The following is a 52,675-nucleotide window of genomic DNA, read 5'->3' as shown; positions in this document are numbered from 1 at the left end:
GGACGGCGTTGCGCCTGCGGCAGCCGGGTGGAACCCGGCTCTACGGGGCGGGCGCGGCGATGATCGTGGACGGCGTTGCGCCTGCGGCAGCCGGGTGGAACCCGGCTCTACGGGGGTGCGGCGCGGCATTCTGGCGTCAGGCGGCCCTGCGTGACCGCCACACGCTGTCGCCGATGAACAGCGCCAGCCCCGTCCAGATCGCGGCGAAGCCGATCGCCTTGGCGGTGTCGAACGGTTCGCGGAAGAAAAACACGCCCAGCAGCAGGCCCAGGCTCGGTGCGATGTACTGCAGGATGCCGACCAGCGACAACGGAATGCGTTTGACTCCGTAGGCGAAACCGATCAGCGGCAGGGCCGTGACCGCGCCGCCCAGGATCAGCAGCGCATCGTTCTGCCAGCCCCATCCCCCGAAGAAGCCGCCGCCGTGCCCGTTCTCGCTCCACAGCGCGAAGCCGATGGCCGGCAGGAACAGGTACAGGCTTTCCACGCCCAGGCCCGCCACCGGGTCGACCGAGATCAGCTTGCGCAGCAGGCCGTACAGCCCGAACGAACAGGCCAGCCCCAGCGCGATCCACGGCGGCGTTCCCGCGTCGAGGGTCAGCCAGGCCACGCCCAGCCCGGCGCAGCCCACTGCCAGCCACTGAAGCCGGCGCAGGCGCTCCTTTAGCACCACCACGCCCAGCAGCACGCTGACCAGGGGATTGATGAAGTAGCCGAGACTGGTTTCGATCACATGGCCGGCGTTGATCGCCCAGATGTACAGGCCCCAGTTGAACGCGATCGCCAGGCTGCTCAGCGCCAGTGTCGGCAATGCCCGCTTCTGCGCCGCGATCGCCTTCCACCAGCCGGTGCCCCCGCTCAGCAGCAGCCAGGCCACCACCAGCACCGTGCTCCAGATGATGCGGTGGGCGATGATCTGCTGCGACGGCACCGCCTTGAGCAGGTGCCAGTAGACCGGTACCAGCCCCCACAGGGTGAAGGTGAACGCGGTGATTGCCAGCCCGCGACGTTGTTCCTGCAGGCTGTGCTGCGGCGACAGGCTCATTTCGCACGCGTCCGGGCGAGGGTCAGCACCACCACGCCGGCCAGGATCACCGCCATCGCCAGCAGGTCGTGGCTGCCGAAATGCTCATTGCCGATGATCACGCCCAGGATCACCGCGATCACCGGATTGACGTAGGCATAGCTGGCCACCAGGGCCGGGCGCACGTTGTGCAGCAGCCACACGTACGCGGTGAACGCCACGATCGAGCCGAACACGCACAGGTAGGCCACCGCCGCCAGACCACTGAGGGAGGGCCAGGTGGTGGGACGCTCACCGGTTGCCAGGCCCAGCGCCACCAGCATCACGCCACCGCAGAGCATCTGCCCGGCGGCGGTCATGAACGGGCTGGGCAGGTCCAGCCCGCGCGCCCAGATCGATCCGAATGCCCAGCCGATCGGGGCAACCAGCAGCAGGATCAGTCCCTGCGGCGAGGCGGTCAGGCTGCTGCCCGCGTTGAGCCAGACCACGCCGAGAAAGCCGATCGCGATGCCCAGCCATTCGCCGCGGCTGGCATGCTGGCCGCGCATGGCGGCGAACAGCGCCATCCACAACGGCACCGATGCCACCGCAGTGGCGGCCAGACCCGAGGACACCGTGCGCTCGGCCAGCACCACCATGCCGTTGCCCAGCACCAGCATGGTCAGCCCCATGATCCCGAGATTGCGCCACTGCCGCCGGGTCGGTGCCGGCATGCCGCGCCAGCGCAGCACCGCGTACATCAGCGAGCCGGCGATGATGAAGCGCGCGCCGGACACCGTCGTCAGCGGCAGCGCGCCGCCCTCCAGCGCCAGCCGGATACCGAGATAGGTGGACCCCCAGACCACGTAAACCAGCAACAAGGCGAGTACGACAAGGCCGCTCCGGGGAGCAGCCGCTGCAGGTTCAGGTGAAGACATGGCACACCACCATCCGGGGGAGTGGGAATTCTAGGGCACCGCGCTGCCGGCAATCACCCCGGGAAACGGCATGCTGTATCCGTTGCAGGGCATCTGCCGCTGCCGCGCGGGCACCTGTCGTTGACGTGCGATAAGGTAACAAGGAGCTGCCGCCCGGTCAGTTCGACCGTTTTCCAGCCAGGACCCCTACCCTGCATGAGCACGACCATCCCTCCGGCGATTCCGCACGCCGCCTCCCGCGCCGCCCTGCGCCGCTCCATTTCCAACACCCTGAAAGGCTCGGCCGGCAATCTGGTCGAGTGGTATGACGTCTACGTCTACTCGGTGTTCGCGGTGTACTTCGAATCGCAGTTCTTCTCGGCCGCCGACAAGAACTCCACGCTCTACGTCTGGGCGATCTTCGCCGCCACCTTCCTGATGCGCCCGATCGGGGCGTGGTACTTCGGCCGCTTCGCCGACCGCTACGGCCGCCGCCTGGCGCTGACCGTCTCGGTGACGGTCATGGCCGCCTGTTCGTTCCTGATCGCCATCACCCCCACCGCGTCGCAGATCGGCATCTGGGCGGCGGTGATCCTGCTGTTCGCACGCCTGCTGCAGGGCTTTGCCACCGGCGGCGAGTACGGCACCAGCGCCACCTACATGTCCGAAGCGGCCATCCCGGGCCGGCGCGGCTTCCTGTCCTCGTTCCACTACGTCACCCTGGTCGGCGGTCATGTGCTGGCACAGCTCACGCTGCTGGCCATGCTCATGTTCTGGGACAAGCCGCAGATCTCCGAATGGGGCTGGCGCATCGCCTTCGGCATCGGCGGGATCGCTGCGATCGTGGTGTTCTGGCTGCGCCGCACGATGGACGAGTCACTGGGCGAGGACTCCATCGAGGCGGCCAGGACGGGCAAGGCCAAGGCCTCCGGCTCGATGTACGAGTTGTTCGTGCACCAGTGGCGTCCGCTGCTGCTGTGCTTCCTGATCACCGCCGGCGGCACCGTGGCGTTCTACACCTACTCGGTCAACGGGCCGAAGATGATCCAGAGCGCCTTCGCCGGCGACGACGTGATGACCGGCACCCTGATCAACCTCGGCGTGCTGACCTTCCTGATGGTGCTGCAGCCGATCGGCGGCTGGCTGTCGGACATCGTCGGACGCAAGAGCCTGCTGGTGTTCTTCGGCGTCGGCGGCGTGCTGTACACCTGGTACCTGATCACCGAACTGCCCAACCAGCACGACCCGCTGATGGCCTTCCTGGTACTGGCGATCGGCTTTGTCATCCTTACCGGCTATACCTCGATCAACGCCGTAGTGAAGGCCGAACTGTTCCCCACCCACGTGCGTGCGCTGGGCGTGGGCTTCGGCTACGCGGTGGCCAACTCGCTGTTCGGCGGCACTGCCCCGCTGCTGTACCAGGGCGCGCTGAAGACCGGCCATGTCACCTCGTTCGCGATCTATGTCACCGCCGTGATCGCGGTGTCGCTGGTGGTCTATGTGTTCTTCCTGAAGAACAAGGGCCCGAACTGGCTGGATGGCACCCGCACGCACCCGTAAGCGCGGCGACGCGACACGACAGGCGTCGGGCGGTGCGGCGGCGGACGCGCCGCAGCGCCCTCGGGCGCTGCGGCTGTCGCAGGGGCGGGTCGGGGCGGCGGGAGTGGCAGCGCGGTTCCGGCGCCGGCGCTGAGGGTCAGCGGCGCGCCGACTCACTCTGCTCGCGCACCGCGCGGAACTCCGACCCCTCTTCCCAGTGCGGCCAGCGCCGGCTGTTGGCCAGTTCCGCGCCCAGGTCGTAGACCAGCAGGGTGTCGGCGGCATGGCCGCTGGCGTCCCAGCTCGGGGTCCAGGCGTCGCAGGCCTGGTGGTAGCAGGCGGCGAAGTACGCATCGCGCAGCGCGCGGCCCTTCTCCACCCCGCCGTCGGTCATGTCCAGCCCCGGGCCGATGGTGATAGCGGGCACGCCCAGACGCGCGAACGCGAAATGGTCCGCGCGGTAGAAGAAGCCGGCTTCCAGATTCGGATCCGGCGAATAAGTGCGGCCACGGGCCTTGGCCACGCGCGCCAGGTCGCCTTCCAGCGACACCCGGCCCTTGCCCCACGACGCGATGTCGCGGGTCGGGCCATCCGGGCTGAACATCTCGATGTTGAGCACGGCGGCGGTCTTGTCCAGCGGCGCCAGCGGGTGCGCCGCGTAGTAGCTGGCCCCGAGCAGGCCCTTCTCTTCGGCGGTCAGCGCCACGAAGTACAGCGTGCGCTGCGGCTGCGGGCCGGCGGCGAACACCCGGCCCAGCTCCAGCACGGTGGCCACGCCGGTGGCGTTGTCGATCGCGCCACGGCGGATGCGGTCGCCCTTCGCGTCCGGCTGGCCGATGCCGAACGCATCCCAGTGTGCGGAGAAGATCACCGCCTCATCGGCGTGCGCACCACCGGGCAGCTTGGCCACCACGTTGCGGGTGATCACCTGCTCACGCTTGAGCTTGAAGTTCACCGACAGGCGCGCGTCGCCGAGTGCGACCGGGGTGAACGCCGGCGTCATCGCCCGGCGCTTCTCGGCTTCGAAATCCAGTCCGGCATCGCGGAACAGCTGCTCGGCCAGCGCGCGCTGCATCCAGCCGCGGACCGGCACGTGCTGGGCCAGCGCCTGCTCGGGGGTGCGCTCGATGTCGAACAGCGGCGAGGTACCGGAGCTCTTCACCGTGGCCCAGCCGTACGCGGCCGGCGCGGTTTCATGCACGATCAGCACGCCCTGCGCGCCGCGCCGCGCGGCTTCCTCGAACTTGTAGGTCCAGCGGCCGTAGTAGGTCACCGCCTTGCCATCGAATGCGCCGGGCGCATCGGCCTCGAAATCGGCATCGTTGATCAGCACCACGGCGATCTTGCCGTGCAGGTCGACGTCCTTGTAGTCGTCCCACTGCCGCTCCGGCGCGTCGATGCCATAGCCGACGAACACCAGCGGCGCGTCCTGGATGTCCACCGCCGCCTGCGGCCGCAGGCTCTGCAGCGTCACGTCCTCGCCATTGACAAGCGGATGCGCTCTGCCGTTCTGGCGCAGCTGCGCGCGCACCGGGCCATCGACCTGCGCGCGCACCATCGGCACCGGCTGTACCCAGGTGCCGTCCACGCCGCCGGGCTGCAGGCCGTACCTGCGGAACTCCTCGGTCAGGTACTGGACAGTCCGTTCTTCGCCCGCCGACGCCGGCGCGCGGCCTTCGAACGCGTCAGACGCAAGGATGCGCACGTGCCGCGACAGCGCGTCCGGGTCGATGCCGCCACCGGGCAGGTCGTTGGCCGCGTGGGCCAGACCGCCGACGAACAGACAGGACGACAACAGCAGCATGCGCATCGGATTCACGGCAGACACCAGGCGGAAAACGGAAGGCCCGAGTGTAACGTGACACCTGCATGACCGCTGCCCCGGCCGCCCTCAACGGCGGTCGCGATCCAGCCAACAGGCCAGGCCCTGCGCGTTGAGCTCGATGTCCATCGCCAGCACCTGCGTCACCGCCGCATCATCCAGGGGGCAGCCGTGGGCCTGCGCGCGCTCCAGGTACAGCGCGGTCAACGCGGCCACCAGACAGCGGTGGCGGTCCGGCCGTGCATCGCACTGGCGCGCGATGTCGGTCATCGCATCGATCTGCTCGACCAGGTCGGCGGCCAGGCGCGGTACGTCGTCCACGCGGCCGTAGTGGGTCAGGTACATCGCCTGCGGGGAGCGGTCGAGCATGCGCGCGATCGACTGTTTCAGCGGCTCCGGCTCGAACTGCACCGGCGAAGAGGTGGGCAGGATGAACGGCCCGCGCGCGCTGTCCAGCTCGCGGTAGGACAGGCCGAAGGTATCGCCGGTGAACCAGCTCGCGCTGCGCGCATCCCACACGCACAGATGGTGGCGTGCATGGCCAGGCGTGTGCACGCAGTCCAGCACGCGCCCGGCGAGATCGACGCGATGGCCATCCTCGGCAATCACCACGCGTTCGGCCGGCACCGCCAGGATTGGACCGTAGCTGCGCTTGATTTCCGCTTCGCCATACACCTCGGTGGCGCCGGCGATCAGCCGGGTCGGATCGACCATGTGCGGAGCACCGCGCGGGTGTACCACCAGCCTTGCGTTGGGCAATTGCTGCATCAGCAGGCCTGCGCCGCCGGCATGGTCCAGATGCACATGGGTCAGCACCAGCCAGTCGACCGCATCGGCGGGTACCCCCGCGCGTGCCAGCGCCTTGAGCATGGCCGGCACGGCCAGCCCGGTACCGCAGTCGATGAACGCAGCGCGCCCGTTTTCGACCACCAGATAGGCGGCGTCGAAGTCGTCGCGCTGGAACGCGGTATCGATGGTGTGGATGCTGGGGTCGGAGGTCATCGGCTCATCCCTGGCGGAAAATCGGCACATTACGCCACGCCCAGTCTAGGGCGAACCCGCCGCCGGCTTCGATGCGGCTTTGGTCGAACGCCGCGCCAGCACCGGCCCGCGCAGCAGGATCGCGGCCACCATCACCGCCAGGAACGCACCGTAGGCATAAAGCACGGCCAGCACCTGCCGCCAGATCGGGCCGGCATCGGACTGCACCACACCGATGTGATGGCCCCACAGCATCGCCAGGATGCTCAGGGCGAAGGCCAGTGCCAGCGCGACGCCGTCGAACAGGCGGCGCGATGGGCCACGTGGATGCCGCGGAAACAGCCAGTACAGCGTACCCAACAGCACGAACCAGGGCAGGAACAATACCAACGACAACCAGGCCATTGCAGTCTCCCGTGCAGGATGCCCGCATCATGCCATGCGCCGGTGCCGCCGGCGGCAGGGTACCGGCACCGGGCCGGTACCGCTGCGATCAGGCCTGCTCGCGCAACACCTGCAGGGCATCGAGCACGACCGCCACATCGACCTCGACCTTGAACAGCTCGCTCTGCAGGCCATCGCCGTGCGTGGTCTGCTTGAGCACGCCGATCAACTGGCCGGCATCACGCGGCGAATCGAAGGCCTCGCTCTGGATCAGCAGGCTGCCGTCACCGGCCAGCAGCTTGAAGTAGAACCGGCCGTCCTTTTCGCGGTACTGCTTGAACATCGGCGGCGCCGCGCGTGCTTCGCCGCTGTCTTCGCTGGCCACGCCACCGGCGCTGGACAGATCGCGCAGGCCCACCGCATGGCGCAGTTCGGCCAGCAGCGGCACCGCGTACTGCTCGCGCAACTGTTGGCCGCGGCGACGCAGCAGCGCCTCGATCTTCTCCGGCTCGGCCATCAGCGCTTCGTAGCGCTCGCGCAGCGGGGTCAGCTCGGCGTCGATACGCTCGAACAACTGCTGCTTGGCATCGCCCCAGCCGATGCCGTCGGCGAATGCCTGGGCGAACGCAGCCGTCTGCTCGGCAGTGGCGAAGGCCTGGTACATCTGGAACAGCGCCGAGCCCTCGGTGCTCTTGGGCTCGCCGGGTGCGCGCGAGTCGGTGAGGATCGAGAACACCAGCTTCTTCAGCTCCGCGCGCGGCGCGAACAGCGGAATGGTGTTGTGGTAGCTCTTGCTCATCTTGCGGCCGTCCAGGCCGGCCAGCGTGGCCACCTGTTCGTCGATCACCACCTCCGGCAACGGGAAGTACTCCTTGCCGTAGACATGATTGAAGCGCTGGGCGAAATCGCGCGCCATCTCGATGTGCTGGATCTGGTCACGGCCGACCGGTACGCGGTCGGCCTTGAAGATGAGGATGTCGGCCGCCATCAGCACCGGGTACATGAACAGGCCCGCGCTGATGCCGGCATCGTCGTCGAGCTGCTCCTCGCGGTTCTTGTCCACGGCCGCCTTGTAGGCATGGGCACGGTTGAGGATGCCTTTGCTGGCGATGACGGTCAGGAACCACATCAGCTCGGTGGTTTCCGGGATGTCGCTCTGCCGGTAGAACCACACCTTGTCCGGATCCAGCCCGCACGCCAGCCAGCTCGCGGCGATTTCCAGGGTCGAGCGCTGGGTCCGCGCCGGCTCCTGCGCCTTGATCAGGCTGTGCAGGTCGGCCAGAAAGAAGAAGCTCTCGATGCCGGAGGCCTGGCTGGCCGCGATGGCCGGACGGATGGCCCCCACGTAGTTGCCCAGGTGGGGGGTGCCGGAGGGGGTGATGCCGGTAAGAACGCGGGTGGTCATGAGGGAATCATTACGGACAGTTGAACGCCCCCAGTTTACCTGCCCGCGCGCAACCCCGTTGGACCGGCTGGGGCGTTCAATCCCGTACCCCAACCCGGATGCCTGCCATGAAACGCCTGATTCTGCCCCTGCTGGCCATGTGGATGCTGTGCGGTTTCACGCCCGTGGCCCCGTTCCCCGATGATGCCGGGCCGGTATCGCTGCAGGTGGTGGACCGCGACAGCGGCCGCACGCTTCGCCAGTATCCGGACGGCTCCCAGCGCTGGATCGCCGGTCAGCAGGGCCACCGCTACAGCGTGGCATTGCGCAACGACAGCAACGAACGCGTGCTCGTGGTGCTGTCGGTGGACGGCCTGAACGCCATCACCGGCGAGGTCGCCGCTCCCGGACAGACCGGCTATGTGCTCGACCCGTGGCAGCGGGCGGAGATCAGCGGCTGGCGCAAGTCGTCGCGCGAGGTCGCCCAGTTCGTGTTCACCGACCCTGGCCGCAGCTACGCGGCACGCACCGGCCGCCCCGACAACATCGGCGTGATCGGCATCGCTGTCTTCCGCGAAGCGGCGCGCTACGCCCCGGCGCCACCGATCGCCCGCCCCTCGCGCCCGATCCTGCGCGAGGCCCCGCAGGCCGAGGCGGCGGCCGACGTGGCTTCTGCCCGCGGTGCAGCGGCGCCCGCCCCGCAGCTCGGCACCGGGCACGGTGCGCGCGAGTATTCGCGCGCGGACAACACCACCTTCGACCGCGCCACGCGCATGCCAACCCAGCGGCTGGATGTGCGCTACGACAGCGAGCGCAACCTGATCGCGCGCGGGGTCATGCCGCGCCGTGCGCTGCGCCGCGACGATGCCCCGCAGTCCTTCCCGCAGGGCTATGTCCCGGACCCGCCGTCCTACCGCGGGCGCTGAAAAAGAAAAAGCGGGCCGCGCGATGCGGCCCACCTGGTTTCATACCTTGGCGGCCGTGCCGCCTCACTGCACGCGGCGTACCGCGTCAGTGGAAATCCGGATAATCCTTGCGCATGGCTTTCTCGAAGTCGCGCACTTCGTTTTCAGCGCGGTCGCGCGCCCAGCCATAGCGCTCCTGCAGCCGGCCTGCCAGGTACTCGGCATTGCCCTCGGCCACCTTGAAATCGTCGTCGGTCAGATCGCCCCACTTGGCCTGCGCCTTGCCCTTGAGCTGCGTCCACTTGCCGGAAATGATGTCTTTGTTCATGGGTTGGCATCCTTGTTTGAAACGGCATCGTCGCCGCAGGTACAGAGTGCGCGGGTGCGCGTTTGGTGGCGGTCAAGCGACGATGAAACGGATGCTCACGAGCTTGAATGGTTCACTACTGCACGCAACGAAAAAGGCCGGGAAATCCCGGCCTTTTTCTGGGTGTCCGATCCAGGGATCAGTTGCCCTTGGCAGCGTCTTCCACCGTCTCGCCCGCCTTCTGTACATCCTTGCCGGCACCGGCAACGGTGTTGCAGCCGGCGAGCATCGCCACCGAGAACATCGACAACAGCATCAGTGCAATAACACGCTTCATGGGGTTCTCCTGTTTGATCAACTTCATCACCGGTATCCGGTCCACCTGTCAGACGAGCGATGCTCCTCTTCCCGATCGCGGGGCGGGGGTCGAATCGACACTGCCGCCGCGTGATGTGCAATCTGGCGGCAGCGGCGTGCAGCGAATGTGAACGCGCCCTGCCACCATTCAGCCACGCGGCGCACGGCACGCCGCCACGGTGTCAATCGCGCATCAATGTCGATTTGCCAAACAGGCTTTCCACCAGGTCCACCGCCAGCTCGGCGGTGGTGTTGCGGTTGTCCAGCAGGGGATTGAGCTCCACGATGTCCAGCGAGCCCATGCGCCCGGTGTCGGCGATCATTTCCATCACCAGCTGGGCTTCGCGGTAGTTCACGCCACCCGGCACGGTGGTGCCTACGCCCGGGGCGATGCTCGGGTCCAGGAAGTCCACGTCGAAGCTGACATGCAGGTGGGTGGTGGCGTCGATCCCCTTCAGCGCCGCTTCCATCGTGCGCTTCATGCCGGCCTCGTCGATGTAGCGCATGTCGTACACATCCACCTGATGCTGCTTGATCAGGCGCTTCTCATCCTGGTCCACCGACCGGATGCCGATCTGATGCACCTGCTGCGGGCGGATCGCCGGCGCATCGCCGCCAAGCCGGGTCAGCGCATCCGGGCCCAGCCCGCACAGGCAGGCCACCGGCATGCCATGCACGTTGCCCGACGGGGTGACGTCGCTGGTATTGAAGTCCGAGTGCGCATCCAGCCACAGCACGCGCAGGGTCTTGCCCTGCTCGCGGCACCATCGCGCCACCGCCGTGATCGAGCCGATGCCCAGGCAATGGTCGCCGCCGAGCATGATCGGCATGCGGCCCGCCTGCAGTTCGGCGTAGGTGGCGTCCATCAGCGCACGGTTCCACGCCACCACTTCATCCAGGTGGCGGTAGCCGTGCACCGGCGCGGTCCACGGGTTGCGCGGGCCATCCAGGTTGCCGATGTCGCGCACGTCCACGCCGCGCGCGGCCAGGGCATCGCCGAGGCCGGCAATACGCAGTGCGTCCGGCCCCAGACCTGCGCCGCGATGGCCTGCTCCGATGTCGGTGGGAACGCCGATCAGGGAAACCGGGGGATACATCGCCATCGCTGCTGCTCCATTGCAAAGAAGCACAGTCTAGCCAGCGCGACGGCGCGGGACTCGCGGCGCTGCAGCAGGTAACGAGGGGAAGCAGCGGACAATCAGTAGCCACCGACCGTTGGTCGGTGGTGCCGGCACCCGGATTCGAACTGGGGACCTACCGCTTACAAGGCGGTTGCTCTACCAACTGAGCTATGCCGGCATCGGCACGGCGAACGGCGCTGCCGTCGCGGAGCGTGGATTCTAGCGCAAGCGCGCACAGTCCAGCGAGCGTTGCTGCGCCGCGCCGCTGCGCTGGCGCACCGTGGCGGCGTCGGCCGGGGTGGCCAGCGTCGCATCCACCCACCACTGCGCGCTGCCATCCCCGCCACTGGGCACCAGGCGGGCGGCGAAACCGGCCGCACCGAGGGCAGCCATGCGCCGTTCGGCCCCTTCGCGGTTGCGGTACTGGCCCAGCGCGATGGCGTTGGCTTCCTCGCCCTGGCCGATGATGTAGTAGTCGCTCAGGCCTGCCGCGACGATGCGCTTGACCGTGGCCTGGGCTTCCTCACGGCTGGCGGCCGGCGGCAGCAGCACCCGGTAGCGCGTGGCGCCGGCATCGGTGACCTCGCGCAGGCGCGCGCCGCGCAGCCCGGCGCCAGCCTTGGCCTGCGCGGCCTGCGCGCTGGCACGGTCGGCAAACGGACCCAGGCTGAGGCACTGGGCGGGCACGGCAGCGGCAGGCGGCGGGGTCACCGCGACCGGTGCCGGCGCCGTGACAGCGGGTGCTGCGGGCGTGGGCACAGGCACGGGCGTGGGCGCCGCCGGCGCGGTTGCAGGCGCCGGTGCCGCCGCGGCCGGGGTGGCATCGGCCAGCGCGGGCGTGGCCACGGCCGGCGCCACAGGCGCGGCCGCCGGTACGACGGCATCCCCGGGCAACAGCTGAAGCTGCGCCACACCGCTGGGCGCCGCAGACGGCGCAACGGCGGGCTCGCCGCGCAGCATCCACCACAGCGCGACACCCCCATTGAGGATGACCAGGACAACGATCAGGGCACGGGTAAGCATGGAGGGATTCTAGGGCCAAGCGCGGGGATTGCGCGCGGCCTGGCCCGGGTCAGCGTGGCGCGTGGTGCACGGCCCAGCGGGCCAGGCCATCAAGCACCAGCGCCGGCTGGAACTGCGCATCGCCGAGCAGCGGCATCAGCGCCGGTGCGCCGCCACCGTGGACCAGCAGCGCGGGCAGGCGGCCGAGCAGCGCGGCCGCGTCGGTGCGGCTGCGCTCGATCAGTGCCACGGCTGCACCATCGCAGCCGGAGGCCAGCGCGTCGGCGGTATCGGTGGCGAACGCATGGTATGCGCCCCCGCGGGCGGGCAACTGCACCGCACGCGCATGCAGCGCCTCGCGCATCGTGGTCGGCGACGCCGCGATACGCCCGCCGTGGTGCAGGCCATCGGCGTCGAGCAGGTCGATCGTCAACGCGGTACCCACCCCGGCGACCACCACGGCCTCGCCACGCCCGGCCACGGCCAGCAGCGCCAGGAAGCGATCCACGCCGAATTTTGTCGGATCGGCATACGCAACGCGCACACCGGCGCACTGCGCCTCGGTACGCACGACCCGCACCTGGGCGAAGCGGGCCTGCAACACCTCGAGCATGCTGCGGGTCAAGGCGGGTGCGGCAACGCTGGCCACATAGGCCACGTCGCCCTGCGGCAGCGCCTGCAACGCATCGGCCGGCATCGCCTCGGCGCCATGCGGCCAGGCCTGCACATCACCGGCACGCACGCCCTGCAGCGGGGCGAACTTGAAACGGGAATTGCCCAGGTCGAACAACCAGTCGCTCATTGCATCCTCACGCTGACTTCGCCGGCATGGAACACGCGCTCGCCCTGCGCGGTGCGCACCCGCAGCGCACCATCGTCGGCCAGGCCCAGTGCGTGGCCCTCGATCCACTGGCCCCCCTCATCGACCCGCACCGCGCGCCCGGCCAGCCCGTCCAGGGCGGCATAGCGCGGCAGGAACGGGGCCAGGCCATCGGCATCGAACGCCTCCAGCGCCGGCAGGAGCGACGCCAGGATCGCCGCGACCAGCGCGTTGCGCGCCACGCCCTGCGCGCCGGCCAGTGTCGCCAGGTCGGTCCACGGCTGGGTGATCTGCGCCCCGTGGTCCGCCGGCATGCGCACGTTGACGCCCAGGCCGATCACCGCCCGCGCCGGGCCGGCGAATTCACCGCCACCTTCCACCAGCAGACCGCCGAGCTTGCGGCCCTCGACAACCAGATCATTGGGCCACTTCAGCGTGACCCCGGCGATGCCCTGCGCGCGCAGCGCCTCGGCCACGGCCACGCCGGCCACCAGGCTCAGGCCCCCCAGCCGCGACAGGCCGCCGGCAAAGCCGCGCAGTACCGACAGGTACACATGCGCGGCCAGGGGCGAGGTCCATTCGCGGCCACGCCGCCCACGGCCGCCGGTCTGGCGCTCGGCCAAGAGCACGGCCGTGCCGCGCGCCGGCGCGCTGCAGCGCAGCAATTCGGTGTTGGTGGAGCCCACGCTCCAGGCGATGTCCAGGGAGGCAAGCAGCGGAAGGACCGCCGCCGGCAGCGCCGCACGGAGGGTGTCCGCGTCGAGCAGATCCAGCGGCTGCTGCAACTGGTATCCGTCGCCGGCGCGCCCTTCAATCGCGATCCCGGCCGACCTAAGTCCTTGAATCCGCTTCCAAATGGCGGCACGCGTCTGACCCAGCTCACGCGCCAGGGCGTCCCCGGACAGGCGCCCGGCTCCCAGTTTGGCCAGCAGTTGGCGGTCGTCCACGGCAGCTTCCATCGGATTACTGGACAAAATTATGCGGGAAACCCGCCCCCAGCGCCCGCGGGGGCCTTTCAATACCGGCGCTGAATCGGGCTAGAATCGGGAACTGACCTGTTCACCCGTTCTGGATGTTGACGATGCGCCCGTTCGCCCATTGCCTGATCCTGCTGATGGCCCCCTTGGCCGCGCACGCTTCCGAAGCGATCGCCGGCCAGGCGCGGGGTGGCTGCGTCTATTCCGCCAGCGATGCCGAACGTGCGCCGCCGTCCACCCCGACCAGCGCCAGCGCACCGGCGGCGGTCAAGCCCAGCGCCAGTGGCACCGGCAGCACCGGCGGGGGTGGCGATGACGATGTGCTGCCGCGCCTGCGCGCACCGAAGTGGCACAGCTTCCTGCCGGGCATGTTCCGCTGATCGAACGTATGTGGGGTTGGCTGCGGCGTACGCCGCGCGAGATCGATCCGTCTTTGTGGCAGCAGAGCTGCCAGCGTGGCCCGTGGCTGCGTGGCCTGGACCCGGCGCGCCGCGAGCGCCTGCGCGTGCTCAGCGCGCGCTTCCTGCACGAGAAGACGATCAGCCCGGTGGCGGGCCTGCAGCTGGACGAAGGCGATGGTGTGCTGCTGGCCGCGCTGTGCTGCCTGCCGCTGCTGGAGTTGGGCGAGGTCGGGTTGCGCGGCTGGTCGCAGCTGATCGTTTACCCGGACGCGTTCCGCGTGCAGCGCAGCCATGTCGATGCGGCCGGGGTACTGCACGAATGGGATGACGAACTGATCGGCGAATCCTGGGACAGCGGTCCGCTGATTCTGTCGTGGGCCGACATCCAGGCCGATATCGCCGACCCGCACGCCGGCTACTGCGTGGCGGTGCATGAAATGGCGCACAAGATCGACGCGCTGGATGGTGCGATCGACGGCACGCCGCCGTTGCCGCGCGCCTGGCAGAAACAGTGGGCCGCCGACTTCCAGCGGGCGTACGACGGCTTCTGCGAGCAGGTGGACCGGGGCCGGCATACCGCGATCGACCCGTATGCCTCGGAGGCGCCCGAAGAATTCTTCGCGGTGGCCACCGAATACCACTTCTCCGCACCCGCCCTGCTGGACAGGGAGATGCCGGAGGTGGCCGCGCATCTGCGGCGCTTCTACGGTGCGCCGCCGGCGATGTGACAGCGCATCACTGCCTCAGGGGCCGGGCGGCAGCTTCACTTCGAATCGTGCGCCACCCAGTTCCGGCGAGCGCAGAACCTGCAGTTCGCCGCGATAGTCCTTGATCAGGTCCTGCACGATCGACAGGCCGATACCGTGGCCCTGCACGCGCTCGTCGCCGCGTACGCCCCGCTGGAGCACCTTGGCGATGTCTTCCGGGGCGATGCCCGGGCCGTCGTCGTCCACCGACAGCACCAGGCCTGCGCGGCGGGCACCCGGTGCCGGCAGCGGATGGGCGCTGAGCAGCACGCGCCGCTTGGCCCACTTGAAGGCATTCTCCAGCAGGTTGCCGAGCAGTTCCTGCAGGTCGCCGGGTTCACCGTGGAAACGCGCGGCCGCATCGATGTCGAACTCGCACAGCACGCCCTTGGCGGCGTAGACCTTTTCCAGGCCACGCACGATCTCCTCGGCGTTGGATTCGATCGGCAGCGGCGCGGAGAACAGCTTGTGGCCCGACGATGCGGCGCGCGCCAACTGGTAGGACACCAGGTTGTTCATGCGCCGCAGCTGGACGTCGAACTCCTCGCGCAGGTCCTGGTCCTGGGCACCGCTGTCCAGCTGCGTACGCAGCACGGCCAGCGGCGTTTTCAGGCTGTGCGCGAGATCGGCCAGGGTGTTGCGCTGGCGCTCCAGGTTCTCGCGCTCGCTCTCGATGAAGGCGTTGATGCTGTCGGTCAGCGGTTCCAGCTCGCGCGGGTGGCGCTCGCTCATGCGCTCGGTCTCGCCGCGCTGCACCTTGGTCAGCTCGGTGATCACGCGCCGCAACGGTCGCAGGCTCCACTGCAGGATCACGGTCTGCAGCAGCAGCAGGATCAGGCCCGCACCACCGAGGTAGAACCACACCCGCCCGCGGAAGACGCGCAGCTGCGCACCGAGCGCACGCGAATCTTCCATCACGTAGATGGTGTACGGGAACTCGGTGGCAGGGTCGGCGTCGGCATCCCACATCAGGCCAAGTCCGTAGCGGTACACCGAGCCGGGCGTGCCGTCGATCTGGGTCATTGGCAAAGGGCCTTCGAACACTTCCTGACGCGGGCTCAACAGCCCGCCCCCTTCGGCCGGCAGGATCGGCCCTTCAGCCGACATGGAATTGGCGCGCGTGCCGTCCGCAAGCACCACTTGCATGTAAAGACCGCTGCCTGGGCCATCGAAACGTGAATCTGGTGGTTGCTCGCGAATGTAGAGTGAACGGTCCCGGGTGAAGTCGATACCGTCCGCATATGCTCTCGCGTAGCTTTTCAGGCGCTCCTGCAGATTGGCGCGTGCGGTATCAGCGAATGCCGCGTCCAGAGCGTAACCGGCCAACGCCAGAAACCCGACCAGACCCACAGACGCCGCCAGCATCTGGCGTGCCTGCAGTGAGCGCGGCCGCCAGCGTTTGAAGAACCACAGACGGCCGGACATCATGCAATCGCCAAAGTGTCGACTCAGCCCTCGTTGCGCGGGATCGCGAAACGATACCCGCGGCCACGCACGGTTTCGATCGGCTTGAGCTCACCGTCGGCATCGAGCTTCTTGCGCAGGCGGCCGATGAACACTTCCAGCACGTTCGAGTCGCGGTCGAAATCCTGCTGGTAGATGTGCTCGGTGAGGTCGGCCTTGGAGACCAGTTCACCGGCATGCATCATCAGGTATTCGAGCACCTTGTACTCGTAGCTGGTGAGGTCCACGTTGCTGCCGCCGACGCTGACCGTCTGCGCGGCCAGATCCAGCGCGACCGGACCGCATTCGAGCGTGGGCTTGCTCCAGCCAGCGGCACGGCGCAGCAGCGCGTTGACGCGGGCCAGCAGCTCTTCGACATGGAACGGCTTGACCAGGTAATCGTCGGCGCCCTGCTTGAGGCCCTCGACCTTGTCCTGCCAGCTCGAACGCGCGGTCAGGATGAGCACGGGGAATTTCTTGCCCTCATCGCGCAGCGCCTTGATCAGTTCCATGCCCGACATCTTGGGCAGGCCCAGATCAATGATGCCGACATCGAACGGCACTTCGCGGCCCATGTACAGACCTTCCTCACCGTCCTGCGCAGCATCGACGGCAAAGCCTTCGCGCTTGAGCCGGGCTGCCAGGGTTTCCCGCAGCGGGGCTTCGTCTTCGACCAGAAGGATACGCATGAACTCTCCCTAGTGTCCTGGGTATGGCCGGGGGCCAGTGGGTAATGCAGATGACTGCGGACAACTATCCCTGTTCAGGGGTTATCGCCGCGTAGTGATGACATATCCGAGCGCGGCGTGCGGGGCTGTGAACGCGCCGGCGCCGGGTCGTCCATGTAGCGGACCCGTCCGCGGTCGTCCATGTACTTGACCCGGTTGATGTCGCGACCGTCGAACGGAACACGCTCGGCGCCGAGGATGTGGCCCCCGGTGGTCCGCTGGACCCGACGCACCGCATCGGACAGCGAACGCTCCTGCGCCCCGCCACGCGCGGCCCGCGCCATGTCGCCACGGGAGGCTTCCGGCGGCGGGATATCCTGCGCCAGGAGCGTACCGCTGAAGGCAGCAGCCCCCATCGCCAGAAGGGCGAGGACGGCGAGGCGGCGATGGCGATGGCGATGGCGAGTCACGGAGTGCATCGGTCTGATCCTAGCGGACGGCGGCAAAACGTTCAAAAGTTGTAAATTCGTAACCGTCAGTCAGGCCGACGTTTTACGAATCTTTTGCAAATTCTTGGTTTTACGCGGTGAATCCGATCTGAACTTTTCCGGCTGCGCCGCCAGTTTGTTCATCTAGGTGAACAATGGCGACAAAACGGGCAGCTTGTCAAGCCAGGACTGCGGGCCGGCTCACGCTGCGACACGTTCCGCCTGCGCCCGGGTCACCGCCAGCGCCTGCTCGATCAGGCTCCAGTCCGCGCCGGCGCGGTGGGCGCCCTCGCTGAGGATCTGGCGGAAGGCGCGGCCGCCCGGCTGGCCGTGGAACAGGCCGAGCAGATGGCGAGTGATGTGCTTGAGCGCCAGGCCATCGGCCAACCGCGCCTCGATGTACGGCCGCATGGCCCGCAGCAGGGCCTCGCGGGACTGCAGCGGCGCGCCGGTCTGCGCGGCCTCCAGCCGGTGCAGCACGTAGGGGTCGTGGTAGGCCGCCCGGCCCAGCATCACCCCGTCCAGCGCGGGCAGCTGCGCCTGCGCCGCCTCGACCGTGGCCAAGCCGCCGTTGAGGACGATGGCCAGCTGCGGCCGCTCGGCCTTCAGGCGGTGCACCCAGTCGTAGCGGAGCGGCGGTACTTCGCGGTTCTCCTTCGGCGACAGGCCCTTCAGCCAGGCGTTGCGGGCGTGCACGATGAACATCGCACTTCCCGCGTTGGCCGACTGATCGACGAAGTTGCGAAAGATTTCGTAGTCGTTGTCTTCATCAACGCCGAGCCGGCACTTCACCGTGACCGGGATGTCGACCGCCGCGACCATCGCCGCCACGCACTCGGCCACCAGCGTCGGTTCGCGCATCAGGCAGGCACCGAAGCGCCCGGCCTGGACGCGGTCGGACGGGCAGCCACAGTTGAGGTTGACCTCGTCATAGCCCCACTCCTGGGCGATGCGCGCGGCCTGCGCCAGCAGCGCCGGATCGCTGCCACCGAGCTGCAGGGCCAGCGGATGCTCGCTGCCATCGAAGCCCAGCAGGCGCTCGCGGTCGCCGTGGATCACCGCATTGGCATGCACCATTTCGGTGTACAGCCGCGCACCCGGGGCCAGCAACCGGTGGAAATACCGGCAATGGCGGTCCGTCCAGTCCATCATCGGGGCGACGGACAGGCGCAGGGAGGCGGTGTAACGCGCCGCAGCGTCGGAGGCAGGCTGGGTCATGGGCGGGCAGGCATCGGGATCTGCTGGCAATGCCAGCGCAATCAACAGTTTACCCGCTTGCCATGAACGCTGCCCGAGGGCAGCCCCGAGCGCCGTGTGCCGCAACGGCAACAGCGCATCGCGATTCACGGCTGCAATCGGAACAGCGCACAATTGCGCTCTGTCTTTCTGCAAGGCCTGCGATGCGCAGCCCCCTCCTGTCCGGTTTCGACCCTGCCACCGAACAAGGTGTGCTGCGCCTGTCCATCGCCGCGTCGCTGGCGATGGCGGTCGCGGCGGTGGTGTTCGGGTTCCTGGCCAACTCCTCGCTGATCATCTTCGACGGCATCTACGGCCTGATCGACGTGGTGATGACCTGGCTGTCGTTGCTGGTGGTGCGGCTGATCAGCCTGTCGACCCAGGTGGATGCATTGCAATCGCGCCTCAACCAGCGCTTCACGATGGGCTTCTGGCACCTGGAGCCGATCGTGCTCGGGGTCAGTGGCACGCTGATGATCGGCGCGGCCCTGTATGCGGCGGTCAACGCGGTGGACGCATTGATGTCCGGGGGGCGCGCGATCGCATTGGGCCCGGCGATCCTGTTCGCGGTGCTGTCGATCATCGCCGAGATCGGGCTGGCCCTGTTCGTGCGCCGTGCCAACCGCGGCATCGGCTCGGAGTTCATCGCGCTGGATGGCAAGAACTGGGGGGTGTCGGCCAGCATGTCGGCCGCCTATCTGGTCGCCTTCATCGGCGGCTGGCTGATGGGCGATACGCGCTGGGCATGGCTGGTGCCCTACATCGATCCGGCGATCCTGCTGGTGGTGTGCCTGTTCGTCATGGTCGCCCCGCTCGGCACGGTGCGGCAGGCGCTGTCGGACATCCTGCTGATCACCCCGGTGGACCTGCAGGCGCACGTGGACGAGGTGGCGCGTGCCATCGTCGCCAGGCACGGCTTCCTCGAGTACCGCAGCTACGTGGCCAAGGTCGGGCGTGGCGAGCAGATCGAGCTGTTCTTCGTGGTGCGCGCCGATGACCCGCCGCGTGCGCTGCTGGAATGGGACCGCCTGCGCGACGAGATCGGCGAGGCGCTGGGCGAGGAATCGACGGACCGCTGGCTGACGATCATGTTCACGACGGATCGGGAGTGGGCGATCTGAGGGCGTCAGGGCGCGCGTGCTGCCGCGCCCACCTGCTTCCACTGCCGCGGCGATTGCCCGGTCTGCGCTTTGAATGCGCGCGACAGTGCCGCTTCGCTGCCGTAGCCCACATCGATGGCGATGCGCTTGAGCGGTTGCCCCCTGCGCAGCGCCTGCTGCACCAGCCGCGTGCGCCAGCCCTGCAGGTACTGGCCCGGCGTGCTGCCGATGGTGTCGCGGAAGCTGTCGGCGAAGGCGCTGCGCGACATGCCGGCACGCTGCGCCAGCGATTCCAGCGTCCACTCCTCGGCCGGCGCTTCGTGCATGGCCACCAGCGCGTGGCGCAGGCGCGGGTGGGCCATGCCGGCGAGCAGGCCGACGCGTAGCTGACCGCTTTCCATCAGCGCGCGCAGGATCTGGATCAGCACCACTTCAAACAGGCGATCCAGCAGCGCCTGGCGGCCGCAGCGCTGGGCGAAGGCTTCCTCGAACAGCAGCGACAGCACAGGATGGCCCCCGTACAGGGCATCCAGCGGCAGACAGATCACTGCGGGCAGCGCGGCGGCCACCGGGTTGTTGCCGGCCCCTTCGAACTGCAGATGCGCACAGGCGAAATCGGCGCCGCGCTGCGCGTCCGTGATGAAGCGGTGGGCCAGCGGACGCGGGTAGAGCAGCACGCTGGGCTGGTCGATCTGCAGCACACTGCCATCGTCATGTTCCACCCGTACCGTCCCGTCGCGGATGAGGTGCAGCTGGCCACGCTCGCCGTCGGCAGCCAAGTGGTTGATGCCGCACAGCGGGCCGGCATGGAAGACCTCGGCACTGACCGCGAAGCGGCCAAGCAGGGATTGCAGGCGATCGACCATTCTGGACTCCAGATCAAGTTTCCTGGACGAAATGTTGCCACACGTACAGCCCAGTGGCGCACAGTACGTCTCACCTACCCGCTCCATCCCTTCACGCCACAGGAGAATCCCATGTCCATCGAAAACGTTCTGTACACCGCCACGGCCACCGCTACCGGCGGCCGTGAAGGCCACGCCACCTCGTCCGACAACGTGCTGGACGTGCAGCTGTCCACCCCGCGCGAGCTGGGCGGCGCGGGCGGCCCGGGCACCAACCCGGAACAGCTGTTCGCCGCCGGCTACTCGGCCTGCTTCCTGGGTGCGCTGAAGTACGTGGCCGGCCAGGCCAAGGTCGCGCTGCCGGCCGAAACCGCCATCACCGGCAAGGTGGGCATCGGCCAGATTCCGACCGGCTTCGGTATCGAAGTCGCGCTGGAGATCTCGGTGCCGGGCCTGCCGCGGGAGCAGGTGGAGGAGCTGGTGCAGAAGGCGCACATCGTGTGCCCGTACTCCAACGCCACCCGCGGCAACATCGATGTGACGCTGACGGTCGCGTAAGCAGGATCGGGCAAAAAAATGGGCGGCTGCCTGGCTCGACCGCCTGGCAACCGCCCATCCCACCGCGGTGGATCCCCAGGGTGATACCCGGGGATGCGTCTGAGCGTGGTGCTGGTGTTACGTTTCGTTTGCGATCACCTGCACGACGCTGGAGAAATCCAGCTTGCCGCGACCGGCCTGGTGGTTCATCGAATACAGGTTGCGCGCGAGCTCGCCGAGTGGAATCGAGGCGCCCACGCTCATGGCCGCTTCCACCGCCAGGCCCATGTCCTTGAGCATCAGGTCGCTGCCGAAGCCGCCGCTGTAGCCGCGCGAGGCCGGCGCATTCTCCAGCACACCCGGCCACGGGTTGCACACTTCGGTGGCCCAGCTGCGGCCGGTGCTGACCGCCATCATCTGCGACAACACCTTCGGATCCAGACCGTGCGCCACGCCCAGTGCGATGGATTCGCCGGTGACCGCCATGATCACGCCCAGCGCCATGTTGTTGCACAGCTTGGCGACCTGGCCGGCGCCGCTGGCGCCGACATGGAAGATGTTCTTGCCCATTGCCTGCAGGATCGGGCGGGCGCGCTCGAGCGCCTCGGCATCGCCACCGACGATGAAGGTCAGGGTGCCGGCCTGTGCACCGGCGGTGCCGCCGGAGACCGGTGCGTCGAGCATCTGCAGACCACGTGCAGCGGCCGCTTCGGCAACCTTGCGTGCGGTGGCCGGGGCAATGGTGCTGCAGTCGATCAGCAGTGCGCCGCCGGGAATATCGGCCAGCAGACCGTCCTCGCCCAGGTACACGCCTTCGACGTGACGGCTGGCCGGCAGCATGGAGATCACGATCTCGGCGTCGGTCAGGGTGTCCAGCGCGGAATGCGCAGCGGTGGCGCCGGCATCGACCGCGGCCTGCACGGCGGCGGGCACCAGGTCGAACACGCGCACGGCGTGCCCGGCCTTGGCCAGGTTGGCGGCCATCGGGCCACCCATGTTGCCCAGCCCAATGAATGCGATACGGCTCATGCGAGGCTCCTTTCAGGGTCAGTGACACCGAGGTCGGCCAGCGGGTGCGTGGCGTCGGACCAGGGCGAAACGAAGAAGGTGTGGGCCCACGCCGCCGTGGCCTCGGCCAGGGTGGCCGGCTGCCAGTGCGGGGTGCGGTCCTTGTCGATCAACAGCGCGCGGATGCCTTCGGCAAAGTCGCCGTGGGCGGCGCTGTGCAGCGCGGCGATGTACTCCAGGCGGTAGACGTCGGCCAGCGATGCGCCGGCAGTGCGGCGCTGCAGCTCGAAGGCCAACCGCGCCGAGCCGGGTGCACCGGCGGCGAGCGTGGCCTGGGCGGCCTGCAACCAGGGATCGTCGGTTTCCAGCGCGATGATCGCGTCCACGATGGTGGCCAGATCGTCGCCGGCACAGAGCGCGTCGAGGGTGGCGACATGGCGCAGCAGCGGGCCGGTGGCCGCGTCGGTGGCGTGCTGCTGCAACAGGGCGCTGAGCTGCTCGCGGTTGCGCTTGGCCTCCTCGCTCCAGTGCACGCCGAGCAGCGCGGTGAACACCGCTTCGCGCTGCGCTTCCGGCACGTGGATGTCGGCCAGGCCGGCGTAGATCGCATCGCCGGCATTGAGCGGGGCGCCGGTAAGGGCCAGGAACAGACCACCCTTGCCCGGCACGCGCGGCAGCAGCCAGCTGCCGCCCACGTCGGGGAACAGACCGACGGTGATCTCCGGGAACGCCAGTTTCGAGCGCTCGCTGACCACGCGATGGCTGGCGCCGGACATCAGGCCGATGCCACCGCCCATCACGATGCCGTGGCCCCAGCACAGGATCGGCTTGGGGAAGGTGTGGATGGCGTAGTCGACGCGGTACTCGACGTCGAAGAATTCGGCGGCATACGTGTTGTCGCGGATGTCGCTGCGGCCCGCCTGGCGGTACTCCACCATGCTGCGGTACAGGCTGTGCAGGTCACCGCCGGCGCAGAAGGCCTTCTCGCCCGCGCCCTGCAGCACCACCAGGGCGATGCCGTCGTCGTCGGCCCAGGCCTGCAGGCGCTCGCCCAGCAGGTGTGCCATCGGCAGCGAAAAGCCGTTGAGCGTGCGCGCGGCGTTGAGCGTGGCGATGCCGATGCGCATGCCGTTGGCGGCGGTGCGTTCCTCGAACAGCACCGGTGCGTCTTCGCTGGCGGCGACCGTGCTCATGCGTTCTTCCACTGCGCGCTGCGCTTCTCCAGGAAGGCGCTGACGCCCTCGACCTGGTCGGCGCTGTCAAACAGGTCGACGAACGCTTCGCGTTCGGCCACCAGGGCGGCGGCATGGGTGCCGGTGCGGGTGGCCTGCACCAGCGTCTTGCACGCGGCGATGCTGGTCGGGCTCTGCTTGCCGGCCTTGCGCGCCCAGTCCAGCGCCAGTGCGAGCGCTTCGCCCTTGCCGACCTTCTCTTCGGCCAGGCCGATGCGCACGGCGGCGTCGGCATCGATGCGTTCGCCGAGCAGGATCATCCGCTTGGCCCAGCCTTCGCCCACCAGACGCGGTAGATTCTGCGTGCCACCGGCGCACGGCAGCAGGCCGACGGTCGCCTCCGGCAGCGCCACCTGGGCATGGTCCTCGATGATGCGCAGGTCGCAGGCCAGCGCACATTCCAGGCCGCCGCCCATCGCATAGCCGTTGATGGCCGCGATGGAGACGCCACGGAAGCCGGACAGGGCCTCGAAGGCTTCGCCGAATCTGCGTGCCGCTTCGCGCGCGGCGCCCTTGTCGCCGGAGGCGAACTGCTTGAGATCGGCCCCGGCGGAGAAGAACTTTTCGCCTCCCCCGGTGATCACCAGCGCGTAGATGCCCTTGTCGGCATTGAGCGCACCGACCAGGTCGCGCAGGGCGGACAGACTGTGCACGGTCCAGGTGTGGGCCGGCGGGTTGTCCAGCGTCACCACCGCGACGTGGCCATCGGCCTCGACCTTCAGGCCGGTGTGTTCGTGCGTGCGCCAATCCATCATCGCAGTTCCTCTTCGGTGTTGAGCAGGTGGCGGGCCACGATCACGCGCATGATCTCGTTGGTGCCCTCCAGGATCTGGTGCACGCGGCAATCGCGGAGCAGCCGTTCGATCGGGTATTCGCGGATGTAGCCATAACCGCCGTGGATCTGCAGCGCATCGTTGCAGACGTTGAAGCCGGCATCGGTGGCGAAGCGCTTGGCCATCGCACACCACACGTTGGCATCGCTGGCACCGGCGTCGAGCTTGCGCGCGGCGGTATGCACCATCTGCCGCGCGGCCACGAGCTGGGTGGCCATGTCGGCCAGCTTGAACTGCAGCGCCTGGAAGTCGGCCAGCGCCTTGCCGAACTGGCGGCGCTCGCCCATGTAGCGGCGGGCCGCGTCCAGCGCGCCCTGGGCGGCACCCAGCGAACAGGCGGCGATGTTGATGCGGCCACCGTCCAGGCCCTTCATCGCCAGCTTGAAGCCGCCGCCTTCCTCTCCCAGAAGGTGGCTGACCGGCACGCGGACGTTCTCGAAGGTGATGCCGCGGGTGGGCTGGCTGTTCCAGCCCATCTTCTCTTCCTTGCGACCGTAGCTGATGCCCGGCAGGTCGGCCGGCACCGCGATCGCGCTGATGCCGCCCGCACCGGCACCGCCGGTCCGCGCCATCACCACCAGCAGTTCGGTGGCGCCGGCACCGGAGATGAAGGCCTTGGCGCCGTTCAGCACGTAGTGTTCACCTTCGCGCACGGCGCTGGTCTTCAGCGACGCCGCGTCCGACCCGGCACCCGGCTCGGTCAGGCAGTACGAGGCCAGCTTGCTGCCCGAGGACAGATCGGTGCCCCAGGCGGCGCGCAGCGTTTCGGTACCCCACGTCGACACCATCCACGAGGCCATGTTGTGGATGCTGATGTAGGCCGCAGTGGACGGGTCCACGTTGGCGAGCTCCTCGATGACGACGGCGGCGTCCAGACGGCTCAAGCCGCTGCCGCCGACCTCGGGGTCCATGTACAGGCCACAGAACCCGAGTTCCCCTGCCTTGGCGATCGCCTCGCGCGGAAAGATGCCCTCCGCATCCCATCGCGCGGCGTGTGGCGCCAGTTCGGCCTGGGCGAAGTCGCGCGCAGCCTCTCTATAGGCCTGCTGCGCTTCGTCGAGTTCCGTCGTCATCGAGTGGCTCATGGTCGAACTCCGTTGTTGCTTACTTCAGGCTGATGGTGGTGTTGACGCCGTGACCCAGCGTCTCGTCATCGAACCAGCGCGAGGTGATGGTCTTGGTCTGGGTGTAGAACATGACCACCTGCTTGCCGTACGGGCCCAGGTCGCCGAGCTTGGAGGCGCGCGAACCGGTGAAGGAGAACAGCGGCACCGGCACCGGAATCGGCACGTTGATGCCGACCTGGCCGACGTCGATGTCTTCCTGGAACTTGCGTGCGGCCGCGCCGGACTGGGTGAACAGCGCGGTGCCGTTGCCGTTCGGATTGGCGTTGATCAGGTCGATGGCGTCTTCCAGCGTGTCCGCTTCGAGGATCACCAGCACCGGCCCGAAAATTTCCTCGTCATAGATGCGCATGCCCGGGGTGACGCCGGCGAAGATGGTCGGGCCCACGAAGTTGCCCTTCTCGAAGCCGTCCACCTGCGGGTTGCGGCCATCCAGCACCAGCTTGGCGCCCTGCTCCACACCGGAGGCGATCAGGCCTTCCACGCGCTCGCGGGCGGCGCAGGAGATGACCGGGCCGACATCGGTCCCGGCCACGCTGCCGGCGCTCACCTTCAGTGTCTTTGCCTTGGCCACCAGGTCAGGCACCCACTCGCGCGCCTCGCCGACCAGCACCAGGGTGGATGCGGCCATGCAGCGCTGGCCCGCCGCGCCAAAGGCGGCACCGACCATCGCGTTGAGGCTCTGTTCCTTGTTGGCGTCCGGCAGCACCACGGCGTGGTTCTTGGCGCCCATCATGCATTGCACGCGCTTGCCGGCCAGCGAGGCACGGTTGTACACGTGCGTGCCGACGCGGGTGGAACCGACAAAGGAGACGGCCTTGATGTCCGGGTGGTCGCAGATCGCATTGACCACGTCTTCGCCGCCGTGCACGACGTTGAGCACGCCCTTGGGAATGCCCGCTTCCAGCGCCAGTTCGACCAGGCGCATGGTGACCATCGGGTCCTGCTCGGACGGCTTCAGAATGAAGGTATTGCCGGTCGCGATCGCCATCGGGAACATCCACAGCGGGATCATCGCCGGGAAGTTGAACGGGGTGATGCCGGCGCACACGCCGAGCGGCTGCAGCAGGGTGTAGGTGTCCACGCCATTGGCGACGTTGTTGGCCAGCTCGCCGAGCTGCAGGTTGCCGATCGCAGCGGCGTGCTCAACCACTTCCAGGCCGCGGAACACATCGCCTTCGGCGTCCGGCACGGTCTTGCCCTGCTCGGCGGACAGGATATGGGCCAGCTCGCTCATGTTTTCGCGGATGAGCTGCTGGTACTTCAGGAAGATGCGCGCACGGGTGCCGATGGGGGTCTTGCGCCAGGTCTTGAAGGCTTCCTTGGCCGCAGCGACGGCGGCGTCCACTTCACCGGGGGTCGCGAACGGCACCTGGGCCAGGACGTCCTGGGTGGCCGGATTGACCACGTTCTGCCAGTGCGGGCTGGCCGATTCGATGAACTGGCCATCGATCAACATACGGATGCGGGGCGCTGCAACAGTCATGGACAATCCCGGGGGGTCGATAAGTTGTTGGCATTATTCACAGGGTCAACCTCGATTTCCGGGCTGTATGCGCTTAATCTGGCCAATGCCCGCTACGATTTTTGTGAATCTTGTGAACAGCCAGTCTCCACACCGCCAGATCGGCCTGCGCCTGCTGAAGCTGCGCGAGCAGCGCGGCTACAGCCAGATCGACCTGGCCCGGGCCCTCGGCCTCTCGGCCAGCTACCTGAACCAGATCGAGCGCAACAAGCGACCCCTGACCCCGGCCGTGCAGCAGAAGCTGCGTGCGGTGCTGGGCGATGTCAGCGAGCTGTTCGATGTCGATGAGCCGGGCGCGCTGCAGGATGCCCTCGGCGAGACCCTGCGCGACCTCGGCCTGGACGATGTGAGCAGCACCGAGCTGCGCGCGATGGCCGGCAACCTGCCGCAGATCAGCCGCGCCCTGCTGGACCTGCACCGGCGTCACCTGGCGCTGCGCGAGCATGCTGCCGCGCTGGAGTTCCAGCTGGGTGACGTGCATGCCGGCCAGGCGCTGCCGGCCGGCGATCAGGTGCGGGACTTCTTCAACCGCATGCACAACCACATTCCCGAACTGGACGATCTGGCCGAGCAGTTGTTCGGCGAATGGGGGCTGGTCGCCGGCCACGTGGCGCCGCGCCTGCGCCAGCTGCTGGCCGACCGGCACGGGGTGCTGGTGGAAGTGGCGCCGCTGCAGGCCGGGCGCGAGAAGCGCGTGTACGACGGCGGCAGCCGCACGTTGTGGTTGCCCGACTACCTGGAGCCGGGCCAGCAGGCCTTCCAGATGGCGGCCGAACTGGCCCTGCTGGGGTACGCGGCACAGATCGATGCGGTGATCGCGCGAGCCGGCTTCCGCGAGCCGGAACAGATCGCGCAGGCTCGGATCGGCATGTCCAACTACTTTGCCGGAGCGCTGGTGATGCCGTATGCGCGGTTCCTGCGCGCGGCCGAACACAGCGCCTACGACATCGATGCGCTGGCGCACCGCTTCGGCGTGGGCTTCGAGGCGGTCTGCCACCGCCTGAGCACGCTGGCGCGGCGCAGTGCGCCGGGGCTGCCCTTCTTCTTCATCCGCGTGGACCGCGCCGGCAATGTCTCCAAACGGCATTCCGCCACCGACTTCCACTTCTCGCAGGTGGGCGGCTCGTGTCCGCTGTGGATTGTGTATGAGGCGTTCAATCAACCCGGCCGCGTGCTGACCCAGACCGCGCGCATGCCCGATGGCCGCCGGCACTTCTGGCTGGCGCGCCAGGTGAGCAGCGGCCCGGTCGGGCACGGGCAGCCGCGCAAGACCTTCGCGGTGGCGTTGGGCTGCGACCTGCAGCATGCCGAGCGGTTGATCTATTCGCGCGGGCTGGATATCCAGAGCCCGGGCAACTCGGTCTCGATCGGCCCCGGTTGCCGGGTCTGCCCGCGCGAGGACTGCATGCAGCGCGCGTTCGCGCAGTTGCCCGGGCGCTGAGGCGGCCGGTGCGAGACCTGGGCACCGGTAGTGGTGCCGGTTTCTCCGGGCTCAATAGATCGGGGTGACCTTCATCTGCGGCAGGGGGCGAGGCGCGCCGTCGGTGAGGTCCGGGCCGAGGTCGTCCCAGCGCTGGCCCTGCTCGACCATGTGGTGCCACAGCTGCTGCGATTCGCGTCGCTTGTCCTCCGAACCCAACCGGTAGGACGGCGGCGGCGGTTCGCCGCTGGCCACGCTCTCGTACGCATCGTGCCACGCAGCCACGCGCTGCGCGGGATCGTCGGTGCGCGCGATCTCCAGGGTGTAGCGCTGGTAGGCCGAGGCCAGGTTGCGCCAGCGGATCCAGTAGTGGTTGGCGAAGGAGAAGTCACAGAATCGCTCACCGGCCACGCTGCCCTTGGCGGCGATGCGGCTGAGCACGTCCTGCGGCATGTCCAGATTCATGCCGCCTTCGTCGCCGTGCAGCGAAACGTGCACGATGCGATCGCGATAGCCCGGCGCACGCGCCTGCAGCACATCGCGCCAGTTCTGCATGGTGGAGACGATCGAGAACAGAAAACCGGACATCTCCGCCGCGGCCAGCGGCTTGGCGATGGACTGGTAGCTGCGCTGCCAGCCCTGACGGTTCTCGGTGGGCAGGAACACCGCCCGCTCGATCTGCGCCTGTTCGCCCTGCCCCTCGGCATCGGACAGGAGGACGGCATCGGCGTGGCGCGGATACACCAGGTTGATGCCGAAGGTGGGCCAGCGCGGCAGCGCGGCGTCGAACAGATGGATGGGGAAGTTGCTGCTGATCCCGCCATCGGAGAACCAGCAGACCCGGAACGCGGTGATGACCGGGCCACAGTTCTGCCCGCCACTGGTCAGCCCTTCCATGCTGTCGGCCACATTGCTGCTGTCGCGCCCGGGCGTGGGCGCCGCTGCCGGCTCGCAGCGGCGCTCACGACGCGCCGGCTCGTGCAGCGGCACCGCACTGATCAGCAGCGGAAAGCTCAGGCTCATCCGGGTGGCCACCAGCACCGGCAACTGCTCGCCATCGACCAGCCGGTAGTAGTCGCGCCCGTCCACGCGCTGCGGCGCCCCGGCCTGCGCCACCAGCCAGTCCACGACACTGGCCGGGAACAGCTGCAGGAACTCCTCGCGCACGAACCAGAAGTGCGCAGCGCTGAACGGCAACGTGCGCGGCTCGGTATGCGAAACGCAGGTGGTGATCATCTGCAGGCTGATCGCGTGCGCGCCGGCCGGCTCGCCGGCATAGCGCGGTGCCTGGTGCAGGTCACCGAAGGTCAGCGGCCGGTCGGCCGGCAGGCCAGCCAGCGCCTGCAGGCGGGCATGCAGCCAGTCGGTGAGCGCCGGCGTCGATGCATCGGCCTGGGTGGCGCCGCTGCACAGGCCCAGCAGGTTGCGCCGCGCGACCCGCGCCACGCGCAGGGCCGAGGCGAGTACGCCGGCACCGTAGGCGCACAGCAGCGACGGCAGCAGCGTGGCCCAGACACCGTCCACGCCACCGGCCAACCAGCCGATGCCGAGCAGCCCCACCAGCGTGGCCAGCAGCTCCAGCGGCGCGATCGCGAACACCGCCGCGAGCAGGCAGGCGATCTTGCGCGGCAGGCTGGACTTGCCGGTGAGCATCACCAGCAACCGGTAGGCGGTGCGCGCACCGTGCGCGGGCTGGAACAGGCTGTAAATGAAGCCACGCCGCGACAGCTCGGCCGATACCGTGGCCAGGCCCGGAAAACCGACCTGCGCCTCCACCGCCTGGCCGGCATGGCGCCGGCGGTCGCCCAGCGCGGCCGCCGCCGCCACCGCCGCGGCGATGGCGCCTGCCGAGGTGCCGCCGATGTTTTTGAAACGGTACTGTCGGGCCAGCGACAGCACCGCGTTGGGATACACGATGCCGCTGGTGATGCCGCCCTTCATGACCAGATCGCAATACCTGTCCGCCACGCTGCCGTCCTCTGTCCGCCGGTGCGCAGCCGATCCGCGCACCGTCCCCGTACATGGCCCGGAGGGGCCGCCGTATCGGGAGATCGATGACGACAGTATCGCCTGCGGGCTTCTCAGGGCCTGAGAAACCGGCCACGGATCGGCCTATTCGGCCGCGCCGGACTGCGGCACGCGCCTTACCTGGGACAGGTCATAGCCAAGCGCGGCGATGCGTGTCATGGCCTTCTGGTAGTCGGCATCGGAGAGGGTCGGGGTACGCGACATCAGCCAGACATAGTCGCGCTTGCTGCGGCCGACAATCGTCTGCTGGTAGTCCGGATCCAGGTACACGATCACGTACTCGGCCTGGATCGGCCAGATGAACTGCATGCCCCAGACCGCCCCGCCGGTGCCTTCCTTGACCGTACCGATCGGATGCATGGTTTTCACCGGTGCGTCGAAGCTGCCCTTGCGGTAGCGGAAGGTGGTCTGGATGCGGCCGTCCGGTCGCAGCGCATAGGATTCCACCGCATCGTAGGCCTCGCGCTCGGGCCGGCTCGGGATATGCGCAATCACATACCAGTCGCCCATGAAGCGTGGCACGTCGACCTGCGCCACCGGGGGAATGGGGCGGGTGTTGCCGCCGCAACCGCCCAGCAGCATGCCGGTGACCAGCAGCGGGATGAAAGCACGAATCGTCATGACGGCGTCCTCGGCAGGCGTGGGGGATCAGGAGCGATCGAACAGGTAATGCGCCACCTGCCACTGCTGGCCCTGCTGGTAGCCGAACAGCTCCGCACAGGCCATCCAGAACATGCGCCAGCGCTGGTGCCACAGCGGGGCCGCAGCGTCGCCGTAGCACTGGCGCAGCACGGCCATCACCGCGTCCTTCTCGCGGTCCTGGTTGGCCAGCCAGTGGTTGGCGGTGCGCTGGTAGTGGGTGCCATCGAGCAGCCAGCGCTGCTGCAGGTGCAGGTGCTGCTGGAAGAACAGCAGCGTGTCGGCGGCAGGCATCAGACCACCGGTGAAGAAGTGCCGGCCCATCCAGTTGTCGTCGCCGTCCGTCTCGAACGGGTACATCAGCGTGCGGTGCACGAAGATGTGCACGAACAGCTTGCCCTGCGGGGTGAGCCAGCCGTGGATGCGCTGCAGCAGCTGCGGGTAGTTGCGCATGTGCTCGAACATCTCGATGGACACGCAGCGGTCGAAGCTGCCCGCCTCCAGGGTGAGATGGTTGACGTCGCGGGTAAGGACGGTGACGTTGGCCAGCCCCCGCGCCCGGCACTGCCCCAGGATGTACTCGCGCTGGCTGTTGGAGTTGGAGACCGCGGTGATCCGCGCGCCGGGGTAGCGCTCGGCCATCCACAGGGTCAGCGAGCCCCAACCGCAGCCGAGCTCGAGGATGCGCTGGCCGTCGGCGAGCTGCGCGCGCTCGCCATACAGCGCCAGCATCGCCTCTTCGGCTTCATCCAGCGTCTCGTGGCCGGTGGCGTAGTAGCAGCTGCTGTACTTCAGGCGTTTGCCCAGGCAGTGATGGAAGAAGTCCGCCGGAACCTCGTAGTGCTGGCGATTGGCTGCATCCACGTGCAGGGCCACCGCGCTGCTGGCCAGCCCGGCGATGCGGGCGGCGAAGCGCTGCGACTGGGCCTGCTGGCCCCCGGCGAGTTCGTCGCGCAGGCGCTGCTCGCATTGGCGGCGGATGCCCAGGCGCAGCAGCGCGTCGGGCAGCAGGCCGCGTTCGGCCAGGCCGGTCAGGCCGGGGGCATAGTCCGGCAGGGGCAACGGTTCACTGGCGGCATTCACGATGACATCTCCTTGCGGGAGGAAGAGCGGGAGGGGAACCACGGGAACAGCATCGGGGTGGTGCGCTGGTAGTGGCGGTAGTCCTCGCCACGGCTGCGCAGCGCCTGCGCCTCGGTGAAGGGAATGCCGCTGACCCAGCGCAGGAACACGTACATCACCAGCGGACCGGACCACGCCAGCCACCACAGCGGCGAGTGCACGGCCAGCAGCACGTAGGTGAACCAGTGCAGCCATTCGAAGAAATAGTTGGGATGCCGCGAGTAGCGCCACAGACCCTGGCGGCAGGTCGTCCCCTTGTTGGCCGGATCGGCGCGGAAGCGCGCCAGCTGGCGATCGGCGAGCGCCTCGCCGCCCACGCTCAGCAGCCACACCGCGGCCGCTGCGATCAGCCAGCCGACGTGCGTGGCCGGGGCGACCGACACCGCCACGAAGGGCAGCGCGAACAGCACGATCAGCAGTGCCTGGAACTGGAAGAAGCCGAAGATCTTGCCCTGATGGCCGTTCCAATACTGCCGCAGATGCCGGTAGCGGCCGTCCTCGGGTTCGCTGCGGACGCGGCGCCACAGGTGCAGCGCCAGCCGCGTTCCCCACAGGCCGCCAAGGGCAGCGAGGGCGATCCGCGGTGTCGACGCACCGGTGCCGAGCAGGGCAAGCAGCAGCGCCGATGCACCGACACCCTTGGCCCACAGGACGTCGACCACGCCGATATTCTCGTGGCGGCGCTGCCACCACCAGCCCCACGTCATGATCACCGCGGCATACAGCCAGATCACCCACAGCATCTTCATCGTGTCTCTCCCGCAGCGAGGGTGTTGATCGGGTCCACCGGGCGTTGCCAGTGGCGCGCGCACGCGGCCAGCAGCGGCAGGGCGACCGCCCAGCCAAGGCCCAGCACTGCCACGCCGTGCCACGGCGGCGCGGTGAATACCACCGAGGACCAGCCGCGCGCAGCCGACAGATACGCCAGCGGTGCCAGCAGCAGCCCCACCAGTGCGGCCACGCGCAGATGCCGCTGCAGCACGGCGAAGGACACCGTCAGCGTCATGGCGAAGGCGGCCCACAGCGCGAGAATCCACGGCGGAGCCAGCCAGGCCGCATCGTTCCCGGCGGCGTACACCACGCGCCCGGTACCACCCGCCAGGCCATCGACCACCAGCCCGCAGCCGATCGCCACGCCCATCAGCTTCATCTCGACCGATGGCCGCGGCGACCACGCCAGCTGGCTGGCCACGTATGCGGCGGCTGCCAGCAATGCCGGCCACCACAACCCGCGGCCGGCGCCGACCACTGCGCACAGCCACACCAGTTGGTTGCCAATCACGTTGGACCAGAAGCGCAGCACCTCAGCCCTCCCCGGCGATCAGCGCAGGCCGGTAGCCGGGTCGCGCCATCAGCAGGTGCGACACGCCGATCGAGCGCTCCAGGAAGCCGCCTTCGCAATAGGCCAGGTAGAACTCCCACATCCGGATGAAACGCGCATCGAAGCCCTGCGCGCGCACGGCGGGCAGCTGGGCAAGGAAGCGGTGCCGCCAGGCCCGCAGCGTCAGCGCATAGGACGGCCCGAAATCGTGCTGGCCGATCAGCTGCAGGTCGCTGCTGCGGGTCTTGGCAGCGACGATCGCGTTGATCGACGGAATGAAGCTCCCGGGGAACACGAAGCGCTTGATGTAGTCCACGCTGCGGCGGGCCTGTTCGTAGCGCTGGTCCTCGATGGTGATGGTCTGCAGCAGCGCCAGACCGTCGGGGTTGAGCAGGCGGGTGAGCGTGGCGAAGTACGTGTCCAGGTACTGTGCGCCGATCGCCTCGATCATCTCGATGGAGACCAGCTTGTCGTACTGGCCCTCCAGGTCACGGTAGTCCTTGAGCAGCAGGGTCACCCTGTCCTGCAGGCCGGCGGCTTCCACCCGCGCCTTGGCCAGCGTGTACTGCTCGACGGAAATGGTGGTGGTGGTGACATGGCAGCCGATCTCGCGCGCCGCATACAGCGCGAAACCGCCCCAGCCGGTGCCGATCTCGATGACGCGATCATCGGCGGTGAGCTGCAGCTGTTCACAGATGCGCGCGAGTTTGCGCTGCGAGGCTGCCTCCAGCGGGTCCCCGGTGCTGGCGTACAGCGCCGAGGAATACATCAGGTCCTCGGACAGGAACAGCGAGAAGAACGGGTTGCCGAGGTCGTAGTGCGCGGCGATGTTGCGCCGGCTGCCTTCGCGGGTGTTGCGGCGCAGGCGGTTCCAGCCCTTCAGCAGCCAACCACCGACACGCGCCACGCCGCGCTCCATGCTGTCGAGCAGGTCGCGGTTGCGCACCAGCAGCTGCACCAGCGCGACCAGGTCGCTGCAGCGCCAGTCGCCCCGGATGTAGGCCTCGCCGGCGCCGACGCTGCCCTGCGCGGCCACCGCGCGGTAGAACGCCGGATCGTCCACCCACACGGTAACGCGCAGCGTTGCCGTCGGATCGCCCAGCATCACATCGCCGGCGGCATCGCGCAGGTGCAGGCTGCCACCGCGCAGCGGCGCCAGCTGGGACACCAGGCGATCGCGCAGGAAGCGTTCCAGCGCGGTGGGCAGGGCGGGCAGGCGTGGCCGGGTCATGTCGTTCATGGGCGTTTTCCAGCAAGCGAAGGGTGGTCGTGGACGGGGGTGCGCTTGAGCCACAGGCGCAGCGCCTGCCAGTGGATGGCCGCGACCACCTGCAGGGTCATCAGCGGGTAGCGCAGCAGGACGCCGGCGAGGCCGCAGCGGTCCAGCGGCTGGCGCTGCAGCACCAGATCGGCATCGAACTGGCGCGCACCCTCGCGCCAGACCTGCATGTGCACGTGCAGATCCTCACCCGGCGCGGTGAAGCGCCAGCGGTAGCGGCAGTCCATCGGCATGAAGGGCGAGACGTGGAACTGCTTGTCGAACTCCCATGCCAGCGCGCGGCCGTGGGCATCGGCGGCGGCCACCGGCAGCACGTAGGCGTGCCGCTCCTTCCAGGGCGTGTTGGTGATCTCCGCGACGATGCACTCCAGCGTGGTGCCGTCGGCGGCGTAGCAGTAGTAGAAGCTGACCGGGTTGAACACGTGGCCGCCATAGCGCAGGTGCGCGAGCAGGCGGACCGGTCCGGCCGGCGCGTGGCCGAGCGCCTCGGTCACCCGCGCGCGCACGGCCTCGGCCAGCGGCACGGCCGGGTCGCCGAGGTAGTCGCTGCGGCGGAATTCGGCCAGGTTGCGGCGGCCCACCGACCACAGCCAGCGGCCACGGAACACCTGGTCCAGCTCATCCAGATCCAGCAGCAGCTGCGCCACCGGGTAGCCGAACGCGTGGGCCTGTGGCAGGTGGCGGCGATGCCGCATGCGGCCGCGGTAGATCGCGCTGGCGCTCATGCCGACACCGCCTCGGACAACGGCCAGTACGCGTCGGCATCCAGTGCGTCCAGCGCATCCACCACACGGCGCGCGCTGCGGATGCCGTCCTCATGGAAGCCCCAGCCCCAGTAAGCGCCGGCGAACCAGGTCCGGCGCCGGCCCTGTACCTCGGCCCAGCGCCCCTGCGCGCGCACCATCGCGTGGTCGTGCACGGGGTGCGAGTACTGCAGGCGGCGCAGCACCTTGGCCGGGTCGATCGCCTCGCTGCGGTTAAGCGTGACCACCAGCGGCGTGGGCGTGTCGATGCCCTGCAGCAGGTTCATGCAGTAGCTGACCGTGCACGGTGCCGTCGGCGACGCCGGCACGTGGGCGTTCCAGGCGGCCCACGCCTTGCGGTGCGTGGGCAGCAGCCGGGCGTCGGTATGCAGGACCACCTCGTTGGGCTGATAGCGGATCGCCCCGAGCACGGCACGTTCGGTCGGATCGGCATCGGACAGCATCGCCAGCGCCTGGTCGCTGTGGCAGGCCAGCACCAGCTGGTCGAACCCTTCCAGCCCGGCCGCACTGTGCACGCGGACGCCCTGCGCGTGACGTTCCACGCCGTATACCCGGCACTCCAGACGCTCCCGGACCTGCCAGCGGCGCCGCATCGCGTCGATGTAGCGGGCCGACCCGCCCTCCACCACCCGCCACGGCGCACGGCCACTGACCTGCAGCATCTGGTGGTTGGCCATGAACTGCACCAGGTAGCGTGCCGGGAACGCGGCCAGCGCCGCCGTGGGCGCCGACCAGAGCGCCGAGGCCATCGGCAACAGGTGCTCGTCCACAAAGGCGCGTCCGTAGCCACCGTCCTGCAGGTATTCACCGAGCGATGGCCCGTCCCCGTCGCTCTGCAGCAGCGCCGGTGCCTCGCGGTAGAAGCGCCGCAGATCGCGCAGCATGCCCCAGAAGCGCGGCGAGACCAGGTTGCGGCGCTGGCAGAACAGCGCATCCAGCGAGGTGGCGTTGTACTCCAGCCCGCTGCGCTCGCTGTGCACGGAAAAGCTCATGGTGGTCGCCCGCGTCGCCACGTTGAGCTGCTCGAACAGCGCGGTGAGCAGGGGATAGTGCAGCGGGTTGAACACGATGAACCCGGTGTCCACCGCCTGCGTGCGCCCGTCCACCTCCACCGTATGGGTGTGGGTGTGCCCGCCGAGGTAGTCGTTGGCTTCGAACAGGGTCACCTCGTGGCGCTGCGACAGCCACCAGGCGCTCGCAAGGCCGGCGATGCCCGATCCGATCACGGCGATGCGCATGTCAGTTCTCCGCCTTGGCCAGCACCCACGCCGGCACCGGTTTGAGATCGCGTACCAGGCCCAGCCAGCCCATCACGCGCAGGCCGTACCAGGTGATGTCCACTTCCCACCAGTAGAAGCCCTGGCGCACTGTGCCCGGGAAGAAGTGATGGTTGTTGTGCCAGCCTTCACCGAAGGTCAGCAGTGCCAGCCACAGGTTGTTGCGGCTGTCGTCGGCGGTGGCGAAGCGGCGCCGGCCGAAGCGGTGCGCCAGCGAGTTGATGGTCACCGTGGCGTGGAACAGCACCACCGTGGAGATGAAGAAGCCCCACACCAGCATCTGGCCGCCGCTGGTGCCCCACGACGGCGCGATGCGCTCGAGCATGGCCCCCAGGCCGAACAACGCGGCGGCCAACACGATCGGCACCAGAGTGTCGAAGCGGTCCAGCCAGCGCAGTTCGGGATATTTCGCCAGGTCCGGGATGCGCGCGAAGTCGGTGCGGAACCCTTCGGGGGTGAGGAACCAGCCCATGTGGCTCCACCAGAAGCCGTGCACACGCGGCGAGTGCGGATCGGCCGGGGTATCGGTATGGCGATGGTGGTGCCGATGGTGCGCGGCCCACCAAAGCGGGCCCCGCTGCACGCTGGCCGCGCCGATCACGGCGAACGCGAACTGCACCGCGCGCGAGGTCCGGAAGGTGCGGTGCGCGAAGTAGCGGTGGTAGAAGGCGGTGATCGCGAACATGCGCACGGCATACAGCGCCACCGCGACCCCGACCGCGATCCAGGACACGCCCACCCACAACACCGCCACGCAGGCCAGGTGCATCGCCGCGAACGGAATCGCGCGCAGCCAGTCCACGCGCTGCGCGGCTTCGGGCGCCACCGTCGTGTCGGCACCGGTATCAAACCAGCGCCGCACCGTGGGCCAAAGGCCCCGGCGGGCGGTGCGTCCTGTTGCAGGGGCGGGTCCGGCCGACATATCGCGCATCTCCTGGCGTGCTTGTCAGGAGATACGGGAACAGCGGCCTTCCGGATGCACGTATCCGGAAATAAAGTGCACCTTAGAGGTTGGCGATGTCGCCCTTGGCGATGACCGGGCCGGTCGGGATGCCCTGCGGGGCGCCGCCGGACGGTTCCAGCGTGATCGCCAGCACCGAACCGTTCACCAGCGCATCACGCAGCATGTCCGGTACCGCCACGGTGTGGGCGCGGTTGATCGAGACCAGGCCCAGCGAACGCGGTGCACCGCCCGCCGGGATCAGCCACAGCTCGGGCGCGCGCCCGGCGGCGTCGGCCGGCGCCGGGACCGGCACCATCAACACTTTGCCGTGGGCCTTGTCGACCGAGGCCAGCCAGCCAGGGGAACCGTCGTCGTGCAGCAGCGGCGTGACCGGCCTGGTGGCCTGTTCCGGCTCGGCCGGCGTGGTCGGGGTGACCGCCACCGGCGGCGCTACCGGTGCCACCGGTACCACGTCGCGGCGGGCAAGGACCGCCACCAGCGCGACCACCGCTGCCAGCGCCGTCATGCCCTGCCAGAAGCCGGTGCGCTGCCAGGCGCGCGGTGTGGCGCCCACCGACGGCCAGCCCAGCGAGGTGCGGATACGCGGCCACAGGTGGGCCGGGACGGCCTCGGTGCCGAGTGAGTCGAGCAGCGGCGCCAGCCGGTTTTCCCACTGGCTGACCAGGCGCGCAAAGCCCGGATCACGGGCGATGCGCTGTTCCACCTCGGCGCGCTGGGCGGCATCGAGCACCCCGAGCACGTATTCACCGGCCAGGATGTCCGCGCCGGGTGGTTCGGCGTCATGAGGCATATCGTGGAGATCGCGGACGTTCATCGTTCCAGGCACACCCGTAGTTGGCCCAGCCCACGGCGGATCCAGCTTTTCACCGATCCCAGCGGCGCACCGATCCGGCGCGCCAGTTCGTCATAGCTCGCCCCATCCAGGAAGGCCAGCCGGATCAGCGAACGCCGGCGAGGCTCCAGCGTGTCCAGGCAATCGTCCAGGCGCTCGCGATCGGAGGCGTGCTCGGCCGCCTGCGCCGGCTGCGGCGCGAAATCGGGAATCTCTTCGGCCACCGACAGATCGTCCAGCGGGCGCGGCGGTGCGGCGCGCAGGCGATCGATGGCGCGGTTGCGGGCCAGCGTGGAGAGCCAGGTCATGGCTGAGGCCTTGGCGCGGTCAAACTGCGCGGCCTTGTGCCACACCGTGACAAAGGCGTCCTGCAGCACGTCCTCGGCATCGCCGCGGTCGCGCAATATGTGCAGGCAGATCGCGAAGAGACGGCCGGAGGCCAACTGGTAAACCGATTCAAACGCCTGGCGGTCGCCGGTGGCGACCTGGACGAGCAGCTCATCGAGGCGCCGCGAGGCACCGGTATCGGCAGTGTCCAGCTCGGGCATCGCAGGCTCAATGTCGTCGGGGGAACAGCCGGCATCGTCGTCGCTGCGCGCCTGCCGCGCAAGGGGGCACTCATCCGGCGCATGCGGACACCAGCGGTTGCTGCCGCGCGGAGGCCAGCTCGGCCGGCGTTGCCGCGACCGGCGCCTCGGCAAACTCGACGCGCACCTGGGGGTAGCGCCCGTGTTCATCACGCACGTTGCCGGTGCCGGAGAACTGCAGGAGGCGGGGTGTGGCGCGCGCGTAGATCAGGGTCACCGCCGGCACGGCGAAGCCGAACCAGGCATCCAGGCGCATCTGCAGCTGCTCGGCCGGCTGGCCCTGCCAGGTGACCGCACCGCTGCGCTGCAGCTTCAATGGCACCAGCCGCTGGCGGCTGGGCAGCAGGAACTGGAAGGCCACGCTGCGCCCGCCCTGGAGGGCGTCCCAGTGCTTGAGCACGGCCGCGTCGAACCCGGCATCGACCACCGCGTCGGACGGAATCGCGATGGTACGGCTCACGCGTTCGGCCTGCGCGTCCTCACGCACGTACACGGTGCGGGCGGTGGCGCTGCCCTGCAGGCCTTCCTGGTAGCCGTTGCGCGCATCTTCGAACGCGAAGTCCGGGGTCTGCGCACTGCCCTGCGGGGTCATCCATTTGCGCGCGAAGGCGCGTCCGTCCGCGCAGCGGTACAGCACCAGCCGCGAGCGCGCCTCGGGCGGGCCCTGCAGCCAATGGGTCTCGTGGTACAGCAGGCGCCCGCCGGCGGGCGCGTAGGCACGGCCTTCCTGGCGCTGCACCTGCTGGGCAGCGGCTGGCAGCGCCGGGATCAGCACCAGCAGCAGCGAGGGAAGAAGGGTTCGGCGCATGTCCGGCTCCGCAGGGGGGTCATCGGGAGATACGCAGGCAACGGCGTCATGGATGCAGTGGCTGGCGCGCCTGCCCCACTCCCGAAGCACGTTCTGGCTGAACCGGCAGAGGCCCCATGACGCGACCCAGGACGAACCGGCCCCCCTTGACCACCGCGCCCCTTCGGCCTACCTTGTGCTCGCCGAAGGTATCCATCTCTTCATGCAGATGAAGGGATGGGTTTAAACGGGAATCCGGTGAAGGCGCCTTGCGCGCCCATTCCGGAGCTGCCCCGCAGCGGTGAATGGAAACGAATCCCGCCAACAGCACTGGGCATCCGCCTGGGAAGCGGCAGGTACTAGGAGGGCGTGCGCGTCCGTGTCCATCAGCCCGAATACCGGCCCCGGCCGGGGAACACGACCGTTCCCCGATTCGACCTGGAACGTCCGCGGGGAGGTTGCCGGGGCCTGCCGCCATGCCGCCAGCATGGCGCCGCCCCCGTGCGTCCGCTTCGCGGCATCCGGTTCGCCCGCGGGGGCGAAGGTCGCTGGCGGGGCGGGCACGGCAGCAATGGCGTGGACGGCGCGCGGTTCCTTCGTTCCTCAATGCCCCTACGCAATGAGGACACGTTCCAATGACTACCGTTACCAACCTGGGTTTTCCGCGCATCGGCGCCAAGCGCGAGCTCAAGCGCGCGCTGGAGGCGTACTGGTCCGGCGAGAGCAGCGCGCAATCGCTGCAGGACACCGCCCGCGCGCTGCGCGCCCGCCATTGGCAGCTGCAGCGCGAGGCCGGGGTGGACGTACCGCCGAGCAACGACTTCAGCCTCTACGACCAGGTGCTTGATGCCGCGTTCCTGTTCGACGCGATTCCGGCGCGCTACCGCGCGCTGGCCGATGCCGACCCGCTGGCCGGCTACTTCGCCCTGGCCCGTGGCGTGCAGCGCGATGGCCACGACCTGCACGCGCTTGAAATGACCAAGTGGTTCGACACCAACTACCACTACCTGGTGCCCGAGCTGCAGGCTGGACAGGGCTTCGCACTGCGCGGCGACAAGCCGTTGGCCGAGTATCGCGAAGCCCGCGCGCTGGGCATCCAGACGCGGCCGGTACTGCTGGGCCCGGTGAGCTTCCTGCTGCTGTCCAAGACCGTGGATGGCAGCCCGGCGCTGGATCTGCTGGACGCGCTGCTGCCGGTCTACGTCGAGCTGCTTGGCGCCCTGAAGGACGCCGGCGCCGAGTGGGTGCAGCTGGACGAGCCGCTGCTGGTGCAGGATCTGGACGAGACGGCACGCGCCGCCTACGTGCATGCCTACGCCACGCTGGCCACCGCGCCGCGCCCGAAGGTGCTGCTGGCCACCTACTTCGGCGCGCTGGACGACAACCTCCCGCTGGCGGCCTCTTTGCCCGTCGATGGCCTGCACGTGGACCTGGTGCGCGCACCGGAACAGCTGGATGCGGTGATCAAGGCACTCCCGGCCGGCCGCGTGCTGTCAGCTGGCCTGGTCAACGGCCGCAACATCTGGCGTACCCATCTGGACAACGCGCTGGTGCTGGCGCGCTACGCGCATGGCCACCTGGGCAACCGGCTGTGGCTGTCCCCGTCGTGCTCGCTGCTGCACAGCCCGGTGGACCTCGTGCTGGAAACCAGGCTCGACGATGAGCTGCGCGGCTGGCTGGCCTTCGCACGACAGAAGCTGCAGGAGCTGCGCCTGCTCGCCGACGCCATCGATGGCGCCGCGCATGCCGAGGCCGGGCTGGCCGAGGCACGGGCCCGCATCGAGTCGCGCCGGCAGTCGCCGCGCGTGCACAAGCCGGCCGTCGCCGCGCGTCTGGCCGCGCTGACCCCGGCCGATGCGCAGCGCCACAGCCGCTACCCGCAACGTCACCTGGCGCAGGCGGCCGCCCTCAAGCTGCCGCGCTTCCCCACCACCACCATCGGGTCGTTCCCACAGACCCTGGAGGTGCGTGAAGCGCGTGCGCGCAACAAGTCCGGCAAGCTCTCCGCTGCCGACTACGATGCCTTCCTCGCCACCCAGACCGAACACTGCGTGCGCGTGCAGGAGCAGATCGGGCTGGACGTGCTGGTGCACGGCGAGTTCGAGCGCAACGACATGGTCGAGTACTTCGGCGAGCAGCTCGATGGTTTCGCGTTCACCAGGAGCGGGTGGGTGCAGAGCTACGGTTCGCGCTGCGTGAAACCGCCGGTGATCTACGGCGATGTGACCCGTCCCCAGCCGATGACGGTGCGCTGGTCGCAGTACGCGCAGTCGCTCACCGACCGGCCGATGAAAGGCATGCTGACCGGCCCGGTGACGGTGCTGCAGTGGTCGTTCGTGCGCGATGACCAGTCGCGTGCCGCGACCTGCCGGCAGATCGCGCTGGCCCTGCGCGATGAGGTGCTGGACCTGGAAGCGGCCGGCATCGGTGTGATCCAGATCGACGAACCGGCCATCCGCGAGGGCTTGCCGCTGCGTCGCGCGCAGTGGCGCGAGTACCTGGACTGGGCGGTGGAAGCGTTCCGGATCAGCGCCAGCGGCGTGCGCGACGCGACGCAGATCCACACCCACATGTGCTACTCCGAGTTCAACGACATCATCCATTCGGTCGCCGCAATGGATGCCGACGTGATCTCCATCGAGACCTCGCGGTCGCGCATGGAGCTGCTGGATGCGTTCGTCCGCTTCCAGTACCCCAACGAGATCGGTCCGGGCGTGTACGACATCCATTCGCCGCGCGTGCCGGACAAGGAGGAGATGCTCGCGCTGCTGCGCAAGGCCGCCGAGGTCCTGCGTCCGGAGCAGATCTGGGTCAACCCGGACTGCGGGCTCAAGACACGCGGCTGGAAGGAAACCCGCGCCGCCCTCGACGCGCTGGTGGCCGCCGCGCGCCAGCTGCGCGAGGAAAGCGCCGACGCCAACGCCGCCTGACCCACCGCCACGCCTGGCCCCAAAGACCGCGCCGCCGCCGTTGCCGGCGGGGCGGTCGACGAGACATCGCATGACACTGCCTCACACCCCCCCGATCGACCGCCCCACTCTCACCCTGCCGGGTGGCCACACCAGGCTGCTGCTGCATTCGTGCTGCGCCCCGTGCTCCGGCGAAGTCATGGAGGCGATCACTGCCTCGGGCATCGATTACACGATCTTCTTCTACAACCCCAACATCCACCCGGTGAAGGAGTACGAACTGCGCAAGCAGGAGAACATCCGTTTTGCCGAGAAACACGGCGTGCCGTTCGTCGATGCCGACTACGACACCGACAACTGGTTTTCACGCGCACGCGGCATGGAGAACGAGCCCGAGCGCGGCATCCGCTGCACCATGTGTTTCGACATGCGCTTTGTGCGCACGGCGCTGTACGCGCACGAACACGGCTTCCAGGTGATCAGCAGTTCGCTGGGCATCTCGCGCTGGAAGGACATGAACCAGATCAACGACTGCGGCCACCGCGCCGCCGCGCACTACCCGGGTATCCAGTACTGGGATTACAACTGGCGCAAGGGCGGCGGTGCCGCGCGCATGATCGAGATCAGCAAGCGCGAGCAGTTCTACCAGCAGGAGTACTGTGGCTGCGTGTACTCGCTGCGCGATGCCAACCGCCACCGCCGCGAGAACGGCCGCGAGCGGATCAGAATCGGGGTGCTGTACTACGGCGACGGCACATCGCGACCGGGCGACGACGACTGACCGCCACCGGGGCGTCGGCTAGACTGGACGCCCCGCCTGCGTGATGCTGCCATGAACCGCTTTCCCACCGATGTCGCCCTGATCGTGGTCGATCTGCAGCCGGACTTCATGCCCGGTGGCGCGCTGCCCTGCGAGGACGGCGATGCGATCGTGGCGGACATCGCCGCGCTGCTGGCACAGGGCCGCTATGCCACCGTGGTGGCGACCCAGGACTGGCACCCGGCCGATCATGCGTCGTTTGCCAGCCAGCATCCCGGCCACGCCCCGTTCGAGCAGATTGCCCTGCACGGCCACCCGCAGACGCTGTGGCCGGACCACTGCGTGCAGGGCACGCCCGGCGCCGCATTGCACGCCGGCGTGGACTGGACGCCGGCGGCGATGATCCTGCGCAAGGGACGCAACCGCCACGTCGATTCGTACAGCGCCTTCCAGGAAAACCACGACGCCGATGGCCAGCGGCCACCCACCGGGCTGGCCGGCTGGCTGCGCGAACGCGGTATCGCCGAGGTGCATGTGTGCGGCCTGGCACGCGACTACTGCGTGCTGTGGACCGCACAGGATGCGGCCGCCGCCGGCTTCCGCGTGGGCTATCTGTGGGCGCTGACGCGCCCGGTCAGTGCCGCCAACGACGATGCCACGCGCGCGGCGCTGGCGGCCAGCAGCATCACGCTGCGCTGAGGGGTACGCCGCCGGCTCAGGCCTGTGGCGGCTGCTTGGCGGCGGCCTTGCGCTGGCGCTCGGCTTCCAGCCGTGCATTGCGCTGGAACACCCACACCAGCAACCAGATCGAACCGCCCACCACCACCGCGCATACACCCAGTACGGCCAGCAGCTTCACCCACACCATCGGATCGGTATTCATCGCGCACTCCATTGCAGGACAGGGACCGGAGCATAGCATCGGCCACCGCGATCAGCGGAACACCACCGTGCGGTGTCCATTGCGCAGGATGCGATGCTCGACATGCCGCCGTACCGCGCGCGCCAGCACCTGCGACTCGGTATCGCTGCCCAGCCGCACCAGATCCCGCGGGGTCATCGCGTGGTCCACGCGCGCCACGTCCTGTTCGATGATCGGACCTTCGTCCAGATCGTCGGTCACATAGTGCGCGGTCGCACCGATGATCTTGACCCCGCGTGCGTGCGCCTGGTGGTACGGCTGCGCGCCCTTGAAGCTGGGCAGGAAGCTGTGATGGATGTTGATCGCCTGCCCCGCCAGCGCCTGGCACAGGCGCGGCGACAGGATCTGCATGTACCGCGCCAGTACCACCAGATCGATCTTCTCGCGTTCGACCAGGTCAATGATCTGCTGCTCCTGCACGGCGCGGTTGTCGGCGTTCACCGGCAGGTGGTGGAACGGGACACCGTAGGAGCCGGCGAGAGCGGCGAAGTCGGTGTGGTTGGAGGCCACCGCCGCGATATCCACCTGCAGCTGGCGGCTGTGCGCACGGAACAGCAGGTCGTTGAGGCAATGCCCCTGCCTGCTGACCAGCACCAGCAGCCGTGCCCGACGACGCGCATCGTGCAGTTGCCAGTCCATCGTGAACTCGCTGCCCAGCGTGGCCATGCGCGCTTCCACGTCTGCCAGCGACCTTTCGGCGGCGCGATCGAAATGCACGCGCAGGAAGAACCGGCCGCTCTCCTCGTCGCCGAACTGCTGGGCATCGAGGATGTTGCAGCCCAGCTCGAACAGCAGGCCGGACACGCGGTAGACGATCCCGGTACGGTCCGGGCATGACAGGGTGAGGATGGAATCGGGGCGCATCACGGCAGTGTAAGTGAGCGCCCTCCGTAGCGGGATGGTTGCTCTCAGCTGCAACCATTGGCCTGCGGTGCGTTCAACGCGGCGGATGCACGGTCAGTGCCACCAGCCGCATCACCAGCGGGCGCACCACCAGGATGCAGCAGAACGCAGTGGGCATGGCCAACCGGTACGCACCGAACACGCGGGCGGGATAGTGCGCGTCCAGCCCGGCGTTGGCGGCGGTGATCACCAGGCACATCAGCATCGCCATGATCGAGGCCATGAAGAAGGCGAACACGTAGGGCGTGGAGCGGCTGCCGAGCTTCCAGCGACGGGCCGGCAGGGTCTGCGGGGGGAGCGACATGCGGAGCGATCCGATCAAGGGCAACCGGCGGTTGCGGGACCGGCACGATAGTCAGGGCAGCGGGGGGCCGGTAGACCGCGACGGATTGGCTCTTTATAAAGACAATCTTTGCAATGACCGGCCTTGATTGGCGCCATCATGAACATTCTCCAGTCAATCCGCAGTTTCATCCGGACCGCCGACGCCGGCAGCCTGGCCGCCGCCGCGCGTACGCTCGGGATCAGCCCGGCGGCGGTGGGGCAGAACATTGCGCGGCTGGAAGCCCACCTGGGCGTGCGCCTGTTCAACCGCACCACCCGCACGCTGGCGTTGACCGAACGCGGCGCGCTGTACCTGGCCGAAGTACGCCACATCGAGCGCGATCTGCAGCGGGCGCAGGCTGCCGTGACCGATCCGGAGGCGACCCCGCAGGGCCGCCTGCGCGTGGCCAGTACCGCTGCATTCGGTCGGCACGTGCTGGCCCCGCTGCTGCCGGCCCTGCAGGCGCGCCATCCGCGGCTGGAGATCGAACTGCTGCTCACCGACCGCGCAGTGGACCACGCACGCGAAGACGTGGATGTCAGCTTGCGGATCGAACAGCAACTGGTGGACGGGATCGTGGCGCGGCCCATCGCGCAGGTCCCGTTCGTGGTCTGCGCGGCGCCCTCGTACCTGGCGCAGGCAGGGACCCCGTCCACGCCGGATGCGCTGCGCGACCATCGCTGTCTGGTGTTCCGCTACCCGGTGGACGGGCGCCTGCTGCCGTGGGGCTTCGTGCGCGACGGCATCCGGTTCGACGCCGGGATGCGCCCTGCGCTGGTCTGCGACGACATCGATGCGCTGGCCGCGATGGCGGCCGCAGGCGGCGGCATTGCCCGGTTGGCCGCGTTCGTGGCGGCGCCGTGGCTGTCGCGTGGCGAACTGCAGGTGCTGTTCGCCACCGGCGACGGCGCCCGCACCTCACCCGAGCCGATGCGGCTGTTCCTGTGCGTCAGCGACCGCCGCGACCTCACGCCCAAGGTGCGGGCGTTGATGCAGGCCCTGCTCGATGCGCTGCCCGAGGCCTGGCGGGTGGACACGGTCTAGGGGGCCGGCGCTGCCGGAAGAACCCCGGCAGCGAAGAGTACGGCTGAGCAGTATCGAGCGATGTGTTTCAGTCCCTTCCCCTCACGCATGTCGCGGCAAGCGAGCCGCACGTGCCGTTCTACGCGAGGGGAATTCTCTCGTCTGTGACTCTGATGGCCGACATCAACGTATCGATGGGGAGTGGATTGGACATATGCACTTCCAACCAGATCCGCTGACGCCGCCCTGGACACGTGCGCCCCTGCCGGCCCTCCGGTCTCAGCCCTCCGGCGCGAGAAACACGCCGCGTGCTTCGCGCGGCTCGCAGCGCAGGTACTGCGGTGCCGGGGCGAGTGAGTCGCCCAGGGCGGCGGCGGCGTGCCACGGCCAGCGCGGGTCGTAGAGGATGCCGCGGGCAAGCGCGATGGCGTCGGCGTGGTTGTGGCGCAGGATCGATTCGGCCTGCGACGGATCGGTGATCAGACCCACCGCGATGACGGGCATTTTGACCTTGGCCTTGATCGCCGCCGCAAACGGCACCTGATAGCCCGGCTCCTGCGGGATCTTCTGGCGCGCATCGAGGCCGCCGCTGGAGACGTGCAGGAACTGGCAGCCGCGCATGTCCAGGATCTGGGCCAGGGTGCTGCTCTGCTCGATGTCCCAGCCACCGTCGACCCAATCACTGGCCGAGATGCGCACGCCCACACTGATGCGGTCGGAAACCGCTTCGCGCACGGCGTCGAACACACGCACGAGCAGGCGCATGCGGTTTTCCAGCGAACCGCCGTACGGGTCCTGGCGCTTGTTGCTCAGGGGCGACAGGAACTGGTGCAGCAGGTAGCCGTGCGCGGCATGCAGCTCGATCAGATCCAGCCCGGCGCGCTCGGCGCGGCGCGCGGCGGTGGCGAAGGCCTCGACCACGGCATCGATGCCGGCCTCGTCCAGCGCCTCGGGCACGGGGCCATTGGCCGCGAACGGGAGCGCGGACGGGGCGTGAGTGGTCCAGGCGCGCGGGTCGCTGGCCGGCAGTGCGCCGCCGCCGTCCCACGGCCGCGCCGAGGACGCCTTGCGCCCGGCGTGGGCGAGCTGCACGCCCAGCGGCATCGGCGACCAGCGCTTCACCGCATCAATCACCTTCGTGAGCGCGGCCTCGGTGGCGTCGTCCCACAGGCCCAGGTCGGCCCAGCTGATGCGGCCCTCGGGCAGCACGGCGGTGGCTTCCAGGATCAACAGGCCGGCCCCGGACTGCGACAGCTGGCCCAGGTGGATCTGGTGCCAGTCGTTGGCCAGGCCATCGGTGGAGGAGTACTGGCACATCGGCGCGATGACGATGCGGTTGGACAGCGACAGCGGGCCAAAAGAGACGGGAGAGAAGAGCTGACTCAAGGGGGACTCGGGGGAGGAAGAATGAAACCGGGGCGTTATTGCACTCCGATGTGGGCGTGCAGGCAACCTTGTGTGTGGAACGGTGTGGCCAGCGGGGCTGAGCCCCGCTCTACCAGGGCGGGGGACGGGCGGCTCATTGGGTGGAACGGTGTGGCCAGCGGGGCAGAGCCCCGCTCTACCAGGGCCGGGGGCGGGCGGCTCATTGGATGGAACGGTGCGGCCAGCGGGGCAGAGCCCCGCTCTACCAGGGCGGGGGGCGGGCGGCTCATTGGATGGAATGGTGTGGCCAGCGGGGCAGAGCCCCGCTCTACCAGGGCGGGGGACGGGCGGCTCATTGGATGGAACGGTGTGGCCAGCGGGGCAGAGCCCCGCTCTACCAGGCGGGCCGTGCGCTTCAGGCCGATGCGTTCGCCGGCAGCAGGAATGAGAGGGCGGCCGCGCAGGGCTGCTCCACCTTGAGGGTGAGCAGGTCGTCTGCACGGGTGCGGCCCAGGTTCAGCGCGGCCACCGGCAGGCCCGCGTTGGCGGCGGCCTGCACGAACCGGAAGCCGGAGTAGACCATCAGCGACGAACCCACCACCAGAACGGCGTCGGCCTGCTGCAGGTGGGCGTGCACGGCGGCCACGCGCTCGCGGGGCACGCTCTCGCCGAAGAACACCACGTCGGGCTTGAGGAGGCCGCCACACTGCGCGCAGGCAGGTACCTGGAAGGTGTCGAACGCCACGCCCTCCAGATCGGCGTCGCCGTCCGGGGCCTGCGCTGCGTCCAGGTGCTGCCAGTCGGGGTTGTGTGCCAGCAGGATGTACTGGAACGCCTCGCGCGGAATGCGCGCCTCGCAGCCCATGCAGCGCACCTGGTCCAGCCGGCCGTGCAGGTCGATGACGCCCACGCTGCCGGCGCGCTGGTGCAGCCGGTCCACGTTCTGGGTCAGCAGCACCTCCACCTGCCCGCGCGCCTCCAGCGCCGCCAGCGCGGCGTGGGTGCCGTTGGGCTGGGCCTGGCCGAAGCGGGGCCATCCCGCCAGGCTGCGCGCCCAGTAACGCTGGCGGGTGGACAGCTCACCCATGAAGGCCTGGAAGGTCACCGGCGGGGTGCGCTTCCACTGGCCATCGGCATCGCGGTAGTCGGGGATGCCCGAGTCGGTGCTGCAGCCGGCGCCGGTAAGCACGAACAGGCGCCGGGCGCGGTCGATGAAATCGGCGAGTGCGGGGGTCATGGCGATCAGATGGGGGCGCTGCCGGGCCAGCGCAATTGCCCTCAGGGCCCGGGAATGGGCTCGGGCAGTGCCGGCACGGCGACCGGCTGGCCGGCGTCGTCCAGGGCGATCATCACGAAGTGGCCACGCGTGCAGAGTTTGCGCTCGCCGTTGTGCAGGTCTTCGGCGATCAGCTCCACTTCCACCTTCATCGAGCTGCGGCCCACCTCGACGATGCGGCCGACGGTCTCCACCATCTGTCCGATGCGGATGGGCAGCTTGAAGTCGACCTGGTCCGAGCGGGCGGTGACCACGGTGCGGCGCGAATAGCGCGCGGCGGCAAGGAAGGCGGCCTTGTCCATCCACGCCAGCGCCTGGCCACCGAACAGGGTGCCCATGTGGTTGGTGTGGTTGGGGAAGACGATCTCGGCCATGCGGACTTCGATGGGCGGGACGGTGTCGGGGGAAGCGGTCATGGGGGCGGCCGGTACATGTGGGGTCGCGCGGATGATACGGCAGGCGCAGTGAGCGGGTGGCGGGTACCGCCAAACAGACAGCCCCGGCCAGGCCGGGGCTGTCTGCTTCACGCACGGCAGCGTGGGATCAGAACGACATGTCGAAGGCGACTTCGCCCTTCACGCCAACCTGGTAGGCCGAGGAACGGCGCTCGAAGAAGTTGGTCAGTTCCTGCACGTCCTGCAGTTCCATGAAGCTCAGCGGGTTGCGCACGTTGTACTTCTTTTCCATGCCCAGGCGGTGGAAGTGGTTGTCGGCGCAGTGCTGCAGGTACTGGCGCATGTCGCGGGTGGAAATGCCCGCCACGCCGCCGGAGAGCACGTCTTCGGCGAACTGCACTTCGCATTCGATGGCTTCGGCGAGCATGTCATACACCTGCTGCTTCATCGCATCGTCGAACAGGTCCGGCTCTTCCTCGCGGATCACGTCCACGCATTCAAAGGCGAACTCCATGTGCGCGCTTTCGTCGCGGAAAACCCAGTTGGTACCCGAGGCCAGGCCGTTGAGCAGGCCACGCGAACGGAAGTAGTACACGTAGGCGAATGCAGCAAAGAAGAACAGGCCTTCGATGCACGCCGCGAAGCAGATCTGGTTGAGCAGGAACTGGCGGCGCTCGTCACGGGTCTCGATGCGCTTGAGGTTCTGGATCGAGTCGATCCACTTGAAGCAGAAGTCGGCCTTCTTCTTGATCGAGTCGATGTTCTCCACGGCGTCGAACGCCTTGGCGCGTTCGTCCGGATCGGGCAGATAGTTGTCGAGCAGGGTCAGGTAGAACTGCACGTGCAGCGCTTCTTCGTACAGCTGGCGCGACAGGTACATGCGCGCTTCGGGCGCATTCAGGTGCTGATACAGGTTCAGCACCAGGTTGTTGGACACGATCGAATCGCCGGTGGCGAAGAACGCGACCAGGCGGTGGATCAGGTGGCGCTCGCCCGGCGACATCTTGCCATGCAGGTCGCTGATGTCGATCTGGAAGTTGATCTCTTCCACGGTCCAGGTGTTCTTGATCGCGTTGCGATACATGTCATAGAACTGCGGGTAGCGCATCGGGCGCAGAGTCAGTTCAAAACCGGGATCGAGCAGCATTTGACGGGGCTTGTCGGCCATGAGGGCAGTCCTTGTTTCGGTTGGCGGCGTCCCGGGGGACGCGTCGAAAGACCCGCGCGTGTGCGCGGCGGGCTTCCGGCACGGCAGGCGCCGGAGCGCCTGCGGTGACAGCGGTGTTGGTGGTGTCGATCAGGTTCCGTACCGACCAGCAGCCGGTACCGAGCCGTTGGAATGCCGGCCCTGCTGGGCCGGCACGCCCTTCTTACTGGCACGCCTCGCAGGCTTCCGGGTTCTCCAGCGAGCAGGCCACGGCGTCCACCGGGGTGTAGCTGCTGACAGTGGTCTTGGCGATCTTGGTGGCCGGACGCGAACGCAGGTAGTACGTGGTCTTGATGCCCTGCTTCCAGGCGTACATGTACATGGAGGACATCGCCCCGATGTTCGGGCTTTCCATGAACAGGTTGAGCGAGGCGGACTGGTCGATGAACGCGCCACGGTCGGCGGCCATGTCGATCAGCGAGCGCATCGGCAGTTCCCAGGCGGTGCGGTAGACGTGGCGCAGGGTTTCCGGAATCTGGGCGATGCCCTGGATGGAACCTTCGGCCAGCTTGATCGCATCGCGCATTTCCGGCGTCCAGTGACCCAGCTTCTTCAGCTCGTTGACCAGGTAACGGTTGACCTGCAGGAAGTCGCCGGACAGGGTCTCGCGCTTGAACAGGTTGGACACCTGCGGTTCCACGCACTCGTAGCAGCCGGCGATCGAGGCGATGGTCGCGGTCGGGGCGATGGCGATCATCAGCGAGTTGCGCAGGCCATGTTCCTTGATGCGCTCGCGCAGGGCATCCCAGCGCGCGCTGTCTTCGGGCACCACGTTCCAGGCGTCGAACTGCAGTTCGCCACTGGCCGCACGGGTGTCGGCGAAGGACGGGTGCTTGCCGCGTTCCTGGGCCAGTTCGACCGAGGTTTCCAGTGCGTGGAAGTAGATCGTTTCGGCGATCTTCTTCGACAGCGCGCGGGCTTCGGCACTGTCAAAGGCCAGGCGCTTGCGGAAGAACACGTCCTGCAGGCCCATGCAGCCCAGGCCGACCGGACGCCAGCGCAGGTTGCCGCGGCGTGCCGATTCGATCGGATAGAAGTTCAGATCGATCACGCGGTCGAGCTGACGCACGGCCAGGCGCACGGTGTCGGCCAGCTTCTCGTAGTCGAACTCGCCGTGGGCATCGAAATGGTTGCCCAGGTTGATCGAGCCCAGGTTGCACACCGCGGTTTCTTCGGCCGAGGTGACTTCCAGGATTTCGGTGCACAGGTTGGACAGGTGGATCACGTTGCCCGGACGCAGGGTCTGGTTGCTGGCGCGGTTGCACTTGTCCTTGAAGGTCATCCAGCCGTTGCCGGTCTCGGCCAGGGTACGCATCATCCGCGAGTACAGCTTGCGCGCGGAAATGGTGCGGTTGGCCTTGCCCTGGGCTTCGGCCTGCAGGTAGGCCTGCTCGAAGGCTTCACCGAACAGGTCGGTGAACTCGGGCACCACGCGCGGATCGAACAGCGACCATTCCTGGTCGGCCTCGACGCGCTTCATGAACAGGTCCGGGATCCAGTTGGCCAGATTCAGGTTGTGCGCACGGCGCGATTCGTCGCCGGTGTTGTCGCGCAGCTCGAGGAAGTCCTCGATGTCGGCGTGCCAGGTTTCCAGGTACACACAGGCCGCGCCCTTGCGCTTGCCGCCCTGGTTCACCGCAGCGACCGACGAATCCATCGTCTTGAGCCACGGCACGATGCCGTTGGAGTGGCCGTTGGTCGACTTGATCAGCGAACCGCGCGAACGCACGCGGGTGTAGCTGACGCCGATGCCGCCGGAGAACTTGGACAGCTGGGCGATGTCGCCGTACTTGGAGTAGATCGCCTCCAGCGAATCCTGCGGCGTATCCAGCAGGAGGCACGAGGCGAGCTGCTCGGGGGGGGTG

General features: G+C 68.5%; 53 protein-coding genes, 1 tRNA gene and 1 riboswitch. Of the genes, 11 read left to right on the top strand and 43 right to left on the bottom strand.

All coding sequences use genetic code 11. The annotated features are described in order from the left end of the window. Positions 1–136 precede the first annotated feature (136 nt). Together rarD and yedA are read right to left on the bottom strand one after the other, a co-directional pair. Positions 137–1,045, bottom strand: a complete 909-nt coding sequence (gene rarD / locus ACPEH1_RS06160; RefSeq protein ID WP_017354745.1) for an EamA family transporter RarD — start codon at positions 1,043–1,045, stop codon at positions 137–139. After that, positions 1,042–1,941, bottom strand: a complete 900-nt coding sequence (yedA, locus tag ACPEH1_RS06155; RefSeq protein ID WP_017354744.1) for a drug/metabolite exporter YedA — start codon at positions 1,939–1,941, stop codon at positions 1,042–1,044. The genes rarD and yedA overlap by 4 nt, the downstream gene beginning before the upstream one ends. Before the next feature lie 195 nt (positions 1,942–2,136). Between yedA and ACPEH1_RS06150 the strand changes: the two genes are divergently transcribed. Continuing rightward, complete coding sequence (locus tag ACPEH1_RS06150; protein ID WP_017354743.1) at positions 2,137–3,480, top strand: MFS transporter; 1,344 nt, start codon at positions 2,137–2,139, stop codon at positions 3,478–3,480. A 136-nt stretch (positions 3,481–3,616) separates the two neighbouring features. Here ACPEH1_RS06150 and ACPEH1_RS06145 read toward each other — a convergent pair whose 3' ends face one another. From ACPEH1_RS06145 to ACPEH1_RS06130, 4 genes are all read right to left on the bottom strand, one after another. After that, positions 3,617–5,269 (bottom strand): M28 family metallopeptidase, encoded by a 1,653-nt coding sequence (locus tag ACPEH1_RS06145; RefSeq protein ID WP_136006682.1) that lies wholly within the window; start codon positions 5,267–5,269, stop codon positions 3,617–3,619. Between the two features lie 81 nt (positions 5,270–5,350). Next, positions 5,351–6,283 (bottom strand): MBL fold metallo-hydrolase, encoded by a 933-nt coding sequence (locus tag ACPEH1_RS06140; RefSeq protein WP_017355372.1) that lies wholly within the window; start codon positions 6,281–6,283, stop codon positions 5,351–5,353. A 45-nt stretch (positions 6,284–6,328) separates the two neighbouring features. Beyond that, positions 6,329–6,667, bottom strand: coding sequence for a hypothetical protein (locus tag ACPEH1_RS06135; RefSeq protein ID WP_017355371.1), 339 nt, complete (start codon positions 6,665–6,667; stop codon positions 6,329–6,331). Between the two features lie 88 nt (positions 6,668–6,755). After that, entirely contained in the window at positions 6,756–8,051 is a 1,296-nt protein-coding gene (locus ACPEH1_RS06130; protein WP_017355370.1) for a tryptophan--tRNA ligase, read from the bottom strand. A gap of 107 nt (positions 8,052–8,158) precedes the next feature. On the opposite strand from ACPEH1_RS06130, the gene ACPEH1_RS06125 reads away from it, so the two are divergent. After that, a complete protein-coding gene (locus ACPEH1_RS06125; protein ID WP_017355369.1) occupies positions 8,159–8,956 on the top strand; it encodes a hypothetical protein in 798 nt (265 codons plus the stop codon). An 85-nt stretch (positions 8,957–9,041) separates the two neighbouring features. On the opposite strand, the gene ACPEH1_RS06120 is transcribed toward ACPEH1_RS06125, so the two are convergent. From ACPEH1_RS06120 to birA, 7 genes are all read right to left on the bottom strand, one after another. Further along, positions 9,042–9,263: a CsbD family protein gene (locus tag ACPEH1_RS06120; protein WP_017355368.1), complete on the bottom strand. Its 222-nt coding sequence runs from the start codon at positions 9,261–9,263 to the stop codon at positions 9,042–9,044. 178 nt (positions 9,264–9,441) lie between these two features. Continuing rightward, the gene (locus tag ACPEH1_RS06115; RefSeq protein WP_026070664.1) at positions 9,442–9,579 is read right to left on the bottom strand and encodes an entericidin A/B family lipoprotein; all 138 of its coding nucleotides are present in this window, start codon (positions 9,577–9,579) and stop codon (positions 9,442–9,444) included. A gap of 202 nt (positions 9,580–9,781) precedes the next feature. Further along, positions 9,782–10,702, bottom strand: coding sequence for an arginase (gene rocF, locus ACPEH1_RS06110; protein ID WP_017355366.1), 921 nt, complete (start codon positions 10,700–10,702; stop codon positions 9,782–9,784). A gap of 120 nt (positions 10,703–10,822) precedes the next feature. Next, positions 10,823–10,898 (bottom strand) — tRNA-Thr (locus ACPEH1_RS06105). Positions 10,899–10,939: 41 nt separating this feature from the next. Further along, a complete protein-coding gene (locus ACPEH1_RS06100) occupies positions 10,940–11,743 on the bottom strand; it encodes an SPOR domain-containing protein (RefSeq protein WP_423715445.1) in 804 nt (267 codons plus the stop codon). A 49-nt stretch (positions 11,744–11,792) separates the two neighbouring features. Beyond that, entirely contained in the window at positions 11,793–12,524 is a 732-nt protein-coding gene (locus ACPEH1_RS06095; protein WP_312707540.1) for a type III pantothenate kinase, read from the bottom strand. Beyond that, positions 12,521–13,501, bottom strand: coding sequence for a bifunctional biotin--[acetyl-CoA-carboxylase] ligase/biotin operon repressor BirA (birA, locus tag ACPEH1_RS06090; protein ID WP_165699844.1), 981 nt, complete (start codon positions 13,499–13,501; stop codon positions 12,521–12,523). The genes ACPEH1_RS06095 and birA overlap by 4 nt, the downstream gene beginning before the upstream one ends. A 122-nt stretch (positions 13,502–13,623) precedes the next feature. On the opposite strand from birA, the gene ACPEH1_RS06085 reads away from it, so the two are divergent. Together ACPEH1_RS06085 and ACPEH1_RS06080 are read left to right on the top strand one after the other, a co-directional pair. After that, entirely contained in the window at positions 13,624–13,899 is a 276-nt protein-coding gene (locus ACPEH1_RS06085) for a hypothetical protein (protein WP_136006653.1), read from the top strand. Then, positions 13,866–14,648: a zinc-dependent peptidase gene (locus ACPEH1_RS06080; protein WP_017355072.1), complete on the top strand. Its 783-nt coding sequence runs from the start codon at positions 13,866–13,868 to the stop codon at positions 14,646–14,648. Before ACPEH1_RS06085 ends, ACPEH1_RS06080 begins: the two co-directional genes overlap by 34 nt. A gap of 15 nt (positions 14,649–14,663) precedes the next feature. On the opposite strand, the gene ACPEH1_RS06075 is transcribed toward ACPEH1_RS06080, so the two are convergent. From ACPEH1_RS06075 to dusA, 4 genes are all read right to left on the bottom strand, one after another. Further along, positions 14,664–16,091, bottom strand: a complete 1,428-nt coding sequence (locus ACPEH1_RS06075; RefSeq protein ID WP_423715475.1) for a sensor histidine kinase — start codon at positions 16,089–16,091, stop codon at positions 14,664–14,666. A 23-nt stretch (positions 16,092–16,114) separates the two neighbouring features. Beyond that, the gene (locus ACPEH1_RS06070; RefSeq protein WP_017355070.1) at positions 16,115–16,798 is read right to left on the bottom strand and encodes a response regulator transcription factor; all 684 of its coding nucleotides are present in this window, start codon (positions 16,796–16,798) and stop codon (positions 16,115–16,117) included. A 74-nt stretch (positions 16,799–16,872) separates the two neighbouring features. Then, complete coding sequence (locus ACPEH1_RS06065) at positions 16,873–17,256, bottom strand: hypothetical protein (RefSeq protein ID WP_423715444.1); 384 nt, start codon at positions 17,254–17,256, stop codon at positions 16,873–16,875. Positions 17,257–17,466: 210 nt separating this feature from the next. Continuing rightward, entirely contained in the window at positions 17,467–18,483 is a 1,017-nt protein-coding gene (gene dusA, locus ACPEH1_RS06060; RefSeq protein ID WP_423715443.1) for a tRNA dihydrouridine(20/20a) synthase DusA, read from the bottom strand. Between the two features lie 182 nt (positions 18,484–18,665). On the opposite strand from dusA, the gene ACPEH1_RS06055 reads away from it, so the two are divergent. Continuing rightward, positions 18,666–19,622, top strand: a complete 957-nt coding sequence (locus tag ACPEH1_RS06055; protein ID WP_136006649.1) for a cation diffusion facilitator family transporter — start codon at positions 18,666–18,668, stop codon at positions 19,620–19,622. A 5-nt stretch (positions 19,623–19,627) separates the two neighbouring features. On the opposite strand, the gene ACPEH1_RS06050 is transcribed toward ACPEH1_RS06055, so the two are convergent. Then, positions 19,628–20,467 (bottom strand): AraC family transcriptional regulator, encoded by an 840-nt coding sequence (locus ACPEH1_RS06050; protein WP_017355021.1) that lies wholly within the window; start codon positions 20,465–20,467, stop codon positions 19,628–19,630. Positions 20,468–20,578: 111 nt separating this feature from the next. Between ACPEH1_RS06050 and ACPEH1_RS06045 the strand changes: the two genes are divergently transcribed. Then, positions 20,579–21,004, top strand: coding sequence for an organic hydroperoxide resistance protein (locus ACPEH1_RS06045; protein ID WP_423715442.1), 426 nt, complete (start codon positions 20,579–20,581; stop codon positions 21,002–21,004). 117 nt (positions 21,005–21,121) lie between these two features. Here ACPEH1_RS06045 and mmsB read toward each other — a convergent pair whose 3' ends face one another. The 5 genes from mmsB to ACPEH1_RS06020 are packed head-to-tail and all read right to left on the bottom strand — an operon-like array spanning position 21,122 to position 26,666. Then, complete coding sequence (gene mmsB, locus ACPEH1_RS06040; RefSeq protein ID WP_017355019.1) at positions 21,122–22,012, bottom strand: 3-hydroxyisobutyrate dehydrogenase; 891 nt, start codon at positions 22,010–22,012, stop codon at positions 21,122–21,124. Then, entirely contained in the window at positions 22,009–23,184 is a 1,176-nt protein-coding gene (locus tag ACPEH1_RS06035; RefSeq protein WP_423715441.1) for an enoyl-CoA hydratase/isomerase family protein, read from the bottom strand. The genes mmsB and ACPEH1_RS06035 overlap by 4 nt, the downstream gene beginning before the upstream one ends. Next, complete coding sequence (locus ACPEH1_RS06030; protein WP_423715440.1) at positions 23,181–23,978, bottom strand: enoyl-CoA hydratase; 798 nt, start codon at positions 23,976–23,978, stop codon at positions 23,181–23,183. Before ACPEH1_RS06030 ends, ACPEH1_RS06035 begins: the two co-directional genes overlap by 4 nt. Then, positions 23,975–25,141, bottom strand: a complete 1,167-nt coding sequence (locus ACPEH1_RS06025) for an acyl-CoA dehydrogenase family protein (protein WP_017355016.1) — start codon at positions 25,139–25,141, stop codon at positions 23,975–23,977. The genes ACPEH1_RS06030 and ACPEH1_RS06025 overlap by 4 nt, the downstream gene beginning before the upstream one ends. A 19-nt stretch (positions 25,142–25,160) precedes the next feature. Next, complete coding sequence (locus tag ACPEH1_RS06020) at positions 25,161–26,666, bottom strand: CoA-acylating methylmalonate-semialdehyde dehydrogenase (protein ID WP_017355015.1); 1,506 nt, start codon at positions 26,664–26,666, stop codon at positions 25,161–25,163. Positions 26,667–26,778: 112 nt separating this feature from the next. Between ACPEH1_RS06020 and ACPEH1_RS06015 the strand changes: the two genes are divergently transcribed. Then, positions 26,779–28,146 carry a helix-turn-helix domain-containing protein gene (locus ACPEH1_RS06015; protein WP_136006680.1) on the top strand — a complete coding sequence of 456 codons (1,368 nt, stop codon included), beginning with the start codon at positions 26,779–26,781 and terminating at the stop codon, positions 28,144–28,146. A gap of 51 nt (positions 28,147–28,197) precedes the next feature. Here ACPEH1_RS06015 and ACPEH1_RS06010 read toward each other — a convergent pair whose 3' ends face one another. The 12 genes from ACPEH1_RS06010 to ACPEH1_RS05955 form a co-directional block, all read right to left on the bottom strand. Beyond that, positions 28,198–30,093 (bottom strand): patatin-like phospholipase family protein, encoded by a 1,896-nt coding sequence (locus tag ACPEH1_RS06010; protein ID WP_287248439.1) that lies wholly within the window; start codon positions 30,091–30,093, stop codon positions 28,198–28,200. Positions 30,094–30,237: 144 nt separating this feature from the next. After that, positions 30,238–30,735, bottom strand: a complete 498-nt coding sequence (locus ACPEH1_RS06005) for a lipocalin family protein (protein ID WP_229296577.1) — start codon at positions 30,733–30,735, stop codon at positions 30,238–30,240. 66 nt (positions 30,736–30,801) lie between these two features. Then, positions 30,802–31,875: an SAM-dependent methyltransferase gene (locus ACPEH1_RS06000; protein ID WP_017357386.1), complete on the bottom strand. Its 1,074-nt coding sequence runs from the start codon at positions 31,873–31,875 to the stop codon at positions 30,802–30,804. Further along, positions 31,872–32,663, bottom strand: a complete 792-nt coding sequence (locus tag ACPEH1_RS05995) for a DUF1295 domain-containing protein (RefSeq protein ID WP_136006646.1) — start codon at positions 32,661–32,663, stop codon at positions 31,872–31,874. The genes ACPEH1_RS06000 and ACPEH1_RS05995 overlap by 4 nt, the downstream gene beginning before the upstream one ends. Then, the gene (locus tag ACPEH1_RS05990; RefSeq protein ID WP_017357388.1) at positions 32,660–33,217 is read right to left on the bottom strand and encodes a DUF2878 domain-containing protein; all 558 of its coding nucleotides are present in this window, start codon (positions 33,215–33,217) and stop codon (positions 32,660–32,662) included. The genes ACPEH1_RS05995 and ACPEH1_RS05990 overlap by 4 nt, the downstream gene beginning before the upstream one ends. A 1-nt stretch (position 33,218) precedes the next feature. Next, on the bottom strand, positions 33,219–34,475 hold the full coding sequence (locus ACPEH1_RS05985) for a class I SAM-dependent methyltransferase (RefSeq protein ID WP_423715438.1): 1,257 nt from the start codon (positions 34,473–34,475) through the stop codon (positions 33,219–33,221). Then, on the bottom strand, positions 34,472–35,239 hold the full coding sequence (locus ACPEH1_RS05980; protein ID WP_423715437.1) for a DUF1365 domain-containing protein: 768 nt from the start codon (positions 35,237–35,239) through the stop codon (positions 34,472–34,474). Before ACPEH1_RS05980 ends, ACPEH1_RS05985 begins: the two co-directional genes overlap by 4 nt. Continuing rightward, positions 35,236–36,516, bottom strand: coding sequence for an NAD(P)/FAD-dependent oxidoreductase (locus ACPEH1_RS05975; protein ID WP_136006640.1), 1,281 nt, complete (start codon positions 36,514–36,516; stop codon positions 35,236–35,238). Before ACPEH1_RS05975 ends, ACPEH1_RS05980 begins: the two co-directional genes overlap by 4 nt. Position 36,517: 1 nt before the next feature. Then, the gene (locus ACPEH1_RS05970) at positions 36,518–37,477 is read right to left on the bottom strand and encodes an acyl-CoA desaturase (RefSeq protein ID WP_313274830.1); all 960 of its coding nucleotides are present in this window, start codon (positions 37,475–37,477) and stop codon (positions 36,518–36,520) included. A gap of 82 nt (positions 37,478–37,559) precedes the next feature. Beyond that, positions 37,560–38,333, bottom strand: a complete 774-nt coding sequence (locus ACPEH1_RS05965; protein WP_017356864.1) for an anti-sigma factor — start codon at positions 38,331–38,333, stop codon at positions 37,560–37,562. Next, positions 38,330–38,899: a sigma-70 family RNA polymerase sigma factor gene (locus ACPEH1_RS05960; RefSeq protein ID WP_017356865.1), complete on the bottom strand. Its 570-nt coding sequence runs from the start codon at positions 38,897–38,899 to the stop codon at positions 38,330–38,332. Before ACPEH1_RS05960 ends, ACPEH1_RS05965 begins: the two co-directional genes overlap by 4 nt. A gap of 70 nt (positions 38,900–38,969) precedes the next feature. Continuing rightward, positions 38,970–39,746 (bottom strand): hypothetical protein, encoded by a 777-nt coding sequence (locus tag ACPEH1_RS05955; RefSeq protein ID WP_423715436.1) that lies wholly within the window; start codon positions 39,744–39,746, stop codon positions 38,970–38,972. A gap of 168 nt (positions 39,747–39,914) precedes the next feature. Beyond that, positions 39,915–40,146: riboswitch (cobalamin riboswitch) on the top strand. A gap of 214 nt (positions 40,147–40,360) precedes the next feature. Between ACPEH1_RS05955 and metE the strand changes: the two genes are divergently transcribed. From metE to pncA, 3 genes are all read left to right on the top strand, one after another. Beyond that, positions 40,361–42,655, top strand: a complete 2,295-nt coding sequence (metE, locus tag ACPEH1_RS05950) for a 5-methyltetrahydropteroyltriglutamate--homocysteine S-methyltransferase (RefSeq protein ID WP_423715435.1) — start codon at positions 40,361–40,363, stop codon at positions 42,653–42,655. A gap of 70 nt (positions 42,656–42,725) precedes the next feature. Next, positions 42,726–43,415, top strand: coding sequence for an epoxyqueuosine reductase QueH (locus tag ACPEH1_RS05945; RefSeq protein WP_262071741.1), 690 nt, complete (start codon positions 42,726–42,728; stop codon positions 43,413–43,415). A gap of 51 nt (positions 43,416–43,466) precedes the next feature. Further along, on the top strand, positions 43,467–44,093 hold the full coding sequence (gene pncA / locus ACPEH1_RS05940; RefSeq protein WP_166472476.1) for a bifunctional nicotinamidase/pyrazinamidase: 627 nt from the start codon (positions 43,467–43,469) through the stop codon (positions 44,091–44,093). Between the two features lie 16 nt (positions 44,094–44,109). On the opposite strand, the gene ACPEH1_RS05935 is transcribed toward pncA, so the two are convergent. The 3 genes from ACPEH1_RS05935 to ACPEH1_RS05925 all read right to left on the bottom strand — a co-directional run bounded on the left by ACPEH1_RS05935 (position 44,110) and on the right by ACPEH1_RS05925 (position 45,523). Beyond that, complete coding sequence (locus tag ACPEH1_RS05935) at positions 44,110–44,277, bottom strand: hypothetical protein (RefSeq protein WP_017356870.1); 168 nt, start codon at positions 44,275–44,277, stop codon at positions 44,110–44,112. A 51-nt stretch (positions 44,278–44,328) separates the two neighbouring features. Beyond that, a complete protein-coding gene (gene purU / locus ACPEH1_RS05930) occupies positions 44,329–45,180 on the bottom strand; it encodes a formyltetrahydrofolate deformylase (RefSeq protein ID WP_423715434.1) in 852 nt (283 codons plus the stop codon). A 73-nt stretch (positions 45,181–45,253) separates the two neighbouring features. After that, on the bottom strand, positions 45,254–45,523 hold the full coding sequence (locus tag ACPEH1_RS05925) for a DUF2798 domain-containing protein (RefSeq protein ID WP_017356872.1): 270 nt from the start codon (positions 45,521–45,523) through the stop codon (positions 45,254–45,256). Positions 45,524–45,661: 138 nt separating this feature from the next. Here ACPEH1_RS05925 and ACPEH1_RS05920 point away from each other — a divergent pair, with 138 nt between their 5' ends. Next, positions 45,662–46,588 (top strand): LysR family transcriptional regulator, encoded by a 927-nt coding sequence (locus ACPEH1_RS05920; protein WP_026070901.1) that lies wholly within the window; start codon positions 45,662–45,664, stop codon positions 46,586–46,588. Positions 46,589–46,846: 258 nt separating this feature from the next. Here the strand turns inward: ACPEH1_RS05920 and ACPEH1_RS05915 are convergent, their stop codons facing one another. From ACPEH1_RS05915 to ACPEH1_RS05895, 5 genes are all read right to left on the bottom strand, one after another. Then, positions 46,847–47,953 carry an NADH:flavin oxidoreductase/NADH oxidase gene (locus tag ACPEH1_RS05915; RefSeq protein WP_136006629.1) on the bottom strand — a complete coding sequence of 369 codons (1,107 nt, stop codon included), beginning with the start codon at positions 47,951–47,953 and terminating at the stop codon, positions 46,847–46,849. 394 nt (positions 47,954–48,347) lie between these two features. Continuing rightward, a complete protein-coding gene (locus tag ACPEH1_RS05910) occupies positions 48,348–49,169 on the bottom strand; it encodes an NAD-dependent protein deacetylase (RefSeq protein WP_287248413.1) in 822 nt (273 codons plus the stop codon). 41 nt (positions 49,170–49,210) lie between these two features. Next, a complete protein-coding gene (locus ACPEH1_RS05905; protein WP_017356697.1) occupies positions 49,211–49,624 on the bottom strand; it encodes an acyl-CoA thioesterase in 414 nt (137 codons plus the stop codon). 127 nt (positions 49,625–49,751) lie between these two features. Further along, a complete protein-coding gene (locus ACPEH1_RS05900; protein WP_017356696.1) occupies positions 49,752–50,771 on the bottom strand; it encodes a ribonucleotide-diphosphate reductase subunit beta in 1,020 nt (339 codons plus the stop codon). 202 nt (positions 50,772–50,973) lie between these two features. Then, on the bottom strand, positions 50,974–52,675 hold a 1,702-nt coding region (locus tag ACPEH1_RS05895; RefSeq protein ID WP_423715433.1), incomplete at its 5' end, for a ribonucleoside-diphosphate reductase subunit alpha.

The organism is Stenotrophomonas sp. NPDC077421 (genome assembly GCF_049545505.1).
Taxonomy (GTDB): Bacteria; Pseudomonadota; Gammaproteobacteria; order Xanthomonadales; family Xanthomonadaceae; genus Stenotrophomonas; species Stenotrophomonas nematodicola.
The sequence above is the reverse complement of the archived record's forward strand: the minus strand, read 5'-3'. Positions and strand labels throughout refer to the sequence as shown.

Excerpts from the sequence above, each read along its gene's own strand:
- rarD (WP_017354745.1), bottom strand. The coding sequence starts at position 1,045 with ATGAGCCTGTCGCCGCAGCACAGCCTGCAGGAACAACGTCGCGGGCTG.
- yedA (WP_017354744.1), bottom strand. The coding sequence starts at position 1,941 with ATGTCTTCACCTGAACCTGCAGCGGCTGCTCCCCGGAGCGGCCTTGTC.
- ACPEH1_RS06150 (WP_017354743.1), top strand. The coding sequence starts at position 2,137 with ATGAGCACGACCATCCCTCCGGCGATTCCGCACGCCGCCTCCCGCGCC.
- ACPEH1_RS06145 (WP_136006682.1), bottom strand. The coding sequence starts at position 5,269 with ATGCGCATGCTGCTGTTGTCGTCCTGTCTGTTCGTCGGCGGTCTGGCC.
- ACPEH1_RS06140 (WP_017355372.1), bottom strand. The coding sequence starts at position 6,283 with ATGACCTCCGACCCCAGCATCCACACCATCGATACCGCGTTCCAGCGC.
- ACPEH1_RS06135 (WP_017355371.1), bottom strand. The coding sequence starts at position 6,667 with ATGGCCTGGTTGTCGTTGGTATTGTTCCTGCCCTGGTTCGTGCTGTTG.
- ACPEH1_RS06130 (WP_017355370.1), bottom strand. The coding sequence starts at position 8,051 with ATGACCACCCGCGTTCTTACCGGCATCACCCCCTCCGGCACCCCCCAC.
- ACPEH1_RS06125 (WP_017355369.1), top strand. The coding sequence starts at position 8,159 with ATGAAACGCCTGATTCTGCCCCTGCTGGCCATGTGGATGCTGTGCGGT.
- ACPEH1_RS06120 (WP_017355368.1), bottom strand. The coding sequence starts at position 9,263 with ATGAACAAAGACATCATTTCCGGCAAGTGGACGCAGCTCAAGGGCAAG.
- ACPEH1_RS06115 (WP_026070664.1), bottom strand. The coding sequence starts at position 9,579 with ATGAAGCGTGTTATTGCACTGATGCTGTTGTCGATGTTCTCGGTGGCG.
- rocF (WP_017355366.1), bottom strand. The coding sequence starts at position 10,702 with ATGGCGATGTATCCCCCGGTTTCCCTGATCGGCGTTCCCACCGACATC.
- ACPEH1_RS06100 (WP_423715445.1), bottom strand. The coding sequence starts at position 11,743 with ATGCTTACCCGTGCCCTGATCGTTGTCCTGGTCATCCTCAATGGGGGT.
- ACPEH1_RS06095 (WP_312707540.1), bottom strand. The coding sequence starts at position 12,524 with ATGAGCGACTGGTTGTTCGACCTGGGCAATTCCCGTTTCAAGTTCGCC.
- birA (WP_165699844.1), bottom strand. The coding sequence starts at position 13,501 with ATGGAAGCTGCCGTGGACGACCGCCAACTGCTGGCCAAACTGGGAGCC.
- ACPEH1_RS06085 (WP_136006653.1), top strand. The coding sequence starts at position 13,624 with ATGCGCCCGTTCGCCCATTGCCTGATCCTGCTGATGGCCCCCTTGGCC.
- ACPEH1_RS06075 (WP_423715475.1), bottom strand. The coding sequence starts at position 16,091 with ATGTCCGGCCGTCTGTGGTTCTTCAAACGCTGGCGGCCGCGCTCACTG.
- ACPEH1_RS06070 (WP_017355070.1), bottom strand. The coding sequence starts at position 16,798 with ATGCGTATCCTTCTGGTCGAAGACGAAGCCCCGCTGCGGGAAACCCTG.
- ACPEH1_RS06065 (WP_423715444.1), bottom strand. The coding sequence starts at position 17,256 with ATGCACTCCGTGACTCGCCATCGCCATCGCCATCGCCGCCTCGCCGTC.
- dusA (WP_423715443.1), bottom strand. The coding sequence starts at position 18,483 with ATGACCCAGCCTGCCTCCGACGCTGCGGCGCGTTACACCGCCTCCCTG.
- ACPEH1_RS06055 (WP_136006649.1), top strand. The coding sequence starts at position 18,666 with ATGCGCAGCCCCCTCCTGTCCGGTTTCGACCCTGCCACCGAACAAGGT.
- ACPEH1_RS06050 (WP_017355021.1), bottom strand. The coding sequence starts at position 20,467 with ATGGTCGATCGCCTGCAATCCCTGCTTGGCCGCTTCGCGGTCAGTGCC.
- ACPEH1_RS06045 (WP_423715442.1), top strand. The coding sequence starts at position 20,579 with ATGTCCATCGAAAACGTTCTGTACACCGCCACGGCCACCGCTACCGGC.
- mmsB (WP_017355019.1), bottom strand. The coding sequence starts at position 22,012 with ATGAGCCGTATCGCATTCATTGGGCTGGGCAACATGGGTGGCCCGATG.
- ACPEH1_RS06035 (WP_423715441.1), bottom strand. The coding sequence starts at position 23,184 with ATGAGCACGGTCGCCGCCAGCGAAGACGCACCGGTGCTGTTCGAGGAA.
- ACPEH1_RS06030 (WP_423715440.1), bottom strand. The coding sequence starts at position 23,978 with ATGATGGATTGGCGCACGCACGAACACACCGGCCTGAAGGTCGAGGCC.
- ACPEH1_RS06025 (WP_017355016.1), bottom strand. The coding sequence starts at position 25,141 with ATGAGCCACTCGATGACGACGGAACTCGACGAAGCGCAGCAGGCCTAT.
- ACPEH1_RS06020 (WP_017355015.1), bottom strand. The coding sequence starts at position 26,666 with ATGACTGTTGCAGCGCCCCGCATCCGTATGTTGATCGATGGCCAGTTC.
- ACPEH1_RS06005 (WP_229296577.1), bottom strand. The coding sequence starts at position 30,735 with ATGCTGCTGGGCGGTTGCGGCGGCAACACCCGCCCCATTCCCCCGGTG.
- ACPEH1_RS05995 (WP_136006646.1), bottom strand. The coding sequence starts at position 32,663 with ATGAAGATGCTGTGGGTGATCTGGCTGTATGCCGCGGTGATCATGACG.
- ACPEH1_RS05985 (WP_423715438.1), bottom strand. The coding sequence starts at position 34,475 with ATGAACGACATGACCCGGCCACGCCTGCCCGCCCTGCCCACCGCGCTG.
- ACPEH1_RS05980 (WP_423715437.1), bottom strand. The coding sequence starts at position 35,239 with ATGAGCGCCAGCGCGATCTACCGCGGCCGCATGCGGCATCGCCGCCAC.
- ACPEH1_RS05975 (WP_136006640.1), bottom strand. The coding sequence starts at position 36,516 with ATGCGCATCGCCGTGATCGGATCGGGCATCGCCGGCCTTGCGAGCGCC.
- ACPEH1_RS05970 (WP_313274830.1), bottom strand. The coding sequence starts at position 37,477 with ATGTCGGCCGGACCCGCCCCTGCAACAGGACGCACCGCCCGCCGGGGC.
- ACPEH1_RS05965 (WP_017356864.1), bottom strand. The coding sequence starts at position 38,333 with ATGAACGTCCGCGATCTCCACGATATGCCTCATGACGCCGAACCACCC.
- ACPEH1_RS05960 (WP_017356865.1), bottom strand. The coding sequence starts at position 38,899 with ATGCCCGAGCTGGACACTGCCGATACCGGTGCCTCGCGGCGCCTCGAT.
- ACPEH1_RS05955 (WP_423715436.1), bottom strand. The coding sequence starts at position 39,746 with ATGCGCCGAACCCTTCTTCCCTCGCTGCTGCTGGTGCTGATCCCGGCG.
- metE (WP_423715435.1), top strand. The coding sequence starts at position 40,361 with ATGACTACCGTTACCAACCTGGGTTTTCCGCGCATCGGCGCCAAGCGC.
- ACPEH1_RS05945 (WP_262071741.1), top strand. The coding sequence starts at position 42,726 with ATGACACTGCCTCACACCCCCCCGATCGACCGCCCCACTCTCACCCTG.
- pncA (WP_166472476.1), top strand. The coding sequence starts at position 43,467 with ATGAACCGCTTTCCCACCGATGTCGCCCTGATCGTGGTCGATCTGCAG.
- ACPEH1_RS05935 (WP_017356870.1), bottom strand. The coding sequence starts at position 44,277 with ATGAATACCGATCCGATGGTGTGGGTGAAGCTGCTGGCCGTACTGGGT.
- purU (WP_423715434.1), bottom strand. The coding sequence starts at position 45,180 with ATGCGCCCCGATTCCATCCTCACCCTGTCATGCCCGGACCGTACCGGG.
- ACPEH1_RS05925 (WP_017356872.1), bottom strand. The coding sequence starts at position 45,523 with ATGTCGCTCCCCCCGCAGACCCTGCCGGCCCGTCGCTGGAAGCTCGGC.
- ACPEH1_RS05920 (WP_026070901.1), top strand. The coding sequence starts at position 45,662 with ATGAACATTCTCCAGTCAATCCGCAGTTTCATCCGGACCGCCGACGCC.
- ACPEH1_RS05910 (WP_287248413.1), bottom strand. The coding sequence starts at position 49,169 with ATGACCCCCGCACTCGCCGATTTCATCGACCGCGCCCGGCGCCTGTTC.
- ACPEH1_RS05905 (WP_017356697.1), bottom strand. The coding sequence starts at position 49,624 with ATGACCGCTTCCCCCGACACCGTCCCGCCCATCGAAGTCCGCATGGCC.
- ACPEH1_RS05900 (WP_017356696.1), bottom strand. The coding sequence starts at position 50,771 with ATGGCCGACAAGCCCCGTCAAATGCTGCTCGATCCCGGTTTTGAACTG.